The following is a 57206-nucleotide window of genomic DNA, read 5'->3' on the forward strand; positions in this document are numbered from 1 at the left end:
CCCGGAAGACGCTTTAAGGAGCGCTGTCGCAGGCGCTGATTCCTCGCAGATGAAAATTCCCGTCTCGTGGAAATTGAAACCCGCCGCCGCGCCCACTCAACTGAATCGGGACTATGCCGATCGATTTTCTCGGATTCCCGGGGTCGATTCCGTCGGTCTTGCGCCCATCACGCGCGTGGCAACGCTCGTGGAGGTTCCGACGGGAAGGACCGACGTAACAGTGGATTTTCACAGCGCCGAGGCGCTCGCGACTGCGAGAAAATCAGGCAGCCTCCCCCTGTTCGGCGACCTGCGCGGCTGGTTCACCGGCTATCACATCATCGCCCGCGTCTCGCCGGAAGTAGTCGCGCGCGAGCGCGCGGCGCTTGATGAGGGCTACAGAGAGCGTTTCTCTAAGATCCCCGGTGTCGATTCCGTCGAACTATCGCCCATCACGCGTGTCGCGACGATAGTGGAAGTTCCGACGGGAAGGACCGACGTGTTCGTCAATTTCCGCAGCGCCGAGGCGCTCGCGACTGCGAGGAAATCAGGGAGCCTTCCCCTGTTCGGCGACCTGCGCGGCTGGTTCACCGGCTATCACATCGTCGCCAGGGTCAATTCGCCCGCTCAAGAAGCTAAATAGGCGAACCGACCTACTCGGGCGACTTTAAACAGTCCAGAAGAGCGGGTCCGCAGTTCGCCTCTCCGAAATCGCGCGCCTCATCGGCGAAAAGCCTCCAACCTTCGGCTGTCTTACGCCAGGCGCCGGCAATGAGCAATACATGCGGCGGGAAGTTGGATTTGAGCAGGGTCTTCTTCGTCTCCTTGCTCACGCCGGAAAAATCGGCGATGATCGCGGGGAACCCGCCGTATGAGTCGGCGAGACGCACGGTGAACACGCCTTTCTCGTTGGCGCTAAAGCCGCCGAAACCGACGGCGACGACGCGCTTGTCGGCGTAAACATGCGGTTTCGCGTTTAGGTCGGCGTTTTCCGCGTAGCGGCGGGGAGTCTCCGTCTTCAGCCGTTGGAGCTCCTCGCTCACCTGCCGCAGGCGTCCGGCTTGCCCCGCTCGGACGGCAGAGGCATCGGACTCATTCAAGACGTACGCCAGTGAAGTGTTCAAGGTGTCGCCTAAATCGCGGATCTCATCGGCAATAAGCCGGTAGCCTTCGGCATCATCGCGCCAGACGCCCGAGACGAGCAACGCATGCGGAGGTAACTCGATCTTGAGCAGATTTTTTTTCATCTGCTCGCTTAATCGAGCGAAATCAACGGTGATCCCTGGAATACCCCCGGAAGGGTCGGCGAGGCGCATCATGGACTTCGCGTTCATTTTGGGGCTGAAGCCGCCGAGGCCGATCAGGACTACGCGCTTGCCCACATACGCCTGCGGATCCACTGCGAGATCGGCGTTTTCCACGTACCGGTTAGGTCTCTCCGCTTTCAGGCGCCGCACATTCTCGCTGACCCGGCGCTGGAACTCGGCGCGCTTCGCGGCCTTCGAACCGTCGGCTCCGTCCGTCGTCGAGCGGGTCTGGGCGAAGCACTCTCGGACGGAAGGGAAGGAGTAGGCGGCTAAAAGCGCGGTTAAGAAGGCGAATCGGATCTTCATGCGCGCATCCTACTACTTTATTTGCGAAATCAAGTTCTCCGCGGGGATCCGCGGGAAATCACCGGGCTGCTTTGACCAACTCGATGAATCCCGCTGGATCGATTATCGTCTCGCCCTGTTTCGCGACATGGGCTGACCTGAAGAGAAGCTCTTGCATCCGCTCGGCGGTCAGGTCGGGGCGCGCCTGCCAACCGAGCGCGAGCACGCCCGCCGTATAAGGAATCGCCCAGCTCAGGCCGGCGCGTCCGTCGTACTGATACGAGGCCTCGCCCTTCTTGTATTCCTCAGCGACCGTGCGCGGCGCCACTGGAGCCAGAATAAGGCCGGAGAAACGTCCAACTCTTCCGGGGAAGCCCGGCTCGCATTTGGACACGTCCTCCGGATCACGCGAGTCATAATGGCAGGGGCCGACGATCCCTTTCTCCTCGGTCGCATCGAGCACGAGGATGCCCTGCGCGCGCGCGCGTACGCCTCATCCCAGGCCTTGTTGTTCTCCTTGAAGGTGGATCCGCGACCGGAAGGCACGGCTGAGACCGACACGACCCGGATCTTCTCTTGTCCCCTGAGCCTGGCGTTCTGCTCGAGTATCCAGTCCAACGCCCGCGCATAGTAAGCGGCGTCCGCTTTCCAGGACGGGACCGCCGCATAATAGATCTTCGCGCCCGGCGCGGTGCCGCATTTGGCGCCGACTAAGAGGCTGACGACCGCGGGACCGTGCATGCTGCTGTCGCTGCCGCATTCGAAATCGCGATAGGCGGCGATCTTCCCGGCGAACTCGGGATGGTCGTCCAGGAGAGGCTGGTCGATGATGGCGACGCCGACTCCTGCGCCGGTGATGCCTTTCTCATGGAGCCTGCGTACGCCCAGGCCCGGGTTCATGCCCGAGGACATCAACTGTCTCGGGTCGGCATTCTTTCCCATCGCCGCGGGTTTAGGCCAGACCGTCCGTTCGTTGAAGGTCAGCGTAGAGACGAGATCGGGCCGGCCGGAGAAATCCTCGCCGCTGAGATCCTTGCCGCGGACGTCGTCGAAGGGTTCTATCGCCGCCGCGCCCCGCGAGGCTTGCGGGGCAGGGTCGGCGGCTGGCCTCGGAGTCCGCGCGGCGGCCTTGTCCGTCTTTCTGAGAACGTAGAAATGAGGACTCATCCCGCGCTCGACGACGTCCCCGCTGAGCCAAGGCAGGAAAAAGAACGACTCGCCGTCGACGGCTTTCACGGTATAAGGGGCGCGCGTCTTCCCGTTTGCATGCGTCGTCCAGCCGTCTTCGCACGTCCACCCCAGCGAGCAGCGTCCGTCCGCTCCGCACTCGAAGTCTTTGAGAAAGAGCTCGTTGGGCCAGGATCGCCTGCCCGGCGAGAACTCCTCGATGGAGCCGACGAGATCGACGCTCTCCCAATATCCTGCGGGGATTTGCGCAGGGCGGGCGGGGGCTGCCCCTGCCGCGCTATGCGCGAACGATGCGAAAACAGATGCGGCGAGGCATAAAAACCCGGAGAGCATCATGGTCGCATCATCCTCCTCAGACTCGCGGCGTAATCTAACATTTACGAGGCGGGAATTTTAGCGCACCTGGCGAAAGACGGGCTTATGGATTACAATAGGAACATGGCACGACGAGCTTCGCGAAGTCTGGCCGCCCTTGCCCGCAGGATCCGCCGCCAGCCCTGGAACCGCGAGGGCGCGGACAAGACCTTCGTCTACACGGCGCTGACTTCGTACCTCGCCTACATCCGGGCCATCCGCCGTTGAAGCCCAAGCCCCCGCTGGTCAAGGCCCTGGCCGGCTTGAACGCAGCGCGCGTGGACTACGTCATGATCGGCGTCCTGGCGGTCAACCACTATGCCAAGGATCCGTCCTCCGTTTACTCGACGCTTGATTGCGATCTGCTCCTTCGCCCCGACCCGGACAACCTCTCCCGCGCGCTGAAAGCCCTGCTTCGGGGCGGCTGCGACCTCACGGTGGCCGGGGAGCCCCTCGGCATCCCGGATCCGCTGTTGTGCCGCCGCATCATCAAGAGTCGCGGGACCGTCACCGCGCTCAAGCCGGGCGAAATGCCCATCGACATCGTCCTTGAGATCAAAGGGTCGGATTTCGCGAGTCTGAAGCGGCGCCGACACGTCTTCAGCGTGGCGGGTGTGCGCGTGCCCTGCGCGGATATAAAGGATGTGCTCGAGGCGAAACGGCGCGCCGGTCGCGAGAAGGACAAAGCGTTCCTGAAGATATACGAAGCCCGCGGCAAGACCCGCCCCGGCTGAAGGGGCCGCTCCGGGCAGTTTTGTTGCTTAGTTGTCGGCATGAAACAGTGTCCCGACTGCCGTTCGCCCATCCTCTCGATGTTGTTCCTCGACGGAAAGACCGTTCCGGAACACTACTGCGAGCGCTGCTGCAAGAGCGTCTCCCTCGTGGTGAAGCCCGTCCCGGCGCCCCGGGAAAAGGTCGCCGCCTAAGCCCCCCAGGGGACCCATGCCGAAGATCCGCACCCCCGTTTGCTCGGACTGCGGATGGCTGGAGACGCGGACCAGCGCCGACGGCCGCCCCGCGCGCTTCTGCGTCAAGCACGGCGTCGCGCGCGCGGGCGCGGAGCTGAGCGCCCGGGCGTGCAGCGATTTCCGCCCGCTGGAGACGACGGGCGTTCTTCCCGCGCAGCCGCCCCTGCCCCCTCCGTCCCGCCCGCTCGCGCCGCCGCCGCTGTTCCAGCCGCCGGACCCGGACGGCTTCCGCGCCTTCCTGCGCGACGAGAAGGATTTCTCGCTGCGCTCGAAGCTCATGACCGAGCGCGAGGCCGTCAAGCGCTTCATCCATAGCGGCGACTACGTCGGCTTCGAGCTGTACGGCACGGTCCGCTGCCCGCTGTCGGTCGTGCGCGAGATCGTGCGCCGGCGCGTCGGCGGCCTGAGATTGATGGGCCAGGGGCTGATGGACGCGGACTTCCTGATCGCCGCCGGGCTCGTGGCCGAGATGGACATCACCTACGTCGGCTACGAGGCCTACGGCCTCTCCCCGATCCTGCGCCGGGCCGTCGAGAGCGGGGCGCTCAAGCTCGCGGAGTGGTCCAACGCCGCGATCACCTGGCGCATGAAGGCGGCGGCGATGGGCCTGCCGTTCCTGCCCGCGCGGACGATGCTCGGCACCGACACGCTCGCGCGCAGCCCGGCCAAGACGATGCAGGACCCCTTCACCGGCATGGAGCTGACCTTGCTGCCCGCGCTCGTCCTCGACGCCGCCGTCATCCACGTCCACCGCGCCGACAAGTTCGGCAACTGCCAGATCGACGGCATCTCCGGCTTCGCCGTCGAGATGTCGCGCGCCTGCAGGCGCCTCATCGTGAGCGCCGAGGAGATCGTCGACACCGAGGCGTTCCGCGAGAAGCCCGAGCGCACCGTCATCCCCTACTTCCTGGTCGACGCCGTCGTGCCGGCGCCCTTCGGCGCGCACCCGGGCGAGACCTGCGGCGTCTACCGCCGCGACGAGCCGCACATCAAGGAATACCTCGAGGCGACGCGGTCCGAGGAGGCGACGAGGCGCTATCTCGATGAGTTCGTCCACGGCGTGAAGGACCACGCCGCCTATCTCGAGCGCGTGGGCGCCTCCCGCCTGCGCGCGCTGAAGGTGAGGAAGAATGAGCGCTGAGAAGGCCGGTCCCGCCGAGCGCCTGGCCTGCACCGCGGCCCGCATGATGAAGGGAAGCACGACCGTCTTCATCGGCACCGGCGTGCCGATGCTGGCCGCGGCGCTCGCCCGCGCCCTGTACTCGCCCGCGCTGATCCCCGTCTTCGAGTTCGGCGGCGTCGGCTCCACGCTCGAGAAGCTGCCGCTGGCCGTCGGCGAGCACAACTCCTTCCGCCGCGGCGTCGCGGCGATGGGCATCTGCGACGTCATGGAGGCCGCGCAGCGCGGCGTCGTGCGCGACGGCTTCCTCGGCGGGGCGCAGATCGACCCGTACGGCAACCTGAACACGACCGTCATCGGCCCCTACGACGACCCGACGGTGCGCCTGCCCGGGTCGGGCGGGGCCAACGACGTCGGCTCGCTGTGCTGGCGCACGATCATCATCATGAAGCACGAGCGCAAGCGCTTCGTGCCGAAGGTCGACTTCCTGACGACGCCGGGCTACCTCGACGGCCCCGGCGCCCGCGAGCGCGCGGGCCTGCCCCCGGGGACCGGGCCCTACCGCGTGGTGACCGACCTCGCCGTCTTCGACTTCGAGCCGTCGTCGAAGCGCATGCGGCTGATCGCGCTGAACCCCGGGGTGACGGCCGCGCGGGTCGCCGCCGAGACCGGCTTCCCCTTCCCCGTCGCCGCGAAGGTCGCGCGCAACGCCGACCCGACCGCCCTCGAGCTCGACACTTTGCGCCGCAGGATCGACCCCGAGAAGGTCTTTCTCTGACCCCGACTGTTTCCGGAAACACTCAGTCGAGCCGTTGTTTTATCTTGAGATGAAACCCGGGACCGGCTAGGGCCGCCGGCGGGCGACGGCGCGCAGGCTGGCGTCGAGGTCCTTGATGATGTCGACGGGGCTCTCGAGGCCGATCGAGAGGCGCACGCCGCGGTTCTCCTTCATGGGGCCGTGGCCGGCGTAGGCGGAGTGCGTCATCCCCGAGGGCATCTCGATCAAGGTCTTGGTGTGGCCCAGGCTGACGGCCAAGGTCACGCAGTAGGCGTTCTGCGCGACGTGATCGACGAACTTGACCGCGTCGATCTTCCTCTCGTCGAGCTTGAAGTAGATCATGTTGCCCGGCGCGAAGCCCCCGTCGAAGTCGCGCATCTGCCGGAGAGCCAGCGCGTGCTGCGGGAAGGAGTCGAGGCCCGGGTAGCGGACGCTGGCGACCAGGGGATGGTTCTGGAGATAGCGGGCGACGTGCAGGGCGCTGTACTGCTGGCGCTTGATGCGCAGGGGGATGGTGGGCACGCCGTAGACGAGGATGGCCCACGCGGCCTTCGGCGAGAGGATGCCGCCGAAGTCCTTGCGGTAGCTCGCCAGCAGCGGGAACACCTCCTTGGAGCAGCACACCGCGCCGCCGACCTCGGTGCCGAAGCCGCCGATGTTCTTGGTCAGCGAGTGGAGCGTGACGTCGATGCCGTGCTCGATCGGGCGCTGCCCGAAGGGCGTGGCGAAGGTGTTGTCGATGACCGTGAAGATCCGCCGCTTGCGGCCCTTGTTGGCCTTCGCGGCGGCGTCGGAGACGGCGCGCAGGTCCACCAGGTCCAGGGTCGGGTTGACCGGCGACTCGAAGTACAGCGCGCGCGTGCGGGAGTTCACGGCCCTGGCCACGGCCTTGGCGTCGGTGAAGTCGACGCGGCGGACCTTGACGCCGAGCTTCGGGTACCAGTTGGTGAAGAGAGAATGCGTGCAGCCGTACAGCAAGGTGTGCGCGACGACCTCGTCGCCGGACTGGAGCAGGCAGCCCAGCGCCGCCGAGACGGCGGCCATGCCGGAGGCGAAGGTCAGACAGGCGTCGGCGCCCTCCATGGAGGCGATCTGGCTCTCCAGGAGGCCGCGCGTCGGCTCCTCGAGCCGGTCGTAGATGTAGATCGGCGCCTCCGACTCCTTGTGGAACGAGCCGAAATCGTTGAAGCCGCGCGCGGCGCGCTTGACGGACTCCAGGCGGAAGGTCGTCGACGCGGTGAGCGGCGGCACGACGTGGTGGGCGTAGTCCCAGCGCGGGGTCTTGGCCGCGCCGTGCACGATGCGGGTCGTCTTCTTGTAGCCTTCGGCGTTCTTGGCCATGGAGGCTCCTTAGCTCCCGCCGGGGACCAGCGGCGGATGGCCGGGCGGCAAGGCCATGCTCGCGGCGCCGGCGGGCGTCCGGCAGCCCTGATCCATCCTCTTCAGGCCGTAGCTCGCGGCGCCGCACAGGAAGCCGCCGAGGCCGACGACGGCCAAGGTCCAGCCCACGGCCTGGCCCGCGCGCTTGACCCAGCCGCCGTCCTTCTCGGCCGAGCGCAGGACCCAGACGCCCAGCGCCGCCGTCGCCGCCATCAAAACCGTGCTCGAGACGCCGCAGCCGCTCGCGCAGGCCCCGGCCGCCCACCGGTCGCGGGCGGAAGCGCCCGCGGGGATCAGAACCAAGGCCGTCGTCATCAGTCGCGCCATGTGAAACCTCCGCAATCCCTATGGACTTCGCAACACTACGGCCTCCAGGCCGGAACGTTGCTAAGATACGGTCATGATGCCGAAAGAGCACGGAGCCTGGGCCATCCTGATCGCGCCGATCGCGGTCGGGCTGATCGGCGCCCCCTCGGTGTCCCCGGCCGCCGCCGCGCTGTTCGTCTTGGGCTCGCTCGCGGTGTTCCTGTCGCGCACCCCGCTGCAGGCCCTGCTGGCCAAGCCCGGCGACCGCCGGGCCTGGGGCTGGCTGGCGTTTTACGCCGCCCTGGCCGCGGGAGCCTTCGTTCCGCTGATCGTCGTGCTGGGCTGCTGGAAGCTCCTGTATTTCGCCGTGCCCTCGGGGCTCCTCCTGGCCGAGAACCTGCTCGCCAACAGGTCGGGGCAGCGCTTCAGCGCCTTCAACGAGGCCGCCGGCGTCTTCGGCCTGTGCCTGGGCGCGCCCGCCGCCTACTACGCGACCTCCTTCACTTTGGACGCCCGGGCCTGGGCGCTGTGGCTGCTGTGCTCGGCCTACTACCTCGGCCCCATCTTCTACGTCAAGATGGCCGCCCTTCAGCACCGCGCCGCCGGCGACCCCGCGGCCGCGCCCGCGATCGCCGCGATGCGCCGGCGCTCGACGATCTACCACGGGCTGACCTTGGCCGGCGTCGCCGCCTGGGCGGCCTCCGGCGGCGTTCCCGCCGTCGCCGCCGTCCCCTTCGCCGCCGCGCTCGCCAAGACCGTCCTGCGCGGCCGGCGCCCGCCCGCGCGCGTCGACTTCAAGGCGCTCGGCTACTCCGAGGTCGGCTACTCCGTCGTGTTCGTGATCGTGATGGGCTTCGCCTTCGCGAGGTAGCGTCGTCCGCCGCGGCCGGTTCTCATCCGCGCCCCAAATGACTCGCGCGCCAAAAGTGTTGTAGGATTGCCGTGCGCAATCCCCGGTCATAACGGAGCTCCCATGAACACTCTTTGGTCCGACATCGAAGCCGTCATCGAGCAGAAGTCCCTCCTCAAGCACCCCTTCTACCAGGCCTGGACCGCCGGCACGCTGACGCGGGAAGACCTCGCGCACTACTCCCGGCAGTACTACCAGCAGGAAGCCCGCTTCCCGCGCTACGTCAGCGCCGTGCACTCGAACACCCCCGACTTGAAGACGCGCCAGATGCTCCTCGAGAACCTGACGCACGAGGAAGCCGGCGCGGAGAACCATCCCGAGCTGTGGCTGCGCTTCGCGCAGGCCGTCGGCGCCGATCGCGCCTCGGTCCTCGGCGCCGAGGCCCACGCCGGCACGGCGAAGTGCGTGGCGGCCTTCGACCGCCTGTCCCGCGGATCGTGGCAGGCCGGCCTGGCCGCCCTGTACGCCTACGAGGCGCAGCAGCCCGCCGTCGCGAAGACGAAGATCGAGGGCCTGAAGTCGAAGTACGGACTGGACTCGAAGGACGCCCTGGGCTTCTTCTCGGTCCACGAGACCATGGACGCGTGGCACTCCGCGTCGGAGAAGCAGGTCCTCGTCGAGCAGCTGGAGAACGATCCCGCGCTCGGCGCCGAGCTCAAGGCCGCCGTGTCGGACGCCTGCGACGCGCTCAACGCCCTGCTCGACGGCGTCTGCGAGGCGCGCGGCATCATGGCCTGCGCGGCCGCCTGACCCCGCGATAGCCGGCCGGCGGCGCGCGCTGCGCGTCGCCGGATGTTTGCATCCCGTACATCCCGCGGACACGTGAATTTGTCCAGTATATGGGCATGACGCTGGAAGACCTGAAGCGGGAGACGGCCATCCCCGTGATCCTCGCCGACGAGCGCGGGAGCGTCGTTTTCGTGAACGCGGCCTTCGAGGCCGCCTTCGGCTGGCGCCGGGACGAGATCGACGGCAAGCCGCTGACCGTCATCATACCGAAGGCCCTGCGCGACGCCCATCACCTGGGGTTCTCGCGCTTCCTCACCACCGGCCAGCCCACCCTCCTCGGCCGCCCGCTGCGCCTGATGACCGTGGACAAGGCGGGACGCGAGTTCGAGTGCGAGCACGTGATCGTCGCCGAAAAGGTCGAGGGGCGCTGGATGTTCGGCGCGACGCTTCGCGCCGAGGTCCCCCGATGAGCGGCTCCGACGAGCTCGTCGACGAGCTGCGCCGCAGCCTGGGGCGCATGGAGATCGCCCTCGGGCTGATGCCGGACGCGGTCGTGTGGGCCGATCGAACGGGCCGCGTGCGCTGGTGCAACACCGCGCTCGACCACATCCTCGGGCGCCCGCACATCGAGATCCTGGGCGCCGACCTCGTCCGGCTGCTCCCGCTGGACGACGGCGAGCATCCGGTGTCGCGCGCGGGCCGCGGCGAGCGCCGCGGAGAAGGCCGCTATTCCTACCGGTCGCGGGTCCTCGAGATCCAGTGGGAGTCGGCGCGCTCGGGGGAGGAGGACGTCCACGTCTTCCTGCTCCGCGACCTGACCGAGAACCACCGGCATCTCGAGGAGCTCGAGCGGCTGAAAAGAGCCGAGGCGCGCTTCCGCATGGCCGTCGAGGCCGCCCCCAACGCGATGATCATGGTGGACCGCGCCGGGAAGATCGTCCTGGTCAACTCCCAGGTCGAGAGGATGTTCGGCTATGCGCGCGAGGAGCTGCTCGACCGGAAGATCGATATGCTCGTCCCCGAGCGGTTCCGCGCGGCCCATCCCGGCCAGCGCGGCGGCTTCCACGCGGCCCCCCGCGTCCGCGCGATGGGCGCGGGCCGGGACCTGCACGCCCTGCGCAAGGACGGCTCGGAGGTCCCGGTCGAGATCGGGCTCAATCCGATCGAGTCGTCGGAGGGCCTCGTCCTGGCTTCGATCATCGACATCACCCAGCGCAAGCGGATCGAGGAGCAGGCCAAGGAGGCCGCCCGCCTCGACGCCGCGCAGAAGGAGCTCGAGGCGTTCTCCTACTCCGTGGCCCACGACCTGCGGGCCCCGCTGCGCCACATCGACGGCTTCATCCAGATGCTCGCCAAGAACGCCGCCGGCAAGCTCGACGACCGCGGCCGCGACCTGATGGAGAAGATCGGCCGCGCGGCCAAGAAGATGGGCGCCCTCATCGACGAGCTGCTCGCGTTCTCGAAGACGGCGCGGCTCGACCTGCGCCCGGAGACCGTCTCGCTGCGCGCGCTCGTCGACGAGGTCATCGCGGACCTCAAGGAAGGACTCGGGGAGCGCGCGGTGGAATGGCGGGTCGCCGGGCTGCCCGACGCGGTGTGCGACGCGGGGATGATGAGGCTCGTCTTCGCGAACCTAATCGGCAACGCGCTCAAGTTCAGCCGCGACCGCTCTCCGGCGATCATCGAGATCGGCCCCGTCGAGGCCGCGTCGAACGAGCTGGTGATCCGCGTCCGCGACAACGGAGTGGGCTTCGACATGCGCTTCGCCGACAAGCTCTTCGGCGTGTTCCAGCGCCTCCACCGCATGGAGGAGTTCGAGGGGACCGGCATCGGCCTGGCGAACGTCCGCCGCATCGTCGCCAAGCACGGCGGCCGGACCTGGGCCGAGGGAGAGGTGGGCAAGGGCGCCTCGTTCTACTTCTCCCTGCCGGCGCCGAAAAAGGAGGCGGCGCCGTGAGCGGCCTCGGGAAGATACTCCTCGTCGAGGACGACCCGGGCGACGTCGAGATGACCGTCGAGGTGCTCAAGCGGGTGGCCGAGATCGCCAACGAGATCGTCGTGGCGCGGGACGGCTCCGAGGCCCTCGACTACCTCAAGAAGGAGGGCGCCTACGCCGGCCGCGCGAACGGCAACCCCATCGTCGTCCTGCTCGATATCAAGCTGCCCAAGCTCGACGGGATCGAGGTGCTCCGGGAGATGAAGCGCGTCGAGAGCCTGAGGCCGGTGCCCGTCGTGATGCTGACCTCATCGCGGGAGCCCGCCGACCTGAACGAATGCTACAAGCTCAGCGTCAACGCCTACGTGGTCAAGCCGGTCAAGTTCGAGGATTTCTTCGAGGCGGTGAAGACCGTCGGCGTGTTCTGGGCCATGCTCAACGAACGGCCCGCCTAGGGCAGGTCCCACAGGTGGTGCCACTGCGGGCGCAGGAACACCTCCTTGACCGAGCGGCGCGCGAGGGCCTCGAAGCGCAGGGCCCGGGCGGCGGTGATAGTCCTCGCCTTGCCGACCGGCGTCGCGGGCTGCAGGTACAGGGGCAGCGGATGCGGGGCGCGGCGCACGAGGTCCACGACCGTCCTCCACTCGTCCTCGGTCGCGCGGTCGCTCAGGACGACCTTCACGAACGCGCGGGGCGGCAGGACGCGGATGAAGTCCCGGTGCGCGCTCCAGGTCTCGCGCCCCGTCGAGGAGGGCAGCTTGATGTCCATGGCGACGAGGTCGCACAGCGGCGCGAGCGCGGACATGGGGACCGGCAAGGTCCCGTTCGTCTCGAGATGGTTCTCCAGGCCCCTCTTGCGCGCCCAGCGCATCAGCGGCATCAGGAACTGCGGATGGAGCAGGGGCTCGCCGCCCGTCCAGGAGATCGCGCGGTGGGACCTCGCGTGAGCGAGGCGCTCGATCTCGTTCTTGACGTATTCAGCGGACCGTACGAGTCCCGATGGAATCGGGATGGTGTCGGGCTCGTCGCAGTAGTCGCAGGCGAGGTTGCAGCCGCCCAGGCGCACGAAGACCTGGCGCTCGCCCAGGCGCGGGCCCTCGCCCTGCAGGGAGGAGAAGATCTCGACGACGCGGGCGCGGGACTCGTCGGACAGCTTCAAGGTCTGGGTCACGCGGCGGGGTCCGGAATACCGGCCTCGCGGAAGCCCTTGGCGCGGAGCTTGCAGGAGTCGCAGCGGCCGCACTGCGTCCGGGTCCCGGCGTAGCACGACCACGTCAAACGGAGCGGGGCGCCGACGCGGGCGGCCAGCTTCACGACGCCCTTTTTGTCCAAGCGCAGGAGCGGGGCGAGGATCTTCAGCGGCTTGCCCTCGGAGCCGCGCTTCGTTCCCTCGACGGCGACACGGCCGAAGGCGCTGATGAACGGGGGACGGCAGTCGGGGTATCCCGAATAATCCAAAGCGTTCGCGCCGATGACGATCGCTTCCGCCCCGACGGCATCGGCTAACGACACCGCTAACGACAAGAAGATGGTGTTGCGGCCGGGGACGTACGTCGAGGGGATTCCGCCGGTGCCTATCTTTTTCAACGGCATGTCGGGGATTCGAAGGGACGAATTCGTCAAGGACGAGCCTTGGAGCCACGGCAACGAGATAACGACCTCGTGGAGCTGTACCTTCGCGGCCCGCGCAACGGCGCGGGCCGCGTTTAATTCCTTGACGTGACGCTGGCCGTAACGGATGGATAAAGCAACAACGGAAGAGTACTCGCTCTTGGCCCAGTACAACGACGTCGTGGAGTCGAGGCCTCCAGAAAGCAAGACGACGGCGATACCCTTCTTCTTCATTACACCTTCTTCTCCGGGAATTTTCCTTCCAACGCTTCTTTACAGATCCGCACCACATCGGCGCTGAAGTTTCCCTTCTCGATCATCCACGCGAAATAGCCTCGATCCGCTCGGACGACTTCCCGAATGGTCTTACCCTTGTGCTTGTTCCCGAATCCAAAAGCGGCCTCGCCGTTCTTCCACACGAATTTCCCTTCGACGTCGACTCTGCTCGGATCGATCTGATTGCACCAGGCCTCGATCCCCGCCACGTCCTTGGGGAGGTCGGCGTAGCGCTCGACCTGGGCCCACAGGATCTCGGCGGTCGCGCGCACGTCGGCCTCGGCGCGGTGGGCGCCGGAGAGGTCCTTGCCGCAGTAGAACTTGTAGGCGGCGGTCAGGTCACGGCGCTCCTTGCGCTGGAAGATCGTGAACGAATCGACCACTCTTTTTCCCGCCTCGGGCCACTCGGCGCCGAAGCGCTTGAACTCGGCGGTCAGCAGGGGGATGTCGTACTTCGCGGCGTTGAAGCCGGAGAGGTCGGCGTCCTTGAACATCTCGAGTATCCTCGGCGCGAGGTCGGAGAGCCGGGGCTGGTCTTTGACCATGTCGTCGGTGATGTGATGGATCGCCGAGGCCTCCGGGGGGATCGCGACGCCGGGGTTGACGAGCGAGGAGAACAGGGATTCGGAGCCGTCGGGCTCGCGCCTCAAGATGCAGATGTCGACGATGCGGTCCTCGAGGACGTTGGTGCCGGTGGCCTCCAGGTCGAAGATGCAGATGGCGCGGTCGAGCTTGATCATTTGGGCGGCTCCTGGGGGGCGGTCGCGGTGGAAACGGCGGGCGCCTCGATCACGGTGGTCGTCGAGACCGTCGAGACGGGCGGCACGACGAGGATCGCGCGCGGGACCGCGGTCGAGGCCTTCGGCGGCTCGTAGGCCGCGTCCTTCGGCCGGCACTCGTAGATCAGGTGCTGGAAGGGCGCGATCTTGAAGTGGTCCATGCCCTTGTCGAGGTTCGTCGTGATGTCCTCGCCGGCGTAGGAGATGTCGGCGTCCTGGCGCAGGTACTCGTCGAGGATCTGCGGCGCGAGCAGCTTGCCGCAGTTGCGGCGCATGCGGCGCAGGGCGTCGCGGCGCCGCCCGGCGACGAACCAGCCCCAGCCGTCGACGGAGTAGCGCACGTTCCCCCCGCCCATGTCGACGAAGCCGACCTCCTTGATCGGCCCCTTGCGCGGCTTGCGGCGCTCCACGGTCTCGGCCACGCAGGCCGAGAGGAGGAGGAGGGCCAGCAGGGACGGCGCGGCCAGGGCCTTCTTCATTTGAGCGCCCTCAGGGGAGACTCGGCGGAGGACGGCTCCGGCGCCGGCCCGCCCCCGGCGAGGCGCTCCGCGCAGCGCTTGCCGTCGAGGATGGTCTCCTCCATGAACGAGTATTTCCAGCCGCCGTAGCGGCCGATGGACTCGACGCCGAGCGAGGCGAGGTGACGGAAGATCGTATTCACCGCGGGCGTGCGGGCCCGGTCGTAGACGACGTAGCCGACCGGCACCGGCATCCAGATCTTGGCCGAGATCTCGTCGCTGCGGCGCAGCAGGCCCGCCTCGCGCAGGCCCTTGATCATGTCCGCCTCGAGCTTGTCGCGGTCGACGCGCGCGCCGCCGGGGCGCGTCGCCTCGAGGTAGAGCGCGGCGTGCCCCTCCGGGGCGAGGTGCGGGGAGAAGTTGCTCGAGAAGCCGACGCGATAGAACGGAAAACGCTTTTCCGGGTAATAGATCCAATGCTTGTCGGCCGGCGCGGGGCGGTCGATCCCCACGTTGAGGTTCCAGACGGTGTTCCAGCGCAGGTCCCGGCGCGCGGCCTTCACGTCCGCGGGCAGCGGCGCCGCCAGATCGAGGAACACGTTCAGCGGCAAGGTGTTCACCAGGCGCTCGTAGCGCACTTCGCCCAGGCCGCGCACCTGAGCAACCTTCTCGCGCAGGTCCACGGCTACGACGGGGCTGTCCACGCGCACGACGCCGGGCTCGAGGCGGTCGGCGAACGCGTCGGGCAGGGACTGGATGCCGCCGCGCACCGGGTAGCGGAAGGTCGCGTTGTAGCCGAACAGCGCGTTGTTGTCGGTGAGGGCGCCGTAGATCACCTCGGAGGCCGTCGGCTTGGGCACGAACCGGCCCTGCCACTCGGTGGTCAGCTTCGACAGCGGCAGCCGCCACAGCTTCCGGTTGTACGGCTGCATGAAGCGGCGCGTGATGCCGTCGCCGAACGTCGCCCGGCACCAGGACAAGAAATCAGGGTCTTGATCCAAGGGTCTCGGCCGGTGCACGGTCTCGAGGAAGCCCGCGACGCAGTCCGCGACGGTCTCGGCGGGAAGCCCCTTCGTGTTCGCCTGAAAAGGATAGCGGGTGAACGTCCCCTGCGAGTAGATCCAGGCCTTGCGCTCGTGGACGGCGACGTTGTCCTTGAGCAGGTCGAGGATCAGCGCCTGGCCGTACTTATCGTGAAGGTGCAGCAGGTGGCCGGTGTAGTCGAACGTGAAGGCGCCCGTCGTCACCGAGCCGGCCGTGCCGCCGACGCGGTCCTTCGCCTCGACGACGAGGCGCGAGCGGACCCCCCGTTCGCCGAGGTGGTACGCGGACGAGAGACCCGCCAGCCCGCCGCCGAGTATGAGGACGTCGACGTTCATCGCATCTCGACGAGCGCCATGCGGCGCGCGACCCAGGCGACCAGGAACGCCACCAGCACGTAGACCGCGACCGCGCCGCGCAGCGGCAGCTGCGTCACGAGGAACGCGCAGAAGCTCAGGAACGCCGCGGCCGCGCCGGCCATCAGCACGACCTGGCCGCGGTCGAAGCCCATCTTCTCGAGGCGCAGCGCGAAGTGGTCCTTCGAGCCGAGGAACGGGGACTTGCCCTGGTTCAGGCGCAGGAGGCTCACGAAGAACGTGTCGAAGGCCGGCACGAAGAGGATCAGCAGCGGGGCGAAGACGCCCGCGTCGTTGACGTCGGAGTAGCGCGTGCCGAGCGAAATGCCCGCGAGCAGGAAGCCGATGAGCAGGCTGCCGCTGTCGCCCATGAAGATCTTGCGCTTCCTCGACAGGTTCCACGGCAGGAAGCCCAGCGCCGCGCCGGCCAGCGCGGCGGAGGCGAAGTTGACGTAGAGCTCCTCGGTCGGCAGGGAGATCATCAGGAAGCCGAGCGCCGCGATCGCCGCCTGGCTCGCGGACAGCCCGTCCATGATGTCGACGATGTTGAACGCGTTCGTCACGCCGACGACCCAGACGCCGGTCACGACGGCCGCGACGTAGGCGGGCGACAGGAAACGCATGCGCAGGCCGAACAGGACGAGCAGCGCGGCGGCCAGGATCTGCACCAGGAACTTGGGCTTGTAGTCGACCCCCTCGGGCCGCTTCAGGTCGTCGACGAGGCCGAGCGCGAAGATCAGGGAGCCGCCGAGGACGAGCGCGCGCAGGTTGTAGAGGGTCCCGGTCGGGAAGTTCGTCGTCAGGCGCAGCAGGAGCATCGTCGCCATGAAGCCCAGGTAGATGGCCACGCCGCCGAACACCGGGGTCGCCTCCTTGTGCGTCTTGACCGCCGAGCCCGGCGTGTCGAGCACCCCCAGGCGCACCGACAGCAGGCGCACTAGCGGGGTCATGAAGAACGACACGCCCGCCGAGCAGATGAAGGAGGTCAGCAGCAGGCCCGCGTCGCTCCTCACAGACGCCCCACGACGCAGCCGCGGCCCGTGAACTCGGTCTTCAGCGTGTCCTCGAGGCCTTTCCAGTTGACGGCCCCGGCGGGCGTGAGCGTGCCCAGGCCCGGGCCGAGGCGCGCGGCCTCGCGCGGCACGATCAGGACGCGGGTGAAGCCGTCGGCGCGGAGCGCGGCCAGGAGCGACGCGGCGTCGGCGGACTCGTTGGCCCGGCGGACGAAGAGGTTGGGCATGTGCACGGTGCTGGGAAGGTGGTCGGCCGGAAGATAGTAGCCGCGCTGCTCCCCGACGACCAGTATTTTATCATTCTGGGCGGGGTTCCCCCGGAGCCAGTCCGCGCACGAGTAGTAGTCGAGGCGGCGCGTCAGGAACGCTTCCCGGGTCTCGAGCCCGAAGGCCGTCGAGCCGGAGCCGAAGGTCGAGTGGACGAACACGAACAGGAACAGGTGCGCGACGGTCATGACCCCGAGAGCGCCCGCGATGACGGCGCGCGACCAGCGGTCGAGCACGGCCCACAAGGCGACCAGGCCGCAGGCGCCCAGCAGCGCCATGATCGGCACGAGGACGGTCAGGAAGCGCAGGACGACGCCGCTCGAGAACCACGCCGCGCCCCACAGGAAGCAGAACAGCAGCAGGCCGCGCAGGCTCCGGTTCTTCGACGCCGCCCAGGCGCCCAGCGGCAGGAGCCAGAGCGAGATGTCCCAGCCGAGGTCGCCCAGCACGTCCATGCCGCCGCCGAAGCGCAGCGGGTTGCGCAGCAGCAGGATGGGCAGCGAGATCAGCGAATGGAAGAAGCCGCCGATGTGGCCGTACTCGGTCAAGACGCTGAAATAGCCCGCGGCGAGCTCGGCGTTCCAGCCGGTGCCGGTGTTCGCGAACCATTTATAAAAGAACGGGAATACCGGGTTCTGCACGCACACCCAGTTCTTGATCAGCCACGGCGCGAACAGCGCGGTGACGATGGCGGTGAACAGCGCCAGGTCCTCCGCCCGCTCCCTGCGGCGGTCGAACGCGAGCGCCCACAGCAGGCGCAGGCCGAACGCCGCGGCGCCGATGCCGGCGTAATACTTGGTCCCCAGCGCCAGGCCGGTGAAGATCGCCGACAGGATCAGCCAGCCCCGCGGGCCCCCGCCCTCGGGCGCCAGCCGCCGCCAGCGTTCGAAGGACAGCGCGGCCGCGGTGACCCAGAGCATGACGAGCGGCTCGACGTACGTCGTCGACGACATCAGCAGCAGCGCCGAGTGCGTGGCGATGAAGATCGCGGCCAGCGCCACCGCGTCCATCGGCGCCTCGCGCCGCCCGAGAGAGAACACCCACCAGATCGAGAGCACCATCGACAGCCACATGTACATCTGCGCCAGCAGGTCGCTTCCGAGCAGCAGCGCCAGCGAGAACAGCATCTCCCCGTTCTGCGGGAAATGGGCGTAGACGATGCCGGGCGGGGCGAACAGCCGGCCTTCGCGCAGGTACGCCTGGGGCAGGGCCAGGTGGTAGACGAGGGAGTCGTACTGATGAGGCGGCACGAGGCACATCCACAGCGCGGCGAGCAGGGGCAGGGCGACCGCCGCGGCCGCCAGCGGGCGCTCGCGCAGGAGGCTGCGGTCGGGCGCCAGGGACGCGAGCGCCGGCTTGAGCTCCGCGTAGCCGGCGACCCACAGCGCGGCCAGGAGGGCCGAGGCGGCCCAGGGCTTGAACAGGCCGAGGGCGCCGAGGAGGAAGCCGCCGAGGGCGAGCAGTCCCAGGCCCAAGGTCGCGCCGCACAAGGTCTTCTGCGACTCGCTCACGTCGGTCAGGCACAGCTTCCCGGCGAGGACGCGGCCGGAGCCGGCGGCGAGCAGGACCGTCAGCACGAGGAGCACGAAGGGCACGCAGCCCGGCCTCAGGGCGACCCAGAGGGAATCGGCCGCCGACAGCGCGCCGAGCCCCGCCGTCAGCAGCGCGAAGGCCGCCGCGGCTCGGCTCATTTCGCGGGCTTCGGCTCGAACAGGGCGAAGCGCACGACGCCCGCGCGCTGCAGGACGTACTGCCCCAGGCACCACAGCGCCGACAGGCCGTACACGCAGGAGCGCCGGAAGTTGATCGACGACGCCTCCGAGAAGTAGCGCGCCGCGACGGGCACGTCCCCTAACCGCTGTTTCATAAAGGCGGCTTGAATAAGGAACTGTTGATCAAACACGAAGTCGTCGGAGTTGTCCTCCCACGGGATCGTCTCGAGGCACTTGCGCGAGTAGGCGCGCAGGCCCGAGTGCCACTCGCCGAGGTTCTGCCCGGTGACGGAGTTCTCGAACATGGTCAGCAATCGATTAAAAACGTACTTGTATACCGGCATCCCGCCGCTCAGCGCCTCCCAACGCGTGCGGATGCGGTTGCCGCAGACCATGTCGCAGATGTCGTGGGTGATCAGGTCCGACATGATCGGCACGAGGCGCGCGTCGTACTGGTAGTCGGGGTGGACCATGATCACGACGTCCGCGCCCTTGCGCAGGGCCTCGGCGTAGCAGGTCTTCTGGTTGCCGCCGTAGCCCTTGTTGGTCGCGTGCCGGATGACGGTCAGGCCCAGCTTGCCGGCCAGCGCGACGGTGCCGTCCTTCGAGCAGTCGTCGACGAGGATGACCTCGTCGACCGACCCGGCGGGGATGTCCTTGATCGTGCGCTCGAGGGTCTTCTCCGCGTTGTAGGCGGGCATGACGACGATGACTTTGGGCTTGGCCATGTGCCCGACATTATAGGAAATGACGGGCCTGTCTCAGGCGGGTGACGGCCTCAGGACGGGCCGCCGCGCGCCCCCCGATCATCCGGGTCTATCCGCGGTATTCCACCGGTGGAATGATGTGGATAGTCCAGTAGTCCTCAAGCGCGAGGTGCCCGCGCTAGGACAAGGCGTCTTTCAGACCGTCAGCCAAAGGACGGGGCTCGATTCCCAATTCCACGAAGACCGTCCGATAGTCCGCGTCGGGGGCGCTTTGGACGGCGCCGGTCACGTTGCTGACGGACAGCGGCGGCGCGGCGAGGAAAAGGCCCAGGACGCGCGCGATCCCCATCGCCGCCCAGTACGGCAGGTGGACCCTCCGCGGCTTCTTGCCCAGCGCGGCGCCGATCCGGTCGATCAGCTCGACCAAGGTGACGCTCTCCGGGCCGCCGACGGAATAGGTCTTGCCGGCGGTCTTCGGCTCGGCCAGGCAGCCGGCGATGACGGCGCACAGGTCGTCGACGTGGACCGGCTGGAAGCGGACCGAGCCGTCGCCGATCACCGGCACGAACGGCGCCGTCGCCGTCACGCGCGCCAGCTTGCCGAACGCGCCCGGGTCCTTCGGACCGTAGACGAGGCTCGGCATCACGGTCGTGACCTCGAGCCCGGAGGCGGCGAAGACCTCGTCGGCCTGCGCCTTCGTCTCGCCGTAGGCGCCGCGGCGCGGCAGGCGCGAGGCCTGGCTGCCGACGTTGACTACGCGGCGCACGCCCGCCGCCCGGCACGCCGCGACGAGGCTGCGCGCCCCGCCGACGTTGACCGCAACGACGTCCGGCTCGTCGCCCTTGCGCGCGGCCAGGTGCACGACGGCGTCCGCGCCGGCGACGGCGGCCTGCAGAGAGGCGGCATCGGTCATGTCGCCCGCGACGAGCTCGACGCCCGCCGGGAGCAGGCCTTTCGCGCGGGAGGCGTCGCGGACCAGACAGCGGACGGCATGTTTCTCGGCGAGAAGGACCGCGAGGCGCCGGCCGATGAAGCCGGCGGCGCCCGTGATGAGAATCTTCTTTTTCGTCTCCGTCACGATCGCAATCCTATCATTTACACATTTTTCCCTTGACGCTTTATCCACAAGGAGCGTCGCAACTGTTGTTGACAACAGTTTTGGCGCTTCATCCGGTGGATGGCGGGGATAACGCGGCGGCGCCGCGACGCTACGAAGGCCGGCTGGCGAGCAGGAAGGCGTTCATGCCGAGCTCGAAGGAGTGCGCGTCCTCGACGACGAGGCCGGCCTCGCGCGCCCAGGAGGCGAGGGCCTCGGGCGAGACGTCGAAGTCCTTGTGCTCGCCGGGCTCCACGTCGCGCACCAGGCCGGTGTGCACGAGGACGTCGTGGACCTTGATGCCGAGCTTGGTCGGGGTCGTGACGATCAGGCGGCCGCCGGGCGCCAGGCAGCGGCGGACCTCGGAGAGGACGGCCTTGGGGTCGGCGATGTGCTCGAGGACGGCGAGGATGGTGATCTGGTCGAGGAAGCCGTCGGCGAAGGGCAGGTTCTTGGTGATGTCGGCCTTGAGCAAAGTGATGCTCCCGTCCTTGCCGTCCTCGACCGTCACGTCGAGGCCCCAGCTCTCCTCGGCCAGGCCGCGCACGCGGGTCAGGAAGTGGTGGTCGAAGCGGCAGCCGAGGTCGGCCATGCGCCGGCAGGGGCGCAAGTGCGGGACCACCTCGCGGTAGCGCAGGGAGTGGATCAGGTTCTCGATCAGTTCGTGAAGGGCCATGTCATCTCCTCAAGCGCCAGACCCGCAGCCAGGGGCCCATCGTCGAGCCGGGCTCGGACGGGAACTCGTGGACCAGGTCGGCGCCGGCAGCGAGCTCCGCGAAGAAGGTCGAAAGCTCCCGGGCGCGGCGGGGATCGGCGCCGAAGCTGGAGGTGACGACCCACCGCGCGCGCACCGCGCGCACCGGGTCGAGGCCCGGGCGCACGTCGAGGAAATCCCCGTCGGCCTGCGAGGCCGCGACGTGGCGCGGCGCGGAGAACAGGTCCCCGGCCGAGCGCTGGATGCGGTAGACGCGCCAGCCGCCGCCCGGGTGGCGGTCGGCCATCGCGCGCCAGAGCCTCGAGCGCGGCGACCTCGCGGCGGCGGTGCGCGCGGCCAGGTCGGCGCACTGCTCCTTCGACGCGATCGCGCGCGGGGAGGCGTGGGGCAGGTCGAGGAGGACGGTCTCCCCCTCCGGTATGTTCGCCGTCATCCAGGCTTCCGCCTGCGCGCGCGTGTCGGGCAAAGTCAGGTCGGCGACGTAGCGCCAGGAGAGGAACAGACCGGGGGCCAGGACGAGCGCGGCGACCGCGGCGCGGCGCCAGGGGCTCTTGCCGCCGAGCAGGACGAGGCCCTCGCTCGACAGCAGCGCCAGCGCCGGGAACACGCCGAGCAGGTAGCGCTGCCAGCCCCCGTCGGGGCTCCCGGACAGGACCACGGCGTACGCCGCGACGGGCGCGAGCAGCAGCAGCGCGCGGCGCGTCCGGCGCCACGCCAGGACCCCGAGGCCGAGCACGGCGGCCGCCCCCGCCGGGGAGCCGTCCCCGCCGTAGGTCCAGAGGTTGTAGGCCACGGCGCGCGCCATCGCCGCCGCGTCGTGCGGGCGCAGGCGGCCCAGGTCCGCGTAATCGGTCCAGTCCGCGGCGAAGCGGCGGAAGTCGAGCGCGATGAACGGCGAGCCGGCGACGAACGCGGCGGCGGCGAAGGCCGCGGCCTGGACGAGCCAGGTCCAGGACGAGGGCCCGCCCTCGCGCAGCAGCCAGGCGAGCGGCAGGAGCAGCGTCAAAGGCGCGGCGGTGTATTGAGTCGAGCAGGCGGCGCCGGTCAGCGCGCCCGCGGCGAGCAGCCAGCCGCGCGCCCCGCCCGCCTGGAAGCGCAAGGCGCAGGCCCAGGCGCCGGCGACGAAGAGCAGCATCAGGGAGTCGGGCTTGGCCGCGTGGGCCAGCTCGACGAGGACCGGCGAGAAGGCCAGCATCAGCGCCCCGTACGGCCAGCGCGCGCGGTCCTCCGCGCGCTCCGTCCGGGAGACGACGGCGAGAGCGCCCAGCGACGCCGCCGCCGCGGCCAGGCGCGCGATCAGGTAGAAGCCGGTCGGGGCGAAGCCGTACAGCGCCGCGAAGTCCGCGGGGGACTTCCGCAGGCCCATGACCGACCAGACCCCGTACCACAGGCCGTACAGGCCGGCGAGCAAGGTCGGCCACACCGTCGGGTACTTGAACGAGTGCGGCCGCAGGCTGCCGCTGCCGAAGGAGACGGCCATGTTGATCAGGTGCGGCTCGTCGGCGTTGTAGGTGTGCGGCAGGCCGTAGCCGATCTTGACGAAGCGCAGCGCCGCCGCCAGCAGCGCGCAGGCGAGCAGGACCCAGGCCCAGGGCGACAACGCCTCGGCCTTCTTACGCACGGGCGCCTCCCCGCCGCAGGAGCGCGGCCGCGCCCGCCGCGGCGAGCAGGACCAGGAACGGCTCGAGGGGCAGGCGGTAGCGCAGCGAGGTGAAGAACACCGAGTGCACGGCGGTCAGGTAGGCGAACAGCGCCCACACCGCGCCCCACGGCGAGGCCGCGGCGAAAGTCCCGCGCGCCCCCCACAGCGCCAGCGCGAAGACGAGGGTGAAGTAGACGCCGAGAGCGCCCCGCTGCCACCAGACGTGCGGGTCGTAGGGGAAGGGGCGCCAGAACAGGAAGGCCTTGCCGACGACGATCTTCGCCGCACCCAGGGGGTCGGCGCGCACGAGTGCCGCGGTCTTCCTCGCGAAGTGGTCGCCGACGGCGATCGGGTCGGTGAGGCCCAGCGCCTTGACCTCCGCCCCCATCTCCGCCGGGTGGCGGCGCACGACCTCGCGGTCGAGGGTGAAGCCCTCGTAGAGGTTCCAGCCCATCAAGGTCGCCGCGGGCACGACCTTGCCGTACTTGAAGTAGTTGCGCGCGGTCCACGCGGCCGACGGCGCCAGCCACCCGGCGCCGAGCAAAGCGCAGAACAGGAAGGCGCGCGTGAGGCCCTGCGCGCGCCACAGGACCAGGAAAAGCAAAGCGGGATAGCCGCCGAGCACGGAGCGGCACAGGACGCACAGGCCGCCCCAGAAACCCAGCGCGACCAGGCGCCAGGACAAGGGACGATCCCATTCCTTCAACAGACCGACGAAGAACAACAACGTCATCGCGATGAACAACGTCTCCGTCTGCAGGTGCGGCGTGAAGAAGATCAGCGCGGGATCGACGGCGCACCATAACGCCGCCAAACGCGCCGTCTCCTCGTCGGCAAGCCGCGTGCCCAGGCGGCGGACCAGAACGACGGAGGCCGCGCCGGCGAGGCACTGAAGAAGAAGGACCGGAAGGGGATTCGACGAGCGGAACAGACCGAGAAGCGCCGCGACGATCATCGTGTACAGCGGTGGGTGCGTCGCGTCGAAGGCAGGCATCGGCAGCCAGCCGAGCCAGGACTGCGCCAGGTTGAAATACAGGTCGCGGCCGTACACCTCGCCCAGGCCCTTCGACACGAAGAAGGCGGTAAATCCCAGGCGCAGCGCGAGCGCCAAAGCGAAGACCGCCGCGTCGGAACGGCGCGGATCTAGACGCGCGTCCATCGAAGTCTCAGAAGCGTCCACAGCGCCTCGATCCCGTCGTACCAGCGGATCTTCTTGCCCTCCTCGATCCGGCGGGGGCGGTAGCTGATGGGCACCTCAAGGATGGGGATGCCGCGCAGAAGGGTCTTCGCCGTCGCCTCGGGGCAGAACTCGAAGCCGGTGCACTTGAGATCGAAGGACCGGAGCAAGGAGGTCTTGAACACCTTGTAGCAGGTGGGCTCATCCGTGATCGAAGAGCCGTACAGCAGGTTGGTGAACACCGACACGAGGCGCCCGCCGTAGTAGTAGCGCGCGTACGAGCGCCGGTTGCCCGCGGCCAGATGGCGCGAGCCGTACACCACCGCGGCCCGGCCCGACTCGATCGGCTCGAGAAGCCTGGCATAGTCCGCCGGATCGTACTCGAGGTCCGCGTCCTGGATCAAGACGACCTCGCCCGACGCCTTGTCGAGCGCCGTCCGTATCGCCGTTCCTTTTCCCGAGTTCTTGTCATGCTTGAGAACGACCGTGCCGGGCCGAGCCGCGGCCTTTGCCGCCTCGTAAGTGCCGTCGGTGGAACCGTCGTCGACGACGATGACCTCGAGGTCGCGCCCCGGGTTGCGGCCGTACACGGCCTCGAGGCAGGCGGCGATGGTGCGGGCTTCGTTGTAGGCGGGGATGAGGACGGAGACCTTCACTTAAACGCCGCCTTCCACTCGTCTTCCTTGAACCCCAGCAGGCCGCGGTCCTCGAGGAGCACGAAGGGGCGTTTGACGAGCCGGCCGTTCTTCGCCAACAGCGCCAGCGCGTCGGCCTCGCTCATCGTCTTGAGCTTCTCCCCCAGCCCCAGCTCCCGGTAGACGACGCCGGAGGTGTTGAACAGGCGCTTGAGGTCGCCCGCGAAGGCGAGCATGGCCTTGAGCTCGGCCATGGTCGGCGGCTGGTCCACGATCGGCACGCGCCGGTAGGCGACTTTCCGGGCGTCCAGGAATTTGAGCGCCTGGCGGCAGGTGGAGCACTTCTCGTACTCGTAAACGCGCGCGGTCATGACCTGGATTATAGCCGTCCATACCCAATTAAGGAAGGGGGTCCAACGGGCCTTCCCGGGAGGGACCAAAGAAGCCCCCTCCTTGGGACCTCCGGCCCCGGTCCGCCCGTCGGGGAAGGGCTAAACTAGCCGTATGAAGATTTCCCCGCGCCGCGCCCTGTCCATCCTCCTGACCGCCGCCCTCCTCCTGGGCGCCGTGCCCCCGGAGGCCTCGGCGCAGGTCGTCCGCGTCGTCTCGGGACCGACGGGCTCCATGCCGGTCTCGCCCGCGGTCGGCCCGGCCTCCGGGATGACGATGGCCCCCGCCCTCGGGATCGGCGCCGCCAGCCTCAACGGGACTCTCGCCGCTCCGTCCATCGCCCCCTCTCCCCTCGCGACCCCGACGGCCGTCTCCGCCGCCGCCCCCGTCGCCCCCGTCGCCGCCGCGCCGGTCGCCGCCGCCCCCGCTCTCGCCGTCTCCGTCCGCGCTGCCGCCTCCGAGGACGCCCCGAAGCTCCCCAACGCCCCCTCGGCCGCCGCCCCGGTCGAGAAGAAGACCTGGACCCAGCGCCTCTCCTCGCTCATCGGCCGCAAGACCGCTCCCGCCGCGACGCCCGCCGCCGAGACGGTGAAGGTCGACGCGGACAAGCTGTTCGACGGCGCGGCCGAGACCGAAGCCTCCACCGAGGGCAAGCCCGTCTCCGCCGGCGACATCAAGCTCACGCACGCGAACCTCAAGGCCGCCCTGTCGGCCAAGCTCACCGCCCACAAGACCCTCTCCGCCGCCAAGCGCGCCGCGACCGTCGACGAGTTCGGCGGCCCGCTCACCGAGCCGATGACCTTCCGCCGGCGCGTCGGCTACGGCCTCAAGCAGGGCCTCAACCTCGTCGGCCTCGGCGCCATCCTCGAGGTCACGCTCCGGCCCCTCCTCGACGTCTTCCCGTGGCCGCAGTACATGTCGGACGCGACCTTGAGCGGCTTCGGCCGCGTCGCCCTCCTCGCCAAGTACGGCCCCAACGAGATCGTCGAGGGCCTGGCCACCTCCCCGGCGACCTTCCTCGGCCTCCAGATCCCGATGGCGGTCGCTATGGAAGAGGTCGCCTACCGCCTCCTCGGCTTCGGCCTCATCTTCCTCGTCCTCGCCGCGGTCAAGCCGTTCACGCGTTGGATCTCCTCGATGATCGAGAGCCTCCCCGACGCGGCCGGCGTCGTCGGCGGCGCCAAGCGCGTGCTGAAGGCCGGAGAGTGGCTGTCCCACCTCGCCTTCCCCATCGCCGCGGTCCTGTCCTCCTTCAGCTTCGCCGCCGCCCACTTCGCGACCTGGGGCTTCAGCCCGTTCGTCCTCGCCCTCAACGTCATCCTCGGCCTGTTCCTGGCGCACACCGCCTACCGCAGCCGCAGCCTGACCTCGCCGGTCGTCGCCCACCTGATCTTCAACCTCGTCACGATCGGCGGCGTCTTCCTCGCGCTGGCCTACTCCCCCTTCGCCGGCGCCGCGTTCGCCGTCATCGCCGGCCTGCTCGGCGCGTCCTCCCTCCTGCACGACTGGCTGACGCGCCGCAAGGAGCGCGCCTTCCGCATGAAGCACGGGGCCAAGGCCCTCGTCGCCGTCATGATGCTCGGCGGCCTCCTGTCCGTCTGGAACGACCCGACGCAGACCCGCCCCAACGAGGCCGTCTCCCGCGCCGCCATCGAGCAGGTGCAGAACAAGACCGAGGTCGCCCCCGCTCCCGCCGTCGCCGCGGCGCCGGCGGCCGACGCCGCCGCCGTCGAGTCCCGCGAGGCGATGGTCGCCCGCGTCAAAGGCTCCGTCGTGAACGTGATCGTGCGCACGCCCCGAGGCATGGGCACCGGCTCCGGCTTCATCCTGACCCCCGACGGCGTCTTCATCACCAACGCCCACGTCGTCGGCTCCCGCCGGCCCGGCCAGCTCGTCGAGGCGCGCATCCCCGGCGTGCAGGGCGTGATCAAGGCCAAGGTCCTCGCCGTCAACCACGACAAGGACCTCGCCATCGTCCAGCTCGCCCCCCGCGCCGACGGCAAGCCCTGGCCCGTCGTCAAGCTCGCCTCCTCCGCCCCCCGCGAGGGCGAGGACGTCACCGCCACCGGCTACCCGCGCGGCCTCCCCTTCACCGTGAGCGCCGGCGTCGTCAGCGGCATGGACGGCCGCGGCAACATGTACGTCAAGCACCTGCAGACCGACGCCGCCATCAACCCCGGCAACTCCGGCGGCCCCCTCTTCAACGCCCGCGGCGAGGTGGTCGGCGTCAACACGCAGATCTACACGCAGAGCGGCGGCTCCGACGGCCTCGGCTTCTCGATCATGGCCCCCGAGGTGGCGCACGTGATGGCGCAGTACGCCAAGACGGGCAACATCGGCACCGCCTCGCTCGGCATCATCGCCAACCTCTCCGACCCGATGGCCCCCGACGCCGGCCTCGAGATCGAGTACATCCGCCACGGCTCCGCCGCCGAGAAGGCCGGCCTCAAGCGCGGGGACCTGATCATCGGCGTCGGCGAGGCGACCATCTCCGAGGGCGGCCAGGAGGCCGCCGGCCACGTCGCGGCCGTCCTCTCCAAGATGATCCCCGGCCAGAAGACGACGATCACCGTCCTGCGCGGCGACGAGCCCGTTCAGCTCGAGCTCACCGCCGACATGAAAGTCACCAAGGCTCCGAGCCACTAAGTTTCGCGGCGGCGCAGAACGCTCTTGAGTTCTTCGGGGACCGGCAGAGCGCCCTTCAGATCCCGCGGGAGTTCCTTCGACAGCATATTGGACGCGACTCCGATCGGCTTCCCCTAGCGTGATATTTTGGTGCCAGGTCAATTTTGCAAGCGTCACTTGCAAAATCGATTCCTCTCCACCATACGATCGACCCTTCCGAATTGTTCCCTTCTCGGGACAGCGAATTCCCTGCTATTTCATTCAAATATATGGGTTATTCGAATTTTTTCAGGGCGTTGCGAGCCGCTAAGTTTCGTATCGTTTCGGCATGATTCGAAACTTATGGCTCGCGGCGTTGCTCCTTCTCCCTCTCTCGGCGCGCGCGGCCGAGGATCAGTACGCCTCTCTGAAGCCGCTCATGGGCACCTGGCTCGTGGACCGAGACTGCAGGATCTATCGCGACAAGGTCCTCGTCGTCTTCTCACGCCTGCCCAAGACCGTCCTTGTCGAGTTCCGCAGCCCGGGCAAGTCCGAGGCGAGCTTCGGCAAGGCCGACATCGTCGCCACCGGCGAGGAGGACCACTACCGCGCGGTCACCGTCCTGCCGGGCAACCCGGTCCTCAAGGCGCTGGGCATCTCCTCGGTCAGCGGGAGCGTGAACGTCTCCACGGAAGAAGAAGACGATGAGGACTCCTTGCCGAACAACTACATCACCAGCAGCTCGAAGGTCTCCGTGCTCTCGAGCCTGCTCACCATACGGCTACGCGAGAAGTACAAGAAGGGGACCTTCATCTTCAACGTCGAGTCGCCCATGGGCAAGCAGACCTGCCGAGGCTCGGGCGTGAAGCGGCCGGCCGCGAAGAAGTAGCCTGGCGGGCCGGCCGATGGTTAGGCCGGCCCCGGGTCACGGCGTCCCTTCCTGTATATAGTCGACCACGATGGTGATGATCTTCCTGACGGTGTCGTTGCAGGAGCGGAAATCTCCAGCAAATCGGGGTTCGAGGGATCGAACCCCCGAATGAAGGGGTCGATGTTTCCCAGAAATGCACCGTTGGGGAGGTATACCGGGAATCCCGGTATATATAAATACTACCGGGATTCCCGGTATAAATAAGCGTTTAAATCGATTTAACGGGCTGGCTCGCGCGCGGCAGGGTCGCGCCACAGCTTCCAGGTACGCCATAGGCCCATCAGCGCGACGGCCCCGAAGCCCGCCGTCATCGCCGCCGCCTCCCGGCTCTTTCCGATCGATCCCGCGTTCTGGGCCACGCCCGCCAGGCCGAGGCCGGCGTTGCCGCCCGTCGCGATGGCCTGCACCGCGAAGCTCTCCCCCTTCGAGTTGCGCAGGTCGCCGGGGAGCCACAGCTTGCCGGTCGCGAGCGGGGCGGCCGGGGCCCGGGCGAAGCGCGGGCGGACGTTGCCGTAAAGATCCAGGTCGAGCTTGCCGGCGCAAGCCGGACCGGCCAGGAACGCCGCCGCGACGACCAGGCTTAAACGGGCCATGCCTTAGTTTACGCCGCGCGGCGGCGCCTGTCGAGGGCCCTCGCGCGGCGGTCTTGACTCAAAGCCAATTGGCTATTACACTATAGCCATATGGCTACTACTCGAAAGCCGGCGCGCGGCCGGCCCCAGCATTCCGTGATCGGCGAAGCCCCCGAAAAGGGCGCGCACGCGACCGCGGATGCGGTGGACCGCATCCGGGGAGGCTTCCGCTGGGCGGATGTCAGCCTCTACCAGGAATCCTTCCGCATCAAGGACAAGATGTTCGCGAGGATCATCGGGGTCAGCGACCGGACTTTGACGAGAACCCGGCGGAACAAGGCCTTCCTCGACCCGGTGGCCAGCGACAGGTTTTACCGGACGGCGAAGGTGCTGCGGCTCGCGGCGGACGTATTCGAGGATCTGGAGCGGGCCGTTTCCTGGCTTCAGCGCGAACAGCCGGGACTCGGTGGGCAGATCCCCCTCACGCTCCTCGACACCGAGCCGGGGACGCATGCGGTGGAGACCTTGCTGACCCAGCTCGAGTACGGCGTGCTCCCTTGATCCGGGCCTGGCGCATCGACAAAGCCGCTCGCTCCAAGGCCGACTCGTTCTCGGGTGAGGGCGGGCGGCTGGTCGCGGGGCGGTGGAACAGCAAAGGACAGGCGGTCGTCTACGCGGCCTCGACGCTGTCGCTGGCGGCTCTGGAGAAATTCGTGCATCTGGGGGCGGAGGGTTCCGCCATCGCCTTCGTCAGCTATGAGATTCTCATTCCTTCCACCGTCAGGACGGCCGAAGTGAAGCGGGCCGCGGTACCGGGGGATTGGCGGGAGCAGCCGGCGCCGGCGTCGACGCAGAAAATAGGGGACGAGTGGATACGGGGGATGAGGAGCGCGGTGTTGAGGGTCCCCTCCGTTGTCACGCCGGACGAATTCAACCTGATTTTGAATCCCGCGCATCCGGATTTCGTGAAGATTAAGGTCTCCGCGCCGCGCGCCTACAGCTTCGATTCGCGAATGTGGAAGTAGGCAGGCAGCGGGACCCAGCTACCGCGATGAGCAAATCAGTTTCCACTGCGCCCGGACGCATTAGAGCCGGCAACCAATGACTTAAAGCAAACTGATTAGGCGTCAGAATTCCTTGTAGAAAAAAGGCGCGGTTGGCTTAACCGGACTAGATGTTATTCGCAGCGTTGAATAGCCGCGTTTGAGCGATATTTCAATGTGCACCTTGTCGACGTGTGCTTTCAATTTCTTGTGGCGAGTTAGGGCTCTCAAAACTCGCCGCCAATTGTGAACTCCAGAGACGACCTTTTTTCCAATGAAATGGAATCCCCTGCCGCTCTTCAGTAATACGCCGCCAAACGGTTTCAGGAGGGCTTCGACTGCCGGGTTGACGGCATCGATGTCGATCATTATCAGATGATCGTCGTCATACTGATTGACACGACTGTTTAACCCAACGACATAGTCTTCCGAGCGATTTACCTTAAGCCGTTTCAGCATGCGGACAGCTTCACTGGCGAGCCTTTTGATTCCGAATATTTCAAGATAGAAAGGCGGCTGCCAATATGTCAGCCGCGAGTGGTGGGAATAGGTCTTCGGGCAGTAGATGTCGAATGAGAAATCCTTAATAAGGCCAGGATTGTCTGCCAGCAGACTTTTTAACAGATCGGCGGCTTCAACGACAGGAACGATCCGCTGGCAGAATTTCACATAAGACGTTAGCGTGCGGAGCTGCTTCTTGAGATCATCCGGATCAGGGGCATGGGTAGTGCGATAGTTGAATTCATTCCGCTGCACATGGAGTTCAGTGTGGAGCTTCACATAACGGCGCGGGAAATCATGCTTGCGCCCATACGTTTTATGAAGCTGTGTCTGCACGTGTTCGTGGCTTGGGCTCGCTTTGATGAGAGAGCAAAGCAACGACTGTGAAATATAAAAACATGTGAAATACAGGTGCACGACTGCTTCTCGATAGAGGCCGGCCTCGATCAGCTTGTCTGCCGCGTCACGCTCGGAAGTTCCAAGAGCCATCAGGGTGCTGGCTCTCTTTTTTTGATGCGGAGTATATGTGAGTGGCTTCATATTCTTGCGGGATACTTAACGATACGCCATGCCACGCGCGCTACTGGAACTCCACAAAGAAAGCACGCTTCGCCCTACGGCACATCGAATAAGATTCCCCAGTCAGCATCTGGATCAAATTCGCCGGCCTCTTCGTCTTTGGAACGCCAAGAACCAAAAAAGTCCTCCACGTGCCCTTCCGACATGATGTGCATGATGTTAGTCGGCAACGGATGCTTCCGCCGCAAATAGTCCATCCGATAATGGTCTTCTTTGTCGTAAAACGTAAAGCCATCAATCTCCACATCGCAAATCTGGTCAATTACATCGGCCTTCAGAAAGAATTTCCCGCTTGCGTTTTTAAGAAACGAGGTTTCAATTAGCTCAGATTGCAGCTGAGCAATTTCCGCAAACAACCTGCACATGTCGATCACATCAATATCTGCCTTTGGGAAGGAGTCGCCGCTCGATGGCGCTCGATACGAAATCAGCTCTCGATAAGCTTTTAAGTGCGTGATGTGCTGTTTGGTTTTACCCGCCAGTTTCCTGTTAAATTGAGCGAAGATGTCGCTGGCAATATTTATTGTCTTCGTATGCGTCGTCAATAATAATCCGCCGTTATCCCACGGGATGCTTGGATTGGTGAGCAGAATGGAGCGAAGTGAATTAAGAACCGTATAGTAGTCGAGATACGAGACCACAGCCCGCAAATTTTTTGTCTTTGCGAACTCGAGACTCTGGGCCATAACAGATGAAGCGAGCACCATTTTCGCCGCGAAATAGATTCGCGCAATCCATTCCGAGTTCTTGTCATCATCCCAGCTTTTCGAAATCGGGGCAAACCTGCTTAATAGCTGCTGGCATGTTTTGGTGACAGTAGCTTCCATGCAGTGTTTCGGAATGGAACGGAACTCATAGGACCAAGTTCTCCCAGCGAAATTGGTGCGGGTTTCGAGGAGTTTGCGAACCTTTATATGGGTCATAGATTAAACGTAGGCTGAACGGCGGCGGCTACCCGCTATCCAGCCTAGTCGGGCCGCCGTCCGTTCAAGCCGATGTTATGCGCCGAAGACAGGCGCCCTTAAGCCATTTTATAGTCGGACCAGCACGCGAAAAATCGCGCACCAACGGCTAGCGGGACTGGTCCTGTACGATCGGGGTGCGCCAAACTAACAATTCTTGGCGATCCAATCTTCGACCTTACGTATTGCGTCGGAAAGCTGTTTGTAGATGTATGCCAATAATGCGCTTGTGCCCATAGCTGCGCCGGCGCCTGCGATTAATCCAAAGCCGGTCGAGGCCAACAACGCGGCAACCACGGAGATTGCTGCGACAGCAGCGAACGAAAGGATCCAAAAGTTGTCCATGTACCACTTCAGATCCCGAAGTTTCTTGTTTGCATCAGCGCAGTCTTTGATTGGCATCATTCCTCCTTTTTGTAGTCCGACAATATTCCTACGCACGCATAACCTTGAATTCACTCGACCGGCCTAATTCGGTCACGGCTTACCGCTTGAAGTGCGGCCGACCGTTCGCCGGATTATAAGACGGAAATCCCGCCTCCGCCACCCCCGAAACAAAGCAAACGAAGCATGGCCAGGTAGGGCTAATTTAGGAGAGAAATGACCGGTCTAAACCAAACGCGGAGTTCGATCGCCTAGCGCAACGGAAAGGACGATCCATCGGCCGCATGAACGGTCTCGACGATCCCGCTAGGCCCCGCTTCGACCGACAGCCAGTGATGCAGGCGCGTCTTGACCGGCCCGGGGTACAGCGGTGAGCCCCCGCCGCCGGTGAGCACGTACTTCACGCCCCCGCGCTCGAGGACCCCCAGACCGTGGATGTGTCCCATGTACACGCGCTGGACCTTGTTCGCGCTCATCAGGCGCATGAACTCGGCGCTGCCTTCCTTGAATCCCCCCGCGCCCTTCATCGAGCCCCAGTCGGTCCACTCGGAGAGAGGCGCCGGCGGTATGTGCGTGAAGACGACCGTCGGGACTTCCGGATCCAAAAGCCCCACGAGCCACGCGAGCTGCACCGGCGTCACGCGCCCCGCGCTCGAGTCGAGGACGATGAACCGCCGCCCGCCCCGGTCGAAGGCGTAGTCCGGGCTGCCGAACGCCGCCCGATACACGCGGTCGTTGGTGATCCCGTGCGGCTTATGCCGGTCATGGTTTCCGATGGCCGTCAGATAAGGCGTCTTCGGCCCCACGGAGAACAGCCCGCGGACGAACGACCAGAAGTTGAGCACGGTCCCGCGGCTGACCATGTCCCCCAGTTGGAAGATGAAGTCCGCGCCCGAACGGTCGGCGCGCGCGAGGAGCTTCCAGAAGACCCCGGGCGTGTTGAACAAGGTCCGGGAGAACCAGAACCGCCCCGGCTCCGCGTCCCCGATCACGGCAAAGCGGAAGGTTTCCCCCACAGAACGCGGCGAAGCCGCGAGCTTCGTGAGCTGCTCATCCGTCCGCCATTCCCGGGCCTGATGGCGCAGCGACTCAAGCTCCCGGGTCAGACGCACCGGCGCGGGAGCCACGACCAGGTGTCCGCGCCCCACCGCGTCCTCGATGGTGGAGGCGCGCGGCGACCGACCGTCCCACGGTATGCCCTCGGGAGCGCCCAGCACGCGCAGATCGAGGCCCGCCGACGGAGAGAACGGAAGGCCGTTGTGATGGCTGAAGCCGGTCTGACGGCTGCCGTGGATGACGACGGGCTCCCCCGTGCGCACGGCGAGGGCCTTGGCCGCCTCGAGATGCGCGGGAGTGACGCCCGGACCCGGGACGCCGAGCACCCGCGTGCCGAGCAACGAAGGCGCCAGCGGGAAGTCGACGATCGCCGGGGCGGAGAGGACCGGCGAGGAGAGCGCCGCGACGCGCGGAGCCGAAGGCAACGCCCGCGGCACGACGACCTGAGCCGACGCCGCGCCGGCGGCCAGGAGCAGGGCCGCCGGCGCGAACACGACGGTCATCGTCTAGAGCTTCTTGCTCGACGGAGCCAAGGTCGCCGCGGCCCGCACCGAGGGCTTGGGCACCTGGACCTTGCTGAGGATGCTGTCGACGACCTGGTCGGTGGTGAGGCTGTTCGCCGAGTAGCTCAGCGTCAGGCGGTGGCGAAGGATGCGGGCCGCCACCTCGCGCACGTCGTTGGGCCCGACATACGCGCGGCCGTTGAGCAGCGCGTTGATCTTGGCCGCTTTCAGAAGGAAGATGGCCGCGCGCGGAGAGGCGCCGCCCTCGATGACGTCCTTGGCGTCGATGCCGTACTTCGACGGATTGTGCGTGGCCTCGACGAGGTTGACGATGTAGTCCTTGATGGACTCGTCGACGTAGACCTGCTCGGCGACCTTGCGGATCTCGACCATCTCGTCGAGCGAGGTGATCTTGCCCGCCTTGGGCTGGCCGTCTTTTTTAGAGAAGCGGTCCATGATCTCCTTGAGCTCGTTCATGGCCGGGCGCGGGACGAGGACCTTGTACATGAAGCGGTCCTGCTGGGCTTCCGGGAGACGGTACACGCCCTCCTGCTCGATGGGGTTCTGCGTGGCGAGCACCATGAAGGGCTTGGGGAGGTCGAGCGTGTTGCGGCCGATGGTGACGCGGCCCTCGGCCATCGCCTCGAGGAGCGCCGCCTGGGTCTTCGGCATCATGCGGTTGATCTCGTCGACAAGAAGAATATTCGTGAAGACGGGCCCCTTTTCCAGTTTGATTTCTTTGTTGCCGGTCGTGGGATTCTCTTGCAGGATCTCAGCTCCCAACAAGTCTGAAGGAAGCTTGTCCGGCGTTCCCTGCACCCGCTGGAAGCCGCCCTCGACCGCGTCGGAGAAGGCCTTGACCGTCTGCGTCTTCGCCACGCCGGGGACGCCTTCGAGGAGGACGTGCTCGGAGGCGATCATCGCGGTGATGATGGAGTCGATCATCTCCTCCTGGCCGACGATGACCTTGGCGATCTCGGCGCGGATCTTCTTGATGACCTCGGCTTTCTCCATGGCCCGAGCGGACAGCTCCGGCGTGACGCCCTGAGCGTAGCCGAGCGGAACGGCGTCGATGGACGGGGCGGCGAGCGCGGACTTCTCGCCGGTGAGCGCCTGCTCGAGCGCGGTGCCCGCGCCGCGCGTCTGCGCCCCGGTGGCCTTATCGAGGTTCGGCATCGCGGCCAGGGCGGCGGTCGCGTCCTTCATGCGCTCGGCGGCGGAAGGAACGGCGGCCTGCGGAGCCAGGGCGGCGGGGACTGCCGTCGGGACCAAAGCCGCGGACGGAGCCGCGAGCGCGGGCATCAGCGAGAGGGCCGACGGGCTCAGGAGAGGGCCCGAGAGCGGGGCGCCGAGGCCGGCGCCGAGCGTCGGCACGATCCCGGCGGAGACGCCGGGGACGGCCACGCGGCCGGTCACCGTCTGCGCGGAGGCCGAGAGAGGAGCGAGTCCGATGAGGGCCGCGGCTCCGATTTTGGCGAACTGCGAGGGCACTTTCTTCATAACGCTCCTTAGGGCTGGGACGGCTGCTTGGCTTTGGGATGGAAGGCCAGCTCGAGGCTCTCGAGCGGGTCTCCCTCGGTGGAGATCATGACGGGCGTGAGGCGCGAGGCGGCGAAGGCGGCCTCGACGGCGGCCTCGCGGCGATTGACGGCGGCGGCGGCCTCGGCGCGTCCGGCGCGCGAGGAGGTGTCGAGCATGCGGGTCGCCCCCGTCTCGGCGTCGACGACGGGCAGCAGGCCCACGTCGGGCAGGGGGCCCAGCTCGGCCGGGTCGGTCACGCGGATGGCGCGCACGTCGTGGCGCGAGGCGATGGCGCCGAGCGCGTCCTTGAAGTCGGGGGCTATGAAGTCGGAGAGGACGGCGACCATGGCGCGCGAGCCGAGCAGCTTGCCCGCGGCCTCGAGACCCGGCTTCAGGTCGGTGGCCTTGCCCGTCGGCTCGCCCTTGAGGATGGCGTCGACGATGGTCATCGCGTGGCGGGAGCCGCCGCGCGCGGGGATGACCTGTTCGACGCGGTCGGAGACGAGGACGAGGCCGACGCGGACGTTGGAGTGGGCGGCGGCCAAGGCGAGGACCGCGGCGGCGTCCTCGATGGCGGCGCGCTTGTCGGTCCCGCGCGTGCCGAAGCGGCCGGAGCGGCTGACGTCGACGACGAGCATGAGCGGCATGTCGCGCTCGAGCTCGAACTTCTTCGCGTAGAGCTCGTCTTTCTTGGCGGAGGTCTTCCAGTCGATCTCGCGCATGTCCTCGCCCTGGTAGGGACGGGCCTCGGCGAAGTCCGTGCCGCCGGCGCCGATGAAGCGGGAGCGGAAGTTCCCGCCGTTGACGGCGGTGGCCATGCGGCGGGCGACGAGCTCGATGCGGCGGTGGCGCGCGATCACGGCGCCGGGGACGGACTCGCGCGCGGCGGCTTCGCTCTCCTCGGCCTTCATGGCGGGCAGCATCTTCCAGACCAGGTACGCGGCGGCGAGGCCGATGACGGTGAAGATGAGGATCGGGGCGAGGCCCAAGGCGGGGAGCGCGGCCAGCGCCAGCGGCGCGAAGGCGTAGGTCTTGCCGGACTTCGCGTCGAAGGCGGCCAAGGCGCGGTCGGCGGCGGCCAGCGCCGCCTCCACCGTCTTCTTCTCCTCGTCGGTGAGCGCGCGGCGCGTCGTGCCGTCGCTCTCCCAGCCCTGGCCGCTCGCCAGTATGCCGGAGAGGAAGCCGCGCAGCTTCACGATCTCGGCGCGGGTGTAGACCTGGCGGTGATCGGAAGGGCCGTTGCCGGAGCCGGCGTCCATCAGGCCGAGGGCGCGGAGCTGCTCGTTGAACACGGCGCCGGGGAAGACCTGATAGCCCTTCTGGAGGGGGTCGTTGACGAGCTCGGCGGAGACCTCGCCGGGGGTGTCGCCGGAGAGGACGCCGGACGCCGTCGCGGCGGCCTCGAGCAGGGGCAGGAGGCGGGCGGCGCGCTCGGAAGCGGCGCGCTGCTCGGCCGTCGGCTTCTTGACCTTCGCGGCGGCCGCGGCGATGCCGGCGCGCAGCTCGCGGTAGTGGCGCAGCTTGAACTCGCCGCGCCAGGAGTCGTCGTCCTCGCGGACGCCGGAGGCGATCAGCGCCTTGTTGAGCGTCGCGAACCGCTTCTCGGCGTCCTCGCCCAAGGACTGCGCGGTCTTCTCCGCGTCCTCGGCGACGGACTCGAGGAGCTCCTTGGCGCGGGGCGTCTTGAGCGCCGAGACCAAGGCGGACAGCTCGGCCTCCTCGGAGGAGGTGCCCTTGACCGCGAGCCGGATGGAGCCGAGGACGCCCGCGGCGTCGGCGGCGTCGCCGGGGCGCGCGGCGAGGAGCGCGAACATCGTCTCCTGGGCCTTGAGCGCGAAGGCGGCGTCGCCCTTATGCTTCTCGAGCTCGATCGAGAGGCGCGCCAGCGCCAGGGCTTCCTGGCCCGGGCGGCTCACGGCGCCGAGCAGGTCCGCCGCGACGGGAGCGGCGGCGACGCCGAAGCGGGCGGCCAGGATCGCGTCGACGCGGTCGAGCGCGTTGGCGAGGTAGACCTTCTCGGCGAGCTTGAGCTCGCGGGCTTCCTTGCCGAGGCCGGCGTTGGCCTTCGCCGCGCCGGCGAGCCAGGTCCGGACCGCCTCGAGCTCGGCGCGGGTGTAGGTCTGGCGGTAGTCGGAGAGCGTGTTGCCGGCGCCCGGCATCAGGCCGGCGGCGCGCAGGGCCTCGTTGAACTCGGAGCCGGGGAACAGGCGCCAGCCGGCGAGCAGGACCACGTTGGCCTCGTCGGCGGCGAGCTCCCCCGCGGTGTCGCCCGCCGGGGCGCCCGCCAGGGCCGCGAGCTTCGCGTAGCGGGCCAAGGTCATCGCGTCCTCGCCGGTCAGGGCCTCACCGACGGCCCGGAAGTGGCGCAGCTTGACGTCGGGGCGCCAGGCGCTCTCGCTCTCGCGCACGCCGGCGGCGGCGAGCTTGGCCTTGAGGCCCGGGGTCGCGGCCTCGGCCTTCTCGGCGACCGCGTGCAGGCCGTCGACGGCGAGCTTGAGCGCGGCGGCCTGGAAGGCCGCGCCGTTGGGGGCCTTGAGCGCGACGGCGAGCGCGTCGAGGGCGGCGGCTTCCTGCGGCGTTCCCTTGAGGGCGGCGAAGACCTGGACCAGCAGGGCGGACGCGTCGGCGGCGTCGACCGGGCCCTGGGCGGCGCGGGCGAACAGGCGCGCCGACACCGAGACGGCGGTCGCGGGACTCGCGCCGGCCGTCAGCTCGCGCGACAGGCGCGCCAAGGCGAGCGACTCGTCGGCGATCGGCGAACCGGGCTGCGCGTCGGGATATATCCTGCGCTGCGCCGCGTCGAGGTCCTCGAGCGCGCCGGCCAGGTAGAGCTTCTCGGACCAGGTCAGGGCCCGAGCCTTGCCCTCGGAGTCCCAGCCGCTGCCGGAGCGGGCGATCGTCAGCAGCAGCTCGCGCAGCTTGGTCAGCTGGGCCGCGTCGAGCGCCTCGGGGTAGGCCAGCTGGCTCGACAGGTCGCCGGAGGCGGGGGCCAGGCCCGCCTCGCGCAGGGCGCGCAGGAAGGAATGCCCGGTGAACACGCCGTCGCCCTGCTTCAGGAGGGGGTAGAGCTGCTCGGCCGCGGCCTCGGGGGCGGTGCCGCCCTCCATCATGCCGGCCTTGACGCCGGCCTCGAGGCCCTGCTCGACGACCATGCCGGCGCGCTCGAGGAGCTCGCGCGCGGCGAAGTTCTCCTTCGTCGGGGCCTTCGCCGCGGGAGCGCCCAGCTCCTCGACGGCGGCCAGCAGGGCGCGCAGGTGGGCGAGCTTGTACACCTCGCGGTAGTTCTGGGTCGTGCTCGTGCCGCCGCCGTAGTAGCCGCCGAAGCGCCCGCCGTGGCCGTGGTAGTCGTCGTAGCCGTCGTAGCCGCCGCCGTAGGAGCTCTGGGTGTCGGGGAGCACGACGCCGTCCTTGACGAGGCGCTCGTGCAGGCCGGGGAAGACCTTCTCGGCGTCCTTGATAAGGTCGGTCGTCGCCTTCGCGACCAGGTAGCGGGCGGCGCCGGCGAGCGCCGCGGGCGCGCCGCCGTCGCCCTGCAAAGTCGAGGCGAGGTTGGCGAGCATCGCGACCATGGACGGCGGGGCCTGGACCTCCTGGTCCGGGGGCGTCTGCTTGTAGATCTCCAGGCGCGCCGCGTCGATCGCGCGCGCGTTGACGAGCGCCTTGTCGAGGAAGGACTTGGCCTTGACCAGGTCGGCCTCGCCCACGCCCGGCTCGGTCAGGCGGCGGAAGGCGAAGCTCGCCGTCCACATCTGGAGCGCCGGGTCGCCGGCGTGCTTGGCCTGCGCCGCCTCGAGGCCCTCGTAGAACTTGGCGCCCGCGTTGCGCGAGAGCTGGGCGTACAGCGCCCCCGCGGCCTGCTGCTGGACCTGCTTGTTCGGGCTCTTGAGCACGCGGAAGAGCTGGACGAAGGTCCGCTCGTTGCCGACCTCGACGCCGAGGACGACGAGCTTGACGAGCATCTGGGCCGAGGCGGCGTCGGCGCGCGACTGCGCGATCAGGGCGTCCATCGAGGCCCACAACAGGTCGCTCTCGCGCTCGATGAGGGCGCGCAGCATCGTGTTCTCGGCCTGCTGGTTGAGCGGGAGGACGCCGGAATGGCGGAAGATCGCGACCAGGATGTTGTCGGCCTTCGGGTCCGGCGACTCGCGCAGGATGGTCAGCGCGCGCTCGAAGTCGTCGCCGGCGGTCTTCGGCGACTCGTGCCAGCGCTTGAGGGCGGGGATGACCTCCTCGGTGATGCGCGCGTCGACGTAGCGGTCGGAGAAGACGAACAGGTCCTCGGCGTAGAATAGCCGCATCGCGGCCTCGGCCGCCGCCCGCTGCTCGACGCGGAAGTTCATCGTCCCGACCGTGGAGACGCCGGTGATCACGATCATCAGGCTGAGCACCGCGACCGTGGCACCGCGCTTGAGGCGCGACCAGAGGCCGGGAGCCTTCGCGAGAGGCTTCGGGGCCTCGAAGGCGACCGGTTGTCCCGCGGCGACGGCGTTGAGGGCCGAGAGGCGGGCCTCGGCGTCGGAGTGGGCCATCCAGGAGATCTGCGCCTTGCGCAGGCCCATGCGCGCGGCGATCGGGGCCAACGGCTCCAGGCGCAGACGCGCGGTGCGGCGCAAGGCGGTCAGGACTTTTTCGAGGGTTTCCGCCGACGCGCCGGAAAGATAAACGGCGGTGAGCTTCTCGCGCCACAAGGCCTCGTCGTGGGAGGCGAGTGCAATCATCGTCTCGCGCAGGGGCTCCTTGGCGTCCTGCCAGCCCCTGACGAAGGCGGTCAGGCGGCGCTCGTCGGCCTCGCGCAGGTCGTACAGGTGGATCAGGTCGGCGGAGACGCCTTTCTCGACGAAGCCGCGGCGGCTCTGCCACCACTCGCGCACGCTCCGGGTGATCTTGCCGCCGCTCCAGGAGTCGGCGGCGAGGTAGGCGGCGACGACCGTCGCCAGCGCGGCGAAGGGCAGTATCTGGGGCCAGGCCCCGAGAGGGATGAGCGCCGCGCCGAGCAGGCCCGCCGCGCCGGGGCCTTTCTTCTTATCCTTCGCCTGGCCGCGCTTGAGGAGGGAACGGCCGGGCAGCACGAGGTCGAGGATGAGCATCAGCAGCGCGGGCCAGAGCAGGTACACGCCGACGGGGCTCGGGGACTTGATCAGGTCGCCCTTCTGGCCCTTCTCGAGGCGGGAGACCTCGCTTAAGATGTTGTCGATCGAGGCCTTGCCGCCGGCGGCGAAGTAGGCGCCGCCGGTGCGCTCGGCGAGCTGGCGCAGCGGGGCTTCGTTGAGACGCGTGATCGCGGGCTGGCCGGTCTTGGCGTCGATCAGGTACTCGGTGCCGGTCCCATCGGCCGTCGGCATCAGGATCTTCGTGCCCGCGGGGTCGCCGACGCCGATCGCGTAGACGGTGACGCCGTGCTCGGAGGCGGCGGCGATCGCGGCCGAGATCTCGCCGGCGGTCACGTCGCCGTCGGAGATCACGATCATGATGCGCTGGCGGTCGCCGAGCTTCTTGGCCGTCTCGAAATGCTCGGCGGCGTACTTGATCCCGGAGGCGAGGTCGGAGCCCTCGCCGATGCCGCGGGCCTCGACGTCGAGCCGGTTGATCTTGAACTCGAAGTTGCCGTAGTCGATGGAGATCGGAGACGCCGTGCGCGACTTGCCGGCGAAGACGACGAGGCCGACCCGGTCCGTGCCCTGCAGGCGGGTGATGAACTCGTTGAGCTCCTTCTGCGTCTTCTCCGCGCGGCCGTCCTCGGCGTACATCATGCTGTGGGAGCCGTCGACGGTGACGACGATGTCCTTGCCGCCGAAGTTGACGCGCTCGTCGACCATGCCGCCTCTAGGGTCGCCGGCGGCCAGGCCGATCAGGCCCGCGGCCGCCAGAGCGAGCGCCGACTTGCCGAGGAAGCGGCGCGCCCCCCACCAGGAGGAGAAGGTCTTGGGCGCGGCGCCGGGGCTCAAGCGCTTGGCCGCGTCCAGGCGCTTCTTGATCCCCCAGGCGACGAGCAGGATCAGGACGGGCAGGCCGATGCCGACGACCCACAGGAACAGGGACGAGGAGAACACCAGGCCCTGGCCGGCGAAGGCGAGCGGCAAAGCGCCGATGCCCCACACGCCGGAGCCCTTGCGGGTCATGCCCTTGCGCGCGGCGTCCTTCTCGCCCTTCTCCTGGTCGCCGAGCGCCTCGCCGAGCTTGTCGGCGCCTTCCTTGGGATCGCCGGGCTTGGCCTGGGGTTTTCCATCGCCCGGCTTGCCGTCTCCCGGTTTCCCGTCCCCGGGCTTGCCGTCGCCCGGTTTGCCGTCGCCCGGTTTGCCGTCGCCGGGTTTGCCGTCGCCCGGCTTGCCGTCGCCGGGTTTTCCCTTCTGCTTGCCCGGCTTGCCCTTCTTGGAGTCCTTGGAATCCTTCTGCTGTTCCTGCTGCTCCTTCTGCTGCTGCTTGAGGGCCTCCAGGTTCCACTTCGCGTCCATGTTGGTCGCGTCGCGGCGCAGGGCTTCCTTGTATAGCTCGATCGCCTTCTCGCCGTCCTTGGCCATCAAAGCCGAGTTCGCGAGGTTGAAGAGGGTCTGGGACTGCTTCTTCGCGTCCGGCGTCAGGGAGAGGTACTTGGCCCAGGCCGCGTCGGCCTTCGCGTTCTCGCCGAGGCGCAGGTAGGCGTCGGCCATGTTGAAGTAGATCTCGGGAACGTCGGGGTGGCGCTCGACGGCCTCGCCGTACTTCTTGAGGGCCTCGGCGAAGCGGCCCTGGTTGTAGAGCCGGTTGCCCTCGATGACCTCGGCCGGGACCGCGGCGGTGACCGACTCGTGAGCCTCGGAGTGCGCCTGCGCCATGGTCATGGTGACGGCGGAGGGCGCCGTCCGGACCGCGTTCAGCGCGTCCATCGGCGCCTGATTGAGGGCCATCATGAACGCCAGGCCGTAGAGCGTGCGCAGCCGCGTGTTGGCGAGGGTCAGCTCGGCGCCGATGAGCAGGAAGGCGAGGAGTGCCAGCAGGCTCGTGTAGTCCTTGATCGAGACGGCGGAGACGATCTTGGCCGGGCTCTTCTCGAGGCGGGCGATCTCGAGCAGGACCTCACGCATCGCGTTCGCGTCGCCGGCGCGGTAGAACTTGGCGCCCGTCTTCTCCGCCACGCCGCGCAAGGTCGCCTCGTTGAAGGACTCGTTGGGCCCGGCGATGCCCACGCCGTAGACCTTGACGCCCAGGGAGGCGGCGATCTGCGCGGCGGCCTGCGGGTCGATGCCGGAGTTGGAGTCGCCGTCGGTGAAGAGCACGACGATCTTGGCGCGCTCCGGCTGCAGGATGGTCTTGAGCAGATCGGGGTGCTGCTTGGCGTAGGCGAGCGCGGCCGGCAGGCCCTGGTCGCGGAGCAGGCGCTGGACCTCGGCGGCGCGCGGGTCCTTCTTGCCGTCGAGCTCGAGCGCGTTGAGCTCGAGGAAGTGCGCGATCGCCGTCAGCATCGACTTGCCGATCGCCGTCGAGCCCGTCGTCTGCAGTTCCTTGAGATGCGAGATCAGCGCGTCGTAGTCGGTGGTCAGCTTGACGTCGAGGTAGGCCTCGTCGGAGAAGGTGACCATGCCGACGCGGTTCTCGGTGCCGCGGCGCTGCTCCTCGACGTAGCCCTTCACCGCGTCGCGCACGCCCTGGAGCTTGTCGCCGCTCATCGAGCCGGACAGGTCGATGGACACCATCGTGTCGGTCGACGGGACGAAGGTCTCGGTGCGCTCGGTGCCGATCATGGGCCGCGCGAGCGCGATGAGGATCAGGCCCACGGCGGCGTAGCGCAGCACGCGCGGCAGCCCGGCGAGGCGCTCGCGCAAGGTGCGCTTGGACGGCGTCTGGGCGGAGGAGGAGACGGCGAAGCGCGCGCCCTGGGCGCGGCTGCGCCACGACCACACGAGGTAGCCGAGGTACGGGATCAGCAGGAGCAGGACCCAGGGAGAGCCGAAGGTCAGGCCGGCCGCGCCGGGAAGCAAGGCCAGCATGCCGAGCATGCCGGCGCCCGGCGCCTTGGGCTTGCCCGCCTTGCCCGCGACGCTCGCGACGAGGGCCTGCAGGCGCTCGATCATGCGCCCGCGCTCGGCGGCGTCCGTCTCCGAGCCGGCGAAGCGCGCGGCCTCGGCTTGGGCCGCCAAGCGGGCGGCGACGCTCGCCTGACCCGCGTCGTAGAAGGACTTGCGCAGGTCGCGCTCGAGCGTGCGCGCGTCGCGCGCCGCCTTGGGCAGGCCGGCGAAGTCGACCATGAACCGCGTCAGGAGGTCCTGGTAGCGGGCATAGAAGGAAGCGGCGTCGAGGTCGGCGGACTCGGCTTTCAGGCGCGCCAGCTCGGTCTCGGTGACGGTGACGAGCGACAGGCGCTGGGCGTCGAGCTTCGGGTACAAGCGGCGCGCCGCGACGAGGCGGTGCACGCCGACGAAGAGCAGGAGGCCGAGCGGGATCGCCGCCAGCCACATCCAGTCCGGGCCGTTGGCGCGCTTGACGCCGACGATGTCGCGCAGGCCCTTCTGCTTCCAGTCCGGCGTGAGCACGGTCGCGACCTTGATCTCGGTCTTGGGCAGGACGATCTCGATGCCCTCGGGGTAGACGGCCGTCTCGCCGACGGCCACGACGGCGATGCCGCCCTCCAAAGTCAGCGTTCCGGACCCGAAAGGGATCGCCTCGTAGACGACGGTCTTGGTCTCGCCCGGCGCCAAGGTCAGCGGCGCCTCGGCGCCCTTGCCCTGGAGCTCGAGGTCCGCGGGCACCGCCTCCTGCAAAGACGAGCGCAGGTTGTGCAAGGTGACCGGCTTGTCCGAGGTATTGCGGAGCGTGATCGTCAGGTGGATGCGCTCGCCGACGGTCACGCCCTGGCGGTCGACGGACGCCTGAGCCTCGAGCGGGCGGGGCAGGACGACGCGGGCCGTGTCGGCGGCGGGCGCCGGGGCCGGAGCGGGGGCGGCTTGAGCCGGGGCCGCCTGGGCCTGAGCGGCGAGAGCCTGGAGCTTCTGCTTGGCGGCCTGCCGGGCGGTCGAATCGGCCAACCCTTGGGCGATCCGGCCGTGGGGCGCGGGCTGCGGAAGCGGGGCGGTCTGGGCGGCGGCCTGATGCTGGGCGCCGAGCAGGCCGATCGAGAGCGCGAGGATGGCGAGGCCTTTCTTGACCGCGCGGCCGAAACCGCCTCGAGGAGCCGGGACGGAGCCGCCGGCGACGGCCTTGGCGGACGCGCCGTCGAACAGGCGCGCGGCGTCGACGACCTTTTCGGGAACGGCGGCGGCGGACAGATCGCGGACGAGCGCCGAAGGCGCGAAAACGGCGGGCGGGCCGGTCTTGGCGGCGTTCGTCAGCGGCGCCTGGGCCGGGACGACGCGGACCGGCCCCATGGGCACGGCCGCGGACGCGGCGGCCGCGCGGGCCGGGATCGCCAGGGCCGCCGCGGCGCGGACCTCGGGCGCGGCCGCGGGAGAGGAGAGCGCGGGAGAGACGGAGAGCGCCGAGGCCGACAGAGAGGGGACCGGAGAGGAGAGGTCCGACAAGCCGAGGACGGGGACCGCGCGCGCGGAGGAGGCCGTCCCGGCGGCGCGTCCCGCGGCGGTCTGCGCCGCGGCCTGGTAGGCCGACGAGCCCGGCGCGCCCGCCACGATGGCGAGCGACAACAGCGCTCCGAGCAAGCGGCGCAGAGGGAAGCGCCTCATTTATTGATCCAAATCAACATCGGCACCCCTGGATTATGGCAGAGGCGTTGCTTTAGGGGCGTGGGCCCATGGGGACGAGGGACTCGGGGCAGGTGGCCTAGGTATTCCTAGGCCGGAAGTCCGTACGCCGCGCGGGATTCACCGGCTTGTCATTGCTCCGCCACGGAAAACCCGATATACTCCTGGTCCCTTGACATCGATCAACCCGGCGCGCGCGGCGGCGGCGGTCACGGGCCTGGCCGCGGTCTACTATCTCGCGGCGAAGGCCGGGCTCGCGCTGGCCGTGGTCAACCCCAGCGTCAGCGCCGTGTGGCCGCCGTCGGCGATCGCCTTGGGCGCCATGCTCGTCCTGGGGCCCTCCTGCTGGCCCGGCCTGTTCGCGGGCGCCTTCCTGGTAAACCTTCACGCGGCCCTCTCGCGCCACGAGTTCGGCCTCGCGGCCTGCGTCCTGTCGGCCCTGGGCATCGCCGTGGGCAACACGCTCGAGGCCGTCGTCGGCGCCTGGGCGGTGAACCGCTTCGCCGGCGGCAAGCGCGCGATCGAACGCGCCGCCGACCTGCTCAAGCTGGCGATCTTCGCCGGGGGCCTCGCCACCGCGGTCAGCGCGAGCGCCGGCGTCCTGAGCCTGTGGGCCGCGGGCATGCTTTCCCCCTCCACCCCGGCCGCGGCCTGGCTGACCTGGTGGCTCGGGGACGCCTCCGGCCTCATCATCGGCGCGCCGATGATCCTGGCCTGGTGCGCGTCCCCGCCGCAGAAGTTCAAGGGCGGCTGGGCGGAGGCCGGGGCGCTGACCTTGCTGTCCGGAGTCACCCTCTGGTTCGTCTTCTTCCGGCACAACCACCCCATCGCCTATTTCACTTTGCCGTGGATCGTGTGGGCCTCCTTCCGCTTCGGAACGCGAGGCTCCGCGGCCGCCATTTTCGTCCTGGCCGCCGTCGCGGTCACCGGCACGCTCGACGGCCACGGCCCCTTCGCGATCGGCCGCGGGGGAACGAACCTCCTCCTCCTCCAGGGATTCCTCGCGACGACCGCCGTCAGCTGCTACGCGATGGCCGCCCTCGTTTGGGAGCGCGAACGGGCGGAGTCCGAGCTGCGGCGCTCGCGGGACCGCCTGGAGGCCGAGGTGGACCGGCGCACGCGGGAGCTCGTCCAGGCCCAGAAGATGGAGGCCGTCGGGCGCCTGTAGGGAGCCGTCGCGCACGAGTTCAACAACGTCCTCACCGGCGTCGTCGGGCTCGCCGAGCTGATCCGCAACGCCGCCCCCGCCGGCTCCCAAGCCGCCGTGGACGCCGGGGACATCGTCACCGCCAGCCGCCGCGGCGGCGCGCTCGCCAGGCGCCTGCTGTCGATGACCCGGCACGCCGCGGAGAAGAAGCCGATCAGCCTCAACGAGGCCGTCTCCGCGAACGAGAAGATCCTCCGGCTCGCCGCCGGCGAGAAGATCGAGCTGGCGCTCGACCTCGATCCCGCGGCGCCGGCGGTGCTGGCCTCCGCGGACCAGCTCGAGCAGGTGCTCCTCAACCTCTGTCTGAACGCGCGCGACGCGATGTCCGGGGCCGGGAGGATCACCGTCGCGACGCGCGCCCGGAGAGTCGACAAGTCCCTGCTCCTGTCCCACGGCGCCGTGGATCCCGGGGACTACGTCGTCCTCAGCGTCGCCGACACGGGCGCGGGCATCCCCGAGGACATCCGCTCGATGATCTTCGAGCCGTTCTTCTCCACGAAGAAGAGCGGCCAGGGCACCGGCCTGGGGCTGTCGATCGTCTACGGCATCATCGCCGATCACCAAGGCGCCATCGACCTCGTCAGCCGCCCCGGCGCCACCGAGTTCCGGCTCTATCTGCCCGTGACGCGGCGCGCGCCGCAGCCGACGCCCGTTCCCGCGCCCGCCCCCGCGCCGGCGCGCGGGACGGAGACCATCCTGCTCGCCGACGACGACGAGGCCGTGCGGGGGATCATCGTGCGCGTCCTCCAGCCGCTGGGCTACCGCCTGCTCGTCGCCGCCGACGGCGAGGAGGCCTGGACGCTCTATACGGAGAACGCCGGGAAGGTGGCGATGGCCGTGCTCGACGTGGTCATGCCCCGGCTCAAGGGCGACGAGGTCTACGCGCGCATCGCCGCGAGGGAGCCGGGCTTCAAGGTCCTGTTCATCAGCGGCCACGCGGCGGGCCGGGCCGAGCAGGCCATCCGCGCCGGGAACCACCCGTTCCTCGCCAAGCCGTTCGCCCTCGAGAGGATACCGGTCATGGTGCGCGAGATCCTCGACCGCGGGAAATGAGGACGATCCCCCTCGAGGCCGCCGCGCGGCTGTTCCTGAGCCGCCAGCACCTCGACCGGCCGGGGAAACGCGGGCTGAGCGCGGAGAACCTCGCCCGCTTCGTCGCGGACGCGGGCGGCCTGCAGCTCGACTCCATCAACGTCGCGGCGCGCGCCCACGAGCTGACGCTGTGGAGCCGCTTCGGGCCCTACGACCGCGCGGAGCTCGACCGCCTGGTCTACGGGCGGCGCGCCCTGTTCGAGTACTGGGCGCACGCGGCCTGCCTGATCGCCGAGAGCGACCGCCCGGCCTGGGCGCGCGCGATGGCCGATTACCGCCGCCGCCACACCGGCTGGTCGACCTGGCTCAAGGCCAATCCCCGCGTCCTGCGCCGCGTCGAGGCCGAGATCCGGACCCGGGGCCCCCTGTCGTCGTCGGACTTCGAGCGCCCCGCGGCCTCGGGCAAATCGGCCGGCTGGTGGGACTGGAAGCCGGCGCATCACGCGCTGCACTACCTCTGGATGACGGGCCGGCTCGCCGTCCACTCCCGGCGCCATTTTCAAAAGCGCTACGACCTGGCCGAGCGCGTCTTAAGACCGGTCGAGCCTCTCCCCAGAGCGGAGTTCCCGCGCTGGCACCTGCGCAAGACCTTGCGCGCGCTGGGCGCCGCCGCCGAGGCCGACCTGCCGCGCTACATGACCTTCCCCAGGCTCGACGCCGCCGAGCGGCGCCGCGCGCTCAAGGCGATGCTCCAGAGCGGCGAGGCCGTCGAGCTCGCCGTGGAGGGCCTCGGCGGGCGCTGGTACGCGCTGGCTTCGGACCTGCCCGCGCTCGACTCACCCCCGCCGGCCCGCGGCACGACCTTGATCTCGCCGTTCGACTCCCTGCTGTGGCACCGCGGCCGCGCCAAGGCGCTGTTCGGCTTCGACTACAAGATCGAGGTGTACGTCCCGGCGGCCAAGCGCGTGCACGGCTATTACTCTTTGCCCATCCTGCACGACGGGCGCCTGATCGGCCGCCTCGACCCCAAGAACCACCGCGAGGATGGTCGCCTGGAGGTCCGCTCCGTCCATTTCGCCGGGAAGCCCGGCGACGGCGCCTTGGCCGGGACTGCCGAGGCGCTGCGGTCCCTGGCGCGCTTCCTCGGCGCGGAGACGGTCACCGCGCCGGACGGCCCTCTGGCTTCGGCGCTGAAGACTTAGGCAGGTCCGCGGAGATCCGGCGCAGGATGTGGAGCAGGTCGCCGCAGCGGAGCGGCTTGCGCACGTACTCGATGACGCCGAGCTTGCGGATCTCCGACTCCAAGAGGCTCGCCGAGTCGTAGTACGCGGTGACCACCACGACCGGGATGCCGCGCGTCCGCGGGTTCTCCTTGAGCCTGCGGATCAGCTCCTGGCCGCCGTAGCCGGGGAGCATCAGGTCGCAGAGGATGATGCCGGGCTCGAGCGCGACGGCCGCGTCGTACCCCTCCGGTCCGGCGTAGGCGAAATGCGCCTCGAACTCGCCGCCGGCCAGGGCCAGCGCGAGCAGGCGCTGGAGGTCGCGGTCGTCCTCGACGCTGAGGACCCGGATCACTTCGCCGCCTCCGCCGGCGCGCCCGTCCAGCGCGGGAGCTCGAAGTGGAACCGGGCCCCGGCCTCGACGGTCTCGTCGAGCCACACGCGGCCCGCGTTCAGCGCGGCGAGCTCGCGGCAGATGGCCAGGCCCAGGCCGGTGCCCTTGTAGCCCTCGCCCCGGCCGCGGGTCAGCTGCATGTACGGCACGAAGATCTCCTCGGAGCGGCCGGGGGGCACTCCCGGGCCGTCGTCCTCGACCGTGACGCGCACCATCCCGCCCTCGCCGCGGGCGGCGACGCGCACTTTGCTCGCGGCGTGGCGCGCGGCGTTGTCGAGCAGGTTGCTCAGCAGCTGCGCGAAGTGGTCGACGTCGGCGCGCACCGGCGGCAGGCCGTCCGCCAGCTCCACCTCGACGCTCAGCGGCTTGGCCAAGGTGCGCCTCCAGTCCGACGCCAGCTCCGAGATCAGGCGGCCCGCGTCGACGCGGCGGACGTCCAGGCTCGCGCGTCCGGAGTCCAGGCGCGAGTAGTCCAGCGCGTTCATGACCAGGCGCCCCAGCCGGTCGAGGTTGCGGCTCGCCATCTCGACGAGCTCGGCCTGCCCGGCGGTGAGCGGGCCGACCAGCCCCTCGGCGAGGTTGGCGACGGCCGCCTGGGCGACGGTCAGCGGGGAGCGCAGCTCGTGCGAGACGGCGCCGAGCAGGCGGTCCTTGAACTGGTCGGCCTTGCGGCGCTCGCGCACCTCGGCGCGCAGCTTCTCCAGCTCGCGCAGCTCGCGCAGCAGCGCCGAGCGCTCGATCGCGAAGCGGATCGAGCGGCCCAGCAGGATCATGTTCAGGCGGTCCTTGTTCAGGTAGTCCTGCGCGCCCAGGCCGATCGCCTCGAGCCCGACGGCCTCGTCCTCGAGGCAGGTCAGCACCACGATCGGGATCCCGCCCGCCTTGGCGACCGTCGCGGCGACCGTCTCCAGGCCGCGGCTGTCCGGCAAGGTGAGGTCGAGGAGGATCACGTCGTAATCCCCCCGCGCGATCTCCTGGAGGCCGGCCCTCAGCGTGTCGGCGCCCTCCAAGATGAAGCGCTGGTCCGGCCCGCACGCCTCGTTGAGGCGCATCCCCATCAACAGCACGGCCTCGGGATCGTCATCGATGATCAGGGCGTTCACGCGCTCGGGAGCGGTCATGTCACCAATGTAATCCCCGGGGCGGCCCCGCGCCAGGCGGGGGGCGTCAGAAAAAGTCAGCGCCGGTCAGCGCCCGTCGGGGTCAGACCTTCAGGCGCGAGGTCAGGAAGGCCCAGGCGAACAGCGCGCGGGTGGGCCAGTCGATGAGGGCGGAGAAGAGGCCCGCGGCGCTCGCGTCGTTGAGGTCGGCGCCGAGCCACAGGGCGAGGATGATCGCACCCCCCGCCCGCCACAGGGCGGAGGCCAACGCCGGACGCGAGCCCGACACGGCGAACAGGTCTCCGTGCCCGCGCTCCTTCCAGAGGCGCCAGAACAGCCCGGCCGCGGCGGCGGTCCAGGACCCGACGAAGAAGTAGAGCAGCACGCCGGGAAGCTCCACGGCCGTGCACGCGCGGGCGATGATGCGCGCGCCGGGCAGCCAGACCGAGAACGCGGCGAGGCCCCACACCCACGGCTCGCGGCCCCGCTCCGCGTCCTCCTCGGTGCGCGTCCACGCGCGGCGCGCCAGGGTCCAGGCGGCGGCGGCGAAGAGGACGTCGGCGACGAGCCAGGTCGAGCCCAGCATGCGCTCGGCGCGGTAGAAATCGAGCGCGGTCTTCACGCCGTAGACGGCCGCGGCCGCGCCGAGCGTGAAGACGAGGAACGCGACGGAGAGCATGCCCATCTCCGCGGGCTCCTCCTCGCCGCGGGGACGGATGCGGTCGGCGGCGTGGAAGGCCAGGACCGCGGTCATCCCCCCGTCGAAGAGGGCGCCGAGCGTGCCGAGCCAGTCGACGCCCAAGGGGTGGGGGCCGTACTGGAGGTCCTTGGCGTACACGCCGCCGTAGAGCATCGCCATCGCGGCGCCGGCCAGGAAGACCTCCCCGTCCTCGCCGCGGCGCCGGGCGCGGCTCGCCTCGAGGAGCAGGAACAGCCACAGGTACGGGAAGACGAAATGCCACAGCCCGATCGCGCCCCAGCCCAGGCGCACGACGTCGCCGCTGATGAGCAGCGCCAGCGCCGCCGCGCCGAGGGCTCGGGCGAGCATCCCCGGCTAGGGCCTGACCGCGACGGCGTCGATCTCGACGGCGGAGCCCTTGGGCAGCGCCGAGACCTGCACGGTCGCCCGCGCCGGGAACGGCGCCCGGAAGCGCTTCGCGTAGACCTCGTTCATCTCCGCGAACTTCCCGAGGTCGGTCATGTACACCGTGGTCTTGACCACGTCGTCCATGGTCAGGCCCGCGGCCAGCAGGACCTCGAGTATGTTCTTCAGGCACTGCTCGGTCTGCTCGGCCACGCTGCCGTCGACGAAGGAGCCGTCGGCGCGCAGCGGCGTCTGGCCCGAGACGAAGACCATGTCGCCGGCGGAGACGCCCTGGGAGTACGGCCCGATCGCCCCCGGCGCCTTCCCCGTGATGACCGGCAGGATTTTTTTGTCGCCCATGTGATTCGTATCCTTTTTAAGAGAAGCCCGGAATCCGGGCGCTCCGCCGGCTATCCTCGAGGATAGCCGGCGGCGATCATTTCAGGGACTCCAGCAGAGCCTTGTTGGTCTTGTGCACGCGCATCATCTCGGTCAGCGCCTTGATCGCCTCGATGTCGCCCATGCCCGCCACGAGGCGGCGCAGCTTGTAGACGCCCTCGAGGTACTCCGGGGTGAACAGCTTCTCCTCCTTGCGGGTACCGCTGTCGCGGACCTTGAGCGCCGGGAAGATGCGCTGCTCGGCGGCCTGACGGTACAGCACCAGCTCCATGTTGCCCGTCCCCTTGAACTCCTGGAAGATGATGTCGTCCATCTTCGAGCCGGTGTCCACGAGGATGGTCGCCAGTATGGTCAGCGAGCCCGCGCCCTCGAGCTTGCGCGCCGCGCCGAAGAAGCGGCGCGGGATCTCCATCGCGCGCGAGTCGAGGCCGCCCGACATCGTGCGGGACCCCGTCGCGAACTGGTTGTACACGCGCGCCAGGCGCGTGAGGGAGTCGAGCAGGATGAAGACGTCCTCCCCCTCGACGACCTTCTGGAGCGCCGTGCGGAACAGGTCCTCGGCGATCTTCTTGTGCTGCTGGTAGCTCTGGTCGGACGAGGAAGCCCACACCTCGGCGGGCACGGAACGCTTGAAGTCCGTGACCTCCTCGGGGCGCTCGTCGACCAGGAGGCAGTACTGGCGCACCTTCGGGTCGATCTCCTTGATCGCGTTGGAGACCTGCTTGAGGAACGTGGTCTTGCCGGCCTTCGGAGGGGCGACGATGAGGCCGCGGGTGCCCTTGCCGATGGGAGCCAGAAGGTCGAGCGCCCGCATGGACGGGTCGGTCGAGCCCTTCTCGAGCTGGAACCACTGGTAGGGATCGACGGGCGTCAGCGCCGAGAACGCCTGCTCGACGTCGGAGCGCACGGGCGCCTGGGGGACCTGGGGAGGGCGGGAGCCGTTCTGCTGCTGCTGGCGATTGCCGCCGCCGTAGTGCTGGCCGCCCTGGCGCTGACCATGCTGCTGGCCTCCCTGGTGTTGGCCTCCGCCCTGGCCGCCGCTGCGGCCGCGTCCGCCGCGGCGACGCCGCCGGCGCCGGCCTTGGCCGTCGCCGCCGCCTCCGTGCTGCTGCTGGCCGCCTTGGTGGGCGGCTCCGCCGCCCCCGCCGCCTTGGGACTGCTGACGGGGCGGCTGGTCGCCGCTCCCGCCGCCCGGAGGGTTCGACCCCGCCGCGCCGCCTTGTCCCGTCGTCTCTTCGTTCATCATCTCTATTATCCTCTCGAAATCTTCGCGCCCGTCCACATCTCCTCGGCTCCGGGGAATTCCCCGGCCCATCGCGAGTCGAGCGCTTTCAGCGCGTGACCCAAAAACACGGCCGCCGCGGGCAGCACTTCCTCGGCGCGCCGCCCCGGCCGCGTCGCATCGGAGAACACGTGGCCCCAGGGCAGGCCCTGCGCCGAGCCGCGGGCGAAATCGACGACGGAGCCGAGCACGGCCTCGACGGCCTCGCCCGGCACCGCGTACGCCTCGGCCCGCTCGCGCAGGCGCGCGCTCGGCCAGTGGGTCTCCCAGTCCGGGTCCTGCAGCTCGGCCAGCGAGGCGACGGCGCGCGCGGTCGAGTCCTTCTCGGCGACCCAGCGCATCATCAGGCAGATCTCCGCGATCCCGCGGAGGATCGGGAGGGCCTCGTTGGCGAGCCCGCGCTCGCTGAGCGCCATGACGGCGTTCGCCTGGGCGATCGCGCGCGCGGCCATGATCATCAGGGCGCGGTCGGCGGGGTCGGACGCGGACAGCCTCCGCCCGACGCGGGAGAAGCCCGCGTCCATGCGGACCTTGGCAAGACCCGTCAAAGCGAGCATGTCTTTCATGAATCGAACCGGTGCAGGCCGACCTTGGGGACGGACGTCCCGAGCATGCGGCGGGCCAGGCGCTGGAAGCGCTTCGGCGCGTCGGACGCGTAGAACTCGCGGCGGCCGCGCCCGCCCCGGGGCGCGCGCAGGCCGAGGTCGCAGAGGATCGTCTCCGTCTCGCGCGCGGTCTCCTCCGCCGAGTCGATGAGCCGCACGCGCGAGCCGAGCGCCCGGGCCAGGACCGGCTTGAGGTACGGGTAATGCGTGCAGCCGAGGATCACGACGTCCACGCGGGCCTTGCGCAGCGGGGCCAGGTACCTGCGGGCCACGGACTCGACGACGTCCCCGCTCCACCAGCCCTCCTCGACGAGCGGCACGAACAGGGGGCACGCGGCCGACGCGGTGCGCGCGCCCTTCTTGAGCGCCCGGATCGCCTTCTCGTAGGCGCCGGACTTGACCGTCGCCTCGGTGCCGATGACGCCGATGCGCCCGCCGCGCGAGACGCCGAGCGCCCCGCGCGCGCCGGGCTCGATGACGCCGACGACCGGGACCTTCACGGCCCGGCGGATCGCCGGCAGGGCCCACGCCGAGGAGGTGTTGCAGGCGACGACCAGGAGCTTGATGCCGCGCTTGGCGAGGAAGCGGGCCACCTCGCTGGAGTACCGCGCGATCGCCTCGGGGGACTTCGAGCCGTAGGGGACGTGCGCGGTGTCGCCGAAATAGATCAGGGACTCCTCGGGCATGCGCCGGGCGAGGACCTTGAACACTGTCAGGCCGCCGAGGCCCGAGTCGAACACGCCGATCGGGGACTTTTTTCTCATTCGAGCCACCCCTGACGCTTCGCGTATTCCGCGACGCCCGCCGCCACGCCCTCGGCCATCGTGCGCCGGAACCGGCGGGAGGTCAGCTTCGCCTCGTCCTTCGCGTGGCTCACGAAGGCCATCTCGACGAGTATGGCCGGCGCGTGCGTGCCGCGCAGGACGTAGAAGCCCGCCTGCTTGGCCCCGCGCGCCTCGATGTCGACGCGCTTGCCGATCGTCCTATCGGCAAGCGCGGCGAAAGCCGCGCTCTCGTTGATCATCTCGGTCTTCGTCATCGCCAGCAGGATCATCTTCGCCATCTCGTCCTGGGGGTTCTTGCCCTCGAGCTCGAGGACGGCGTTCTCGGAGGCCGCCAGGGCCTCGGCCGCGGGGTCGGACGCGGTCTCGGAGACCGAGTAGACCTCGAAGCCGCTCTCGCGCTTGTTCCCGGCCGCGTTGCAGTGCAGCGAGACGAACAGGTCCGCGCTGCGGCTGTTGGCGAGCTCCGAGCGCTCCGACAGCGGCAGGAACACGTCCTCCTCGCGCGTCAGCAGCACGTCGAAGTCGCCGCGCTCCTTGAGGACGCGGGAGAGCTCGAGGGCCGCGGCGAGGTTCACGTCCTTCTCGCGCGTGCCCCGCGCGCCCGTGGCGCCGGGGTCCTTGCCGCCGTGGCCGGGATCGATGACGATCAGGCGGCGCCGCTTGGGAGCCTCCTTCGGCGCCTGCGTCCCGGTCCTCGCGGACGGCCTCGCCGCGGGAGCCGCGACGGCGGCCTTCGGCGTCTCCGTCGGGGGCTCCTCCTCCGCCGCGGCGGCGGGCGCCTCGGGAAGGGACGCCCCGGGGGCGTAGACGTCGAGGACCGCGCGGCGCGGATCGGACAGCTCCGAGGCGCGCCAGCGCTGGCCGGTCTCCGCGAAGCGGACGGACAAGCGCACGAGCTTGGCCTCCTGCTTGAGCGTGTAGGACTCGATGATCCCGTCGTCGACGCTTCCCTTGTCGTCGCCCTCGGCGACGCCGAAGTCCACGACGAGGTCGACCCCGCCGGTGCCGCGCGCGGCCGCGCGGTACGAGGCGCCGGGCGCCAGCTCGAGCGTGATCCGGGTGTGCCCCTTGTACGAGAACGCCCGCGGCGAGCCGACCGTCCCCGTCTTCTCGACGAGCAAGGTCTTCGTCCTCTCGTCGTAGCGGGTCTGATGGCCGCTCCACGACGCGAACTCCGGCCCCGTCAGGAACGAGAGGGGGACGAAGGCGCGCGAGGCGCGGACGATGACGGGGTCGCCCAGCTTTAGCTCCCGGTCCCCGGCCGCGGCCTTCTCCGAGCCGACCACGAGCTGCAAAGTGCGGCCGCGCAGGCTCAGCTGCACGCGGCCGGACACGGGATACCAATAGACCTGGCCGCCGTACAGCGCCCCGACGCGCTTGGCGTCGATGTACGCCCTGCCCCCCGCCCGGTAGGACTCCGCGGCCTCCTGGGCCTTGCCGGAGACGACGACGGCGATCTCCTCGGCGCGCGCCCGCAGGGGCGCGGCCGAGAGGATCGCGAGGGCCGCCGTCAGGAGGACGAGGTTCTTCATCTATTCCAGGACGATGTGATAGTCCTCCCACATCAGGTTCGCATCGGACTGGATGCGCACGGCGCGCTGGACGTTCTTCTCGATGATGGGCTGCTGGGAGCGGAACGAGTCCGCGACCGACGGATGCAGCGAGACCTTGATCGAGCCGCCGGGGCGCCCTCCCGTCATCTCGAAGATCTCGCGCTGGATCTTGATGCGGAGGGTCTCGACGGAGAGCACCCGTCCCGACGCCCGGCACTGCGGGCACTCGGTCGTGAGCAGGGCGGCGGTGGACATGCGCTTGCGCTCGCGCGTGAGCTCGATCAAGCCCAACCTCGTGATAGGCAAAATGCGGATCTTGGCCCGGTCCCCCCGGCACGCGTCGGCGAACGCCTCCATGACCTTCGCGCGGTTGGACGCCTTGCGCATGTCGATGAAGTCGACGACGATGATGCCGCCGATGTTGCGCAGGCGGATCTGGTTGGCCACGAGCGTGGCGGCCTCGATGTTGGTCGCCGTCACGGTCTCTTCCTGGGACTTGGAGCCCGTGAAGCGGCCGGTGTTGACGTCGATCGCGCACAACGACTCCGCCTCCTGGATCACGATCGAGCCGCCGTTGGGCAAAGACACCTTCGTCTCGCGGATCGTCTCGATCTGCTTCTCGATGTTGAAGGCCTTGAAGATCGGCGTCTTGGCCTCGTAGAGCTTGATGCGGTCCTTGAGCTCCGGGGCGAAGCCGTCGACGAAGTCGATGACCTGCTTCTGCGACTCCTTGCTGTCGAGCAGGTACACGTACACCTGGTCCGACAGGACGTCGCGCGCGATCTGCATCGCGAGGCCCAGGTCGTTGTGCAGGATGGAGGGAGACGGCAGCTCCTCGTGCTTCTTCTGGACCGAGGCCCAGAGGTTCTGGAGGTACTTCACCTCGCGCTCGAGCTCCTCCTCGGTAGCACCCTCCGCCTCGGTGCGCACGACGACGCCCTTGCCGTTGAGATGCGCCTTCACGAGCTTGTCGACGATTTTCTCGAGGCGCTGGCGCTCCTCGGGCTCGGCGATGTGCTTGGAGATGCCGACGTACTCCTGGTAGGGAGTGAACACGAGGTACCGTCCCGGCAGGGACACGTCCATCGTGACCTTGGGCCCCTTGG

53 protein-coding genes (1 of these 53 running past the window's edge) are annotated in these 57206 nt (G+C 68.8%); 18 read left to right on the plus strand and 35 right to left on the minus strand.

Features of this window, described 5'->3' with window-relative positions:
* Positions 1-49 precede the first annotated feature (49 nt).
* On the plus strand, positions 50-622 hold the full coding sequence (locus HYV14_13155; protein MBI2386933.1) for a hypothetical protein: 573 nt from the start codon (positions 50-52) through the stop codon (positions 620-622).
* A gap of 10 nt (positions 623-632) precedes the next feature.
* On the opposite strand, the gene HYV14_13160 is transcribed toward HYV14_13155, so the two are convergent.
* The 3 genes from HYV14_13160 to HYV14_13170 are packed head-to-tail and all read right to left on the minus strand — an operon-like array spanning position 633 to position 3095.
* On the minus strand, positions 633-1592 hold the full coding sequence (locus HYV14_13160) for a hypothetical protein (protein MBI2386934.1): 960 nt from the start codon (positions 1590-1592) through the stop codon (positions 633-635).
* Between the two features lie 58 nt (positions 1593-1650).
* Positions 1651-1797: a hypothetical protein gene (locus HYV14_13165; GenBank protein MBI2386935.1), complete on the minus strand. Its 147-nt coding sequence runs from the start codon at positions 1795-1797 to the stop codon at positions 1651-1653.
* A 26-nt stretch (positions 1798-1823) separates the two neighbouring features.
* On the minus strand, positions 1824-3095 hold the full coding sequence (locus tag HYV14_13170) for a hypothetical protein (protein ID MBI2386936.1): 1272 nt from the start codon (positions 3093-3095) through the stop codon (positions 1824-1826).
* 102 nt (positions 3096-3197) lie between these two features.
* On the opposite strand from HYV14_13170, the gene HYV14_13175 reads away from it, so the two are divergent.
* The 5 genes from HYV14_13175 (at position 3198) to HYV14_13195 (ending at position 5979) form a co-directional block, all read left to right on the plus strand.
* Complete coding sequence (locus HYV14_13175; protein ID MBI2386937.1) at positions 3198-3341, plus strand: hypothetical protein; 144 nt, start codon at positions 3198-3200, stop codon at positions 3339-3341.
* Between the two features lie 62 nt (positions 3342-3403).
* The gene (locus tag HYV14_13180; GenBank protein ID MBI2386938.1) at positions 3404-3847 is read left to right on the plus strand and encodes a hypothetical protein; all 444 of its coding nucleotides are present in this window, start codon (positions 3404-3406) and stop codon (positions 3845-3847) included.
* A gap of 39 nt (positions 3848-3886) precedes the next feature.
* Positions 3887-4039 carry a hypothetical protein gene (locus HYV14_13185; GenBank protein ID MBI2386939.1) on the plus strand — a complete coding sequence of 51 codons (153 nt, stop codon included), beginning with the start codon at positions 3887-3889 and terminating at the stop codon, positions 4037-4039.
* A gap of 16 nt (positions 4040-4055) precedes the next feature.
* Complete coding sequence (locus HYV14_13190; GenBank protein ID MBI2386940.1) at positions 4056-5222, plus strand: CoA transferase subunit A; 1167 nt, start codon at positions 4056-4058, stop codon at positions 5220-5222.
* The gene (locus HYV14_13195; protein ID MBI2386941.1) at positions 5212-5979 is read left to right on the plus strand and encodes a 3-oxoacid CoA-transferase; all 768 of its coding nucleotides are present in this window, start codon (positions 5212-5214) and stop codon (positions 5977-5979) included. Before HYV14_13190 ends, HYV14_13195 begins: the two co-directional genes overlap by 11 nt.
* A gap of 66 nt (positions 5980-6045) precedes the next feature.
* Here the strand turns inward: HYV14_13195 and HYV14_13200 are convergent, their stop codons facing one another.
* Complete coding sequence (locus HYV14_13200; protein MBI2386942.1) at positions 6046-7320, minus strand: aminotransferase class I/II-fold pyridoxal phosphate-dependent enzyme; 1275 nt, start codon at positions 7318-7320, stop codon at positions 6046-6048.
* Between the two features lie 9 nt (positions 7321-7329).
* A complete protein-coding gene (locus HYV14_13205; protein MBI2386943.1) occupies positions 7330-7686 on the minus strand; it encodes a hypothetical protein in 357 nt (118 codons plus the stop codon).
* 73 nt (positions 7687-7759) lie between these two features.
* Here HYV14_13205 and HYV14_13210 point away from each other — a divergent pair, with 73 nt between their 5' ends.
* From HYV14_13210 to HYV14_13230, 5 genes are all read left to right on the plus strand, one after another.
* On the plus strand, positions 7760-8536 hold the full coding sequence (locus tag HYV14_13210; protein MBI2386944.1) for a YwiC-like family protein: 777 nt from the start codon (positions 7760-7762) through the stop codon (positions 8534-8536).
* Positions 8537-8638: 102 nt separating this feature from the next.
* Positions 8639-9325, plus strand: a complete 687-nt coding sequence (locus HYV14_13215; protein ID MBI2386945.1) for a CADD family putative folate metabolism protein — start codon at positions 8639-8641, stop codon at positions 9323-9325.
* A gap of 89 nt (positions 9326-9414) precedes the next feature.
* Positions 9415-9774: a PAS domain S-box protein gene (locus HYV14_13220; GenBank protein MBI2386946.1), complete on the plus strand. Its 360-nt coding sequence runs from the start codon at positions 9415-9417 to the stop codon at positions 9772-9774.
* Complete coding sequence (locus HYV14_13225) at positions 9771-11261, plus strand: PAS domain S-box protein (GenBank protein ID MBI2386947.1); 1491 nt, start codon at positions 9771-9773, stop codon at positions 11259-11261. The genes HYV14_13220 and HYV14_13225 overlap by 4 nt, the downstream gene beginning before the upstream one ends.
* Complete coding sequence (locus tag HYV14_13230; GenBank protein MBI2386948.1) at positions 11258-11695, plus strand: response regulator; 438 nt, start codon at positions 11258-11260, stop codon at positions 11693-11695. Before HYV14_13225 ends, HYV14_13230 begins: the two co-directional genes overlap by 4 nt.
* Here HYV14_13230 and HYV14_13235 read toward each other — a convergent pair.
* From HYV14_13235 to HYV14_13300, 14 genes are all read right to left on the minus strand, one after another.
* A complete protein-coding gene (locus HYV14_13235; GenBank protein ID MBI2386949.1) occupies positions 11692-12411 on the minus strand; it encodes a 7-carboxy-7-deazaguanine synthase QueE in 720 nt (239 codons plus the stop codon). The genes HYV14_13230 and HYV14_13235 overlap by 4 nt on opposite strands.
* The gene (queC, locus tag HYV14_13240; protein ID MBI2386950.1) at positions 12408-13085 is read right to left on the minus strand and encodes a 7-cyano-7-deazaguanine synthase QueC; all 678 of its coding nucleotides are present in this window, start codon (positions 13083-13085) and stop codon (positions 12408-12410) included. The genes HYV14_13235 and queC overlap by 4 nt, the downstream gene beginning before the upstream one ends.
* Complete coding sequence (locus tag HYV14_13245) at positions 13085-13867, minus strand: 3'-5' exonuclease (GenBank protein ID MBI2386951.1); 783 nt, start codon at positions 13865-13867, stop codon at positions 13085-13087. The genes queC and HYV14_13245 overlap by 1 nt, the downstream gene beginning before the upstream one ends.
* Positions 13864-14385 carry a hypothetical protein gene (locus HYV14_13250; protein ID MBI2386952.1) on the minus strand — a complete coding sequence of 174 codons (522 nt, stop codon included), beginning with the start codon at positions 14383-14385 and terminating at the stop codon, positions 13864-13866. The genes HYV14_13245 and HYV14_13250 overlap by 4 nt, the downstream gene beginning before the upstream one ends.
* Positions 14382-15743: an FAD-dependent oxidoreductase gene (locus tag HYV14_13255; protein ID MBI2386953.1), complete on the minus strand. Its 1362-nt coding sequence runs from the start codon at positions 15741-15743 to the stop codon at positions 14382-14384. The genes HYV14_13250 and HYV14_13255 overlap by 4 nt, the downstream gene beginning before the upstream one ends.
* Positions 15740-16774 (minus strand): undecaprenyl/decaprenyl-phosphate alpha-N-acetylglucosaminyl 1-phosphate transferase, encoded by a 1035-nt coding sequence (locus HYV14_13260; protein MBI2386954.1) that lies wholly within the window; start codon positions 16772-16774, stop codon positions 15740-15742. Before HYV14_13260 ends, HYV14_13255 begins: the two co-directional genes overlap by 4 nt.
* On the minus strand, positions 16771-18732 hold the full coding sequence (locus tag HYV14_13265; protein ID MBI2386955.1) for a phospholipid carrier-dependent glycosyltransferase: 1962 nt from the start codon (positions 18730-18732) through the stop codon (positions 16771-16773). The genes HYV14_13260 and HYV14_13265 overlap by 4 nt, the downstream gene beginning before the upstream one ends.
* The gene (locus tag HYV14_13270) at positions 18729-19454 is read right to left on the minus strand and encodes a glycosyltransferase family 2 protein (GenBank protein MBI2386956.1); all 726 of its coding nucleotides are present in this window, start codon (positions 19452-19454) and stop codon (positions 18729-18731) included. Before HYV14_13270 ends, HYV14_13265 begins: the two co-directional genes overlap by 4 nt.
* Before the next feature lie 184 nt (positions 19455-19638).
* The gene (locus tag HYV14_13275) at positions 19639-20538 is read right to left on the minus strand and encodes an NAD-dependent epimerase/dehydratase family protein (protein MBI2386957.1); all 900 of its coding nucleotides are present in this window, start codon (positions 20536-20538) and stop codon (positions 19639-19641) included.
* Positions 20539-20668: 130 nt separating this feature from the next.
* Positions 20669-21232 (minus strand): methyltransferase domain-containing protein, encoded by a 564-nt coding sequence (locus tag HYV14_13280; protein ID MBI2386958.1) that lies wholly within the window; start codon positions 21230-21232, stop codon positions 20669-20671.
* Position 21233: 1 nt separating this feature from the next.
* Positions 21234-22892 carry a glycosyltransferase family 39 protein gene (locus HYV14_13285; protein MBI2386959.1) on the minus strand — a complete coding sequence of 553 codons (1659 nt, stop codon included), beginning with the start codon at positions 22890-22892 and terminating at the stop codon, positions 21234-21236.
* On the minus strand, positions 22885-24072 hold the full coding sequence (locus HYV14_13290) for a glycosyltransferase family 39 protein (protein MBI2386960.1): 1188 nt from the start codon (positions 24070-24072) through the stop codon (positions 22885-22887). The genes HYV14_13285 and HYV14_13290 overlap by 8 nt, the downstream gene beginning before the upstream one ends.
* On the minus strand, positions 24057-24746 hold the full coding sequence (locus HYV14_13295; GenBank protein MBI2386961.1) for a glycosyltransferase family 2 protein: 690 nt from the start codon (positions 24744-24746) through the stop codon (positions 24057-24059). The genes HYV14_13290 and HYV14_13295 overlap by 16 nt, the downstream gene beginning before the upstream one ends.
* Positions 24743-25096, minus strand: a complete 354-nt coding sequence (locus tag HYV14_13300) for an arsenate reductase family protein (GenBank protein MBI2386962.1) — start codon at positions 25094-25096, stop codon at positions 24743-24745. Before HYV14_13300 ends, HYV14_13295 begins: the two co-directional genes overlap by 4 nt.
* 133 nt (positions 25097-25229) lie before the next feature.
* On the opposite strand from HYV14_13300, the gene HYV14_13305 reads away from it, so the two are divergent.
* Complete coding sequence (locus HYV14_13305; protein ID MBI2386963.1) at positions 25230-27761, plus strand: trypsin-like peptidase domain-containing protein; 2532 nt, start codon at positions 25230-25232, stop codon at positions 27759-27761.
* A gap of 307 nt (positions 27762-28068) precedes the next feature.
* Positions 28069-28608, plus strand: coding sequence for a hypothetical protein (locus HYV14_13310; GenBank protein MBI2386964.1), 540 nt, complete (start codon positions 28069-28071; stop codon positions 28606-28608).
* Positions 28609-28868: 260 nt separating this feature from the next.
* Here HYV14_13310 and HYV14_13315 read toward each other — a convergent pair whose 3' ends face one another.
* Entirely contained in the window at positions 28869-29243 is a 375-nt protein-coding gene (locus HYV14_13315; GenBank protein ID MBI2386965.1) for a hypothetical protein, read from the minus strand.
* 90 nt (positions 29244-29333) lie between these two features.
* Here HYV14_13315 and HYV14_13320 point away from each other — a divergent pair, with 90 nt between their 5' ends.
* On the plus strand, positions 29334-29783 hold the full coding sequence (locus HYV14_13320) for a DUF2384 domain-containing protein (GenBank protein ID MBI2386966.1): 450 nt from the start codon (positions 29334-29336) through the stop codon (positions 29781-29783).
* A complete protein-coding gene (locus tag HYV14_13325; protein MBI2386967.1) occupies positions 29780-30247 on the plus strand; it encodes an RES family NAD+ phosphorylase in 468 nt (155 codons plus the stop codon). Before HYV14_13320 ends, HYV14_13325 begins: the two co-directional genes overlap by 4 nt.
* Before the next feature lie 102 nt (positions 30248-30349).
* Here the strand turns inward: HYV14_13325 and HYV14_13330 are convergent, their stop codons facing one another.
* From HYV14_13330 to HYV14_13355, 6 genes are all read right to left on the minus strand, one after another.
* On the minus strand, positions 30350-31306 hold the full coding sequence (locus tag HYV14_13330; GenBank protein ID MBI2386968.1) for a HEPN domain-containing protein: 957 nt from the start codon (positions 31304-31306) through the stop codon (positions 30350-30352).
* Between the two features lie 74 nt (positions 31307-31380).
* Positions 31381-32268 carry a hypothetical protein gene (locus HYV14_13335; GenBank protein ID MBI2386969.1) on the minus strand — a complete coding sequence of 296 codons (888 nt, stop codon included), beginning with the start codon at positions 32266-32268 and terminating at the stop codon, positions 31381-31383.
* 186 nt (positions 32269-32454) lie between these two features.
* Complete coding sequence (locus HYV14_13340) at positions 32455-32712, minus strand: hypothetical protein (protein ID MBI2386970.1); 258 nt, start codon at positions 32710-32712, stop codon at positions 32455-32457.
* 230 nt (positions 32713-32942) lie between these two features.
* The gene (locus HYV14_13345; GenBank protein ID MBI2386971.1) at positions 32943-34250 is read right to left on the minus strand and encodes a metallophosphoesterase; all 1308 of its coding nucleotides are present in this window, start codon (positions 34248-34250) and stop codon (positions 32943-32945) included.
* Positions 34251-34253: 3 nt separating this feature from the next.
* Positions 34254-35264 carry a MoxR family ATPase gene (locus tag HYV14_13350; protein MBI2386972.1) on the minus strand — a complete coding sequence of 337 codons (1011 nt, stop codon included), beginning with the start codon at positions 35262-35264 and terminating at the stop codon, positions 34254-34256.
* A gap of 494 nt (positions 35265-35758) precedes the next feature.
* Positions 35759-45421, minus strand: a complete 9663-nt coding sequence (locus tag HYV14_13355) for a VWA domain-containing protein (GenBank protein ID MBI2386973.1) — start codon at positions 45419-45421, stop codon at positions 35759-35761.
* 190 nt (positions 45422-45611) lie between these two features.
* On the opposite strand from HYV14_13355, the gene HYV14_13360 reads away from it, so the two are divergent.
* The 3 genes from HYV14_13360 to HYV14_13370 all read left to right on the plus strand — a co-directional run bounded on the left by HYV14_13360 (position 45612) and on the right by HYV14_13370 (position 48880).
* The gene (locus HYV14_13360; protein ID MBI2386974.1) at positions 45612-46607 is read left to right on the plus strand and encodes an MASE1 domain-containing protein; all 996 of its coding nucleotides are present in this window, start codon (positions 45612-45614) and stop codon (positions 46605-46607) included.
* A gap of 96 nt (positions 46608-46703) precedes the next feature.
* Positions 46704-47699, plus strand: coding sequence for a response regulator (locus HYV14_13365; protein ID MBI2386975.1), 996 nt, complete (start codon positions 46704-46706; stop codon positions 47697-47699).
* On the plus strand, positions 47696-48880 hold the full coding sequence (locus tag HYV14_13370; GenBank protein ID MBI2386976.1) for a YcaQ family DNA glycosylase: 1185 nt from the start codon (positions 47696-47698) through the stop codon (positions 48878-48880). Before HYV14_13365 ends, HYV14_13370 begins: the two co-directional genes overlap by 4 nt.
* On the opposite strand, the gene HYV14_13375 is transcribed toward HYV14_13370, so the two are convergent.
* The 9 genes from HYV14_13375 to HYV14_13415 form a co-directional block, all read right to left on the minus strand.
* Positions 48837-49253: a response regulator gene (locus tag HYV14_13375; GenBank protein MBI2386977.1), complete on the minus strand. Its 417-nt coding sequence runs from the start codon at positions 49251-49253 to the stop codon at positions 48837-48839. The two genes, HYV14_13370 and HYV14_13375, sit on opposite strands and share 44 nt — an antisense overlap.
* Positions 49250-50413, minus strand: coding sequence for a hybrid sensor histidine kinase/response regulator (locus tag HYV14_13380; protein MBI2386978.1), 1164 nt, complete (start codon positions 50411-50413; stop codon positions 49250-49252). Before HYV14_13380 ends, HYV14_13375 begins: the two co-directional genes overlap by 4 nt.
* An 82-nt stretch (positions 50414-50495) precedes the next feature.
* On the minus strand, positions 50496-51440 hold the full coding sequence (locus HYV14_13385) for a hypothetical protein (GenBank protein ID MBI2386979.1): 945 nt from the start codon (positions 51438-51440) through the stop codon (positions 50496-50498).
* A 6-nt stretch (positions 51441-51446) separates the two neighbouring features.
* Positions 51447-51836 (minus strand): RidA family protein, encoded by a 390-nt coding sequence (locus tag HYV14_13390; GenBank protein MBI2386980.1) that lies wholly within the window; start codon positions 51834-51836, stop codon positions 51447-51449.
* Positions 51837-51912: 76 nt separating this feature from the next.
* Positions 51913-53118, minus strand: a complete 1206-nt coding sequence (gene rho / locus HYV14_13395; protein ID MBI2386981.1) for a transcription termination factor Rho — start codon at positions 53116-53118, stop codon at positions 51913-51915.
* Between the two features lie 8 nt (positions 53119-53126).
* Positions 53127-53723, minus strand: coding sequence for a hypothetical protein (locus HYV14_13400; protein ID MBI2386982.1), 597 nt, complete (start codon positions 53721-53723; stop codon positions 53127-53129).
* Positions 53720-54526: a glutamate racemase gene (locus HYV14_13405; GenBank protein MBI2386983.1), complete on the minus strand. Its 807-nt coding sequence runs from the start codon at positions 54524-54526 to the stop codon at positions 53720-53722. The genes HYV14_13400 and HYV14_13405 overlap by 4 nt, the downstream gene beginning before the upstream one ends.
* Positions 54523-56079, minus strand: coding sequence for an N-acetylmuramoyl-L-alanine amidase (locus HYV14_13410; GenBank protein MBI2386984.1), 1557 nt, complete (start codon positions 56077-56079; stop codon positions 54523-54525). Before HYV14_13410 ends, HYV14_13405 begins: the two co-directional genes overlap by 4 nt.
* Positions 56080-57206: the 3' portion of an Rne/Rng family ribonuclease gene (locus HYV14_13415; GenBank protein ID MBI2386985.1), read on the minus strand. Its footprint extends 1126 nt past the window's final position; 1127 of the gene's 2253 nt are visible here — the last part of the coding sequence; its start codon lies beyond the right edge, outside the window; it ends in the stop codon at positions 56080-56082.

The sequence above is a fragment of the Elusimicrobiota bacterium genome (assembly GCA_016182905.1).
GTDB lineage: Bacteria > Elusimicrobiota > Elusimicrobia > UBA1565 > UBA9628 > GWA2-66-18.

Coding starts and splice junctions, on each gene's coding strand:
- HYV14_13155 (MBI2386933.1), top strand. CDS start 50: ATGAAAATTCCCGTCTCGTGGAAATTGAAACCCGCCGCCGCGCCCACT.
- HYV14_13160 (MBI2386934.1), bottom strand. CDS start 1,592: ATGAAGATCCGATTCGCCTTCTTAACCGCGCTTTTAGCCGCCTACTCC.
- HYV14_13170 (MBI2386936.1), bottom strand. CDS start 3,095: ATGATGCTCTCCGGGTTTTTATGCCTCGCCGCATCTGTTTTCGCATCG.
- HYV14_13175 (MBI2386937.1), top strand. CDS start 3,198: ATGGCACGACGAGCTTCGCGAAGTCTGGCCGCCCTTGCCCGCAGGATC.
- HYV14_13180 (MBI2386938.1), top strand. CDS start 3,404: ATGATCGGCGTCCTGGCGGTCAACCACTATGCCAAGGATCCGTCCTCC.
- HYV14_13185 (MBI2386939.1), top strand. CDS start 3,887: ATGAAACAGTGTCCCGACTGCCGTTCGCCCATCCTCTCGATGTTGTTC.
- HYV14_13190 (MBI2386940.1), top strand. CDS start 4,056: ATGCCGAAGATCCGCACCCCCGTTTGCTCGGACTGCGGATGGCTGGAG.
- HYV14_13195 (MBI2386941.1), top strand. CDS start 5,212: ATGAGCGCTGAGAAGGCCGGTCCCGCCGAGCGCCTGGCCTGCACCGCG.
- HYV14_13200 (MBI2386942.1), bottom strand. CDS start 7,320: ATGGCCAAGAACGCCGAAGGCTACAAGAAGACGACCCGCATCGTGCAC.
- HYV14_13205 (MBI2386943.1), bottom strand. CDS start 7,686: ATGGCGCGACTGATGACGACGGCCTTGGTTCTGATCCCCGCGGGCGCT.
- HYV14_13210 (MBI2386944.1), top strand. CDS start 7,760: ATGATGCCGAAAGAGCACGGAGCCTGGGCCATCCTGATCGCGCCGATC.
- HYV14_13215 (MBI2386945.1), top strand. CDS start 8,639: ATGAACACTCTTTGGTCCGACATCGAAGCCGTCATCGAGCAGAAGTCC.
- HYV14_13220 (MBI2386946.1), top strand. CDS start 9,415: ATGGGCATGACGCTGGAAGACCTGAAGCGGGAGACGGCCATCCCCGTG.
- HYV14_13225 (MBI2386947.1), top strand. CDS start 9,771: ATGAGCGGCTCCGACGAGCTCGTCGACGAGCTGCGCCGCAGCCTGGGG.
- queC (MBI2386950.1), bottom strand. CDS start 13,085: ATGAAGAAGAAGGGTATCGCCGTCGTCTTGCTTTCTGGAGGCCTCGAC.
- HYV14_13245 (MBI2386951.1), bottom strand. CDS start 13,867: ATGATCAAGCTCGACCGCGCCATCTGCATCTTCGACCTGGAGGCCACC.
- HYV14_13250 (MBI2386952.1), bottom strand. CDS start 14,385: ATGAAGAAGGCCCTGGCCGCGCCGTCCCTGCTGGCCCTCCTCCTCCTC.
- HYV14_13255 (MBI2386953.1), bottom strand. CDS start 15,743: ATGAACGTCGACGTCCTCATACTCGGCGGCGGGCTGGCGGGTCTCTCG.
- HYV14_13265 (MBI2386955.1), bottom strand. CDS start 18,732: ATGAGCCGAGCCGCGGCGGCCTTCGCGCTGCTGACGGCGGGGCTCGGC.
- HYV14_13270 (MBI2386956.1), bottom strand. CDS start 19,454: ATGCCCGCCTACAACGCGGAGAAGACCCTCGAGCGCACGATCAAGGAC.
- HYV14_13280 (MBI2386958.1), bottom strand. CDS start 21,232: ATGGCCCTTCACGAACTGATCGAGAACCTGATCCACTCCCTGCGCTAC.
- HYV14_13290 (MBI2386960.1), bottom strand. CDS start 24,072: ATGGACGCGCGTCTAGATCCGCGCCGTTCCGACGCGGCGGTCTTCGCT.
- HYV14_13300 (MBI2386962.1), bottom strand. CDS start 25,096: ATGACCGCGCGCGTTTACGAGTACGAGAAGTGCTCCACCTGCCGCCAG.
- HYV14_13305 (MBI2386963.1), top strand. CDS start 25,230: ATGAAGATTTCCCCGCGCCGCGCCCTGTCCATCCTCCTGACCGCCGCC.
- HYV14_13310 (MBI2386964.1), top strand. CDS start 28,069: ATGATTCGAAACTTATGGCTCGCGGCGTTGCTCCTTCTCCCTCTCTCG.
- HYV14_13315 (MBI2386965.1), bottom strand. CDS start 29,243: ATGGCCCGTTTAAGCCTGGTCGTCGCGGCGGCGTTCCTGGCCGGTCCG.
- HYV14_13320 (MBI2386966.1), top strand. CDS start 29,334: ATGGCTACTACTCGAAAGCCGGCGCGCGGCCGGCCCCAGCATTCCGTG.
- HYV14_13330 (MBI2386968.1), bottom strand. CDS start 31,306: ATGAAGCCACTCACATATACTCCGCATCAAAAAAAGAGAGCCAGCACC.
- HYV14_13335 (MBI2386969.1), bottom strand. CDS start 32,268: ATGACCCATATAAAGGTTCGCAAACTCCTCGAAACCCGCACCAATTTC.
- HYV14_13340 (MBI2386970.1), bottom strand. CDS start 32,712: ATGATGCCAATCAAAGACTGCGCTGATGCAAACAAGAAACTTCGGGAT.
- HYV14_13345 (MBI2386971.1), bottom strand. CDS start 34,250: ATGACCGTCGTGTTCGCGCCGGCGGCCCTGCTCCTGGCCGCCGGCGCG.
- HYV14_13350 (MBI2386972.1), bottom strand. CDS start 35,264: ATGGAGAAAGCCGAGGTCATCAAGAAGATCCGCGCCGAGATCGCCAAG.
- HYV14_13355 (MBI2386973.1), bottom strand. CDS start 45,421: ATGAGGCGCTTCCCTCTGCGCCGCTTGCTCGGAGCGCTGTTGTCGCTC.
- HYV14_13370 (MBI2386976.1), top strand. CDS start 47,696: ATGAGGACGATCCCCCTCGAGGCCGCCGCGCGGCTGTTCCTGAGCCGC.
- HYV14_13380 (MBI2386978.1), bottom strand. CDS start 50,413: ATGACCGCTCCCGAGCGCGTGAACGCCCTGATCATCGATGACGATCCC.
- HYV14_13385 (MBI2386979.1), bottom strand. CDS start 51,440: ATGCTCGCCCGAGCCCTCGGCGCGGCGGCGCTGGCGCTGCTCATCAGC.
- HYV14_13390 (MBI2386980.1), bottom strand. CDS start 51,836: ATGGGCGACAAAAAAATCCTGCCGGTCATCACGGGGAAGGCGCCGGGG.
- rho (MBI2386981.1), bottom strand. CDS start 53,118: ATGAACGAAGAGACGACGGGACAAGGCGGCGCGGCGGGGTCGAACCCT.
- HYV14_13400 (MBI2386982.1), bottom strand. CDS start 53,723: ATGAAAGACATGCTCGCTTTGACGGGTCTTGCCAAGGTCCGCATGGAC.
- HYV14_13405 (MBI2386983.1), bottom strand. CDS start 54,526: ATGAGAAAAAAGTCCCCGATCGGCGTGTTCGACTCGGGCCTCGGCGGC.
- HYV14_13410 (MBI2386984.1), bottom strand. CDS start 56,079: ATGAAGAACCTCGTCCTCCTGACGGCGGCCCTCGCGATCCTCTCGGCC.